The sequence below is a fragment of the Xanthobacter nonsaccharivorans genome (assembly GCF_043194755.2).
Taxonomy (GTDB): domain Bacteria; phylum Pseudomonadota; class Alphaproteobacteria; order Rhizobiales; family Xanthobacteraceae; genus Xanthobacter; species Xanthobacter autotrophicus_G.
The window spans coordinates 1,431,817-1,488,347 of record NZ_CM195526.1; the positions used below are offsets into that span (position 1 = coordinate 1,431,817).

The window sequence follows — 56,531 nt, forward strand, 5'->3', positions numbered from 1 at the left end:
GCGATGCGGCGCAGGATCGCCTGAAGCGCATCCGCATGCTGGTGAACCGGGCGCCCTCCCACCGGGAAAGCGCCATTGCGCTGGCCCGCGCGGCCATCGACGCCCACGAGTTCGCCCAGGCGCGCATGGTAATGGAGCCGCTCATCGCCGAGCCGAGCCAGCGTGTCTGCCTGCTGATGGCTGAACTCGAAGCCGCCGAACATGCCGATATCGGCAAGGCCCGCGAGTGGACCGCCCGGGCGGTGAGGGCCAATCGCGATCCGGCCTGGATCGCCGACGGCATCGTCTCCGACCGCTGGGCGCCGCTCTCCCCGGTCACCGGAAAGCTTGACGCCTTCGTGTGGGACGTGCCGCCGGGCGTCTCCGCCACCCCCATCCTCGAGCATGAGGCGGAGCGGGTGATGGCCGCCATCGCCGCGGTGCGCGCCGCCGAGGAGGAGAAGGCCGCCGCCCTGGCCGCGGCCGTCGAGGTCGTCGCGAACCCGCCCGCCGCTGCGGCGGAGGAGGCGCCGGCTGTCGCCGAAAAGCCTGTGGACCCAGTGGCTTCTGCAATGGCCGCGCCCGCCTCTCCGCCGGTCCAGGCGGAGGCGAAGCCAGCCGCTCCCGCCGCTCCGGGTCAGGGCCGGGCCAAGCCGTCCCGCCCCGGCCCGATCATCGCCCTGCCGCCGCTGCCCGACGATCCCGGCCCCGAGCCGGAGGAGCCGGAGACCCCGGATCCGGCCAAGAAGCGCCGGCTGATGGGCCTTTGAACAGGGCGCGGCGGATCTCCCGCCGCGCCTTTCTTTTGCGGGCTTCGGCGGTGCCCGGCAACCTTGCCGCCTTGTGGCGGCCGAGCGCCGATGCTATGCGGCGCGGATGACCGCCAGCGCCCAGAAGAACATCCGCAATTTCTCCATCGTCGCCCATATCGACCATGGGAAGTCGACCCTCGCCGACCGCCTGATCCAGATCACCGGCGGCCTCAGCGAGCGCGAGATGACCGACCAGGTGCTCGATTCCATGGACATCGAGCGCGAGCGCGGCATCACCATCAAGGCGCAGACGGTCCGCCTCTCCTACAAGGCGAAGGACGGGGAGACCTACACCCTCAACCTCATCGACACGCCCGGGCACGTGGACTTCGCCTATGAGGTGAACCGCTCGCTCGCCGCCGTGGAGGGTTCGCTGCTGGTGGTGGACGCCTCCCAGGGCGTGGAGGCGCAGACGCTGGCCAACGTCTACCAGGCCATCGACAACAACCACGACATCGTGCCGGTCCTCAACAAGATCGACCTGCCCGCCGCCGAGCCGGAGAAGGTGAAGGCGCAGATCGAGGACGTGATCGGCCTCGACGCCTCCGACGCCATCGGCATCTCCGCCAAGACCGGCCTCAACGTGGACCAGGTGCTGGAGGCCATCGTCACCCGCCTGCCGCCCCCGACCGGCGACCGCGAGGCGCCGCTGAAGGCGCTGCTGGTGGATAGCTGGTACGACACCTATCTCGGCGTGGTGGTGCTGGTGCGCGTGGTGGATGGCGTCCTGAAGAAGGGCCAGCGCATCAAGATGATGGGCTCGGGCGCGGTGAACGACGTGGACCGCGTGGGCGTGTTCACCCCCAAGATGGTGGCCATGACGGAGCTGGGTCCGGGCGAGATCGGCTTCCTCACCGGCTCCATCAAGGAAGTGGCGGACACCCGCGTCGGCGACACCATCACCGAGGACAAGCGCCCCTGCGCGGAGGCCCTGCCAGGCTTCAAGCCGGCCCAGCCGGTGGTGTTCTGCGGGCTGTTCCCGGTGGATGCGGCCGACTTCGAGGATCTGCGCGCCGCCATGGGCAAGCTGCGCCTCAACGACGCCAGCTTCTCCTTCGAGATGGAGACCTCCGCCGCGCTCGGCTTCGGCTTCCGCTGCGGGTTTCTGGGTCTCTTGCACCTGGAGATCATCCAGGAGCGGCTGGAGCGCGAGTTCAACCTCGACCTCATCGCCACCGCCCCGTCGGTCATTTACGAGATCCAGATGACGGACGGCTCGGTGATCGACCTGCACAATCCGGCGGACATGCCGGACGTGGTGAAGATCGAGGAGATCCGCGAGCCGTGGATCCGCGCCACTATCCTGACGCCGGACGACTACCTCGGCTCCGTGCTGAAGCTCTGCCAGGATCGCCGCGGCAACCAGATCGAGCTCACTTATGTGGGCGCGCGCGCCATGGTCACCTACGACCTGCCGCTGAACGAGGTGGTGTTCGACTTCTATGACCGGCTGAAGTCCATTTCCAAGGGCTACGCCTCGTTCGACTACCAGATTACCGAGTACCGCCCCGGCGACCTCGTGAAGATGTCCATCCTGGTGAATGGCGAGCCGGTGGACGCCCTCTCCATGCTGGTGCACCGCACCCGGGCCGAGGCGCGCGGGCGGGTGATGTGCGAGAAGCTGAAGGACCTGATCCCCCAGCATCTGTTCAACATCCCGATCCAGGCCGCCATCGGCGCCAAGATCATCGCCCGCGAGACCATCAAGGCCCTGCGCAAGGACGTGACCGCCAAGTGTTATGGCGGCGACATCACGCGAAAGCGCAAGCTTCTGGACAAGCAGAAGGAGGGCAAGAAGAAGATGCGCCAGTTCGGCAAGGTGGAGATCCCGCAGGAAGCCTTCATCGCCGCGCTGAAGATGGACGAGTGAGGGCGGCGTAGCCCTCACGCCGCCGGCGCTGCCCGCTCCCGCGCCGGTTTGGCCGCCTGCTTGGCGGCCCGCGCCTTCCGGCCCGCGCGCTTCTTCCACCACACCACGACCCCGGTGATGGAGAGCATCGCCACCGCGACGCCCGTCACCGCGATGAGGATGCGTCCCGGCAGGCCGAGGATCCGCCCGGAGTGGATCGGGAACTGCAATTGCAGGAAAATGTCGCCGGCGGTGCCCGCGCCCGGCAGGAACGCGTCCTTGAAGGCGCCTGTCTCCCCGTCGAAATAGAGCCAGCGGGTGTCCAGCGGATCCTCGTGATCGCCGAAGGCGACGCCGAAGATGCCGAAGTGGGGCGAATAGAAGATCTCGCTCGCGGGCTCGTTCCAGCCGCGGGCCTGTGCTTCCTTCAGGCCCGCCGCAAGCACCACGTCGTAGGAGAGGGTGCGGTCGCGCAGCCTCTCCAGCGGCGGCCCGGAGAGGGGCGTCGGCGTCACCTTCGAGAACAGGCCGACGATGGGCTCCACCACCTCCTGCCGCAGGTTCATGGCGACCGAGGAGAGCGCCACCAGAATCAGCAGTGCGAACAGCCACAGTCCTGCGGCGCGGTGCAGGTCGAGGGTGAGGCGGAAGGCGCTGCCGCCCTTGATGCCGAATGCCGGCCGCCACTTGGCGAGGAACGGCCGCCCGCGCGGGAAGGTGAGCGCGAGCCCGACGAAGCCGTCGATGAGCCACAGGATGGCGACGATGCCCATCAGCAGGATGCCGTAGACGCCCGGCAGGCTGAGATTGTGGTGGAACTCGTAGAGGAAGGGCACGAGATTCAGCCGCGAGAAGCAGCATTCCCCCCACAGCCGTTCGGCGAGGATGGCGCCAGAGACGGGGTCCACGTTGAACCAGTCGCGCGTAAGGGCCGCCGGCTGGCCGCTGGTCGGGTCGGTCTTGCCGGTGGCGACGGCGACGGCTGCGTGGCCCGGTTCCTGCACCAGGCTCATGTACCAGATGGCCTGCTCGGGGTGTCCCGCTTCAAGGCGCGCAGCGAGCGCTTCGGGCGACAGGGGCGTGCCCACCGCCTCGGCCCTGTAGGCCGCCGGGTTCAGGGTACGGTCGATTTCCTCGTAGAAGGCGAGCACCGCGCCGGTGAGCCCGGCGCTCAGCAGGAACACCGCCGTGGCGAGGCCCAGGATGCGGTGGGCCCAGACGAGACCCGGCCTGAGGCTGAAGCGGCGTGCGGAAGGCGCCATCGGTCCGCCCTCCCGCCTCACCAATGATACTTGACGGAGGCGAGCACGGTGCGGCCCTGCTGCCAGTACCAATACCCCTCGTTGTTAAGGGCCTCCTGCTGGCCGAACACGTTCTTGGCGTTGAGGGCCAGCTTCCAGCTGTCCTTCTCGTAATAGAGCGCGGCGTCCACCGGGAATTGGGAAGGGTTCTTGTAGGTATTCTCGTTGTTTGCCCAGAAACCGCTGTAATAGCGGATGCCGGCGCCGACCCCGAACCCCTTCAGCGGCCCGCTCAGGAAGGTGTACTTGGCCCACAGCGACGCCACGTTCGCCGGCATGTTCACCGGCACGTTGCCGATGGTGCCGACATCGAGGCTGTTGATGATCTTGCCCTGGGTGAAGGTGTAGGCAGCGGTGAGGTCGAGGCCCTCCGCCAGCTCCACGAAGGCCTCCGCCTCGAAGCCGCGCACCCGGACGTTGCCGACCGGGCTGTAGTAGAAGGTGACCGGATCGGGCACGGCATAATTGTTCTGGGTGATCTGGTAGGCGGCGAGCGTGAAGAAGCTGCGCCCGCCCTTCGGCTGGAACTTGAGGCCCGCCTCGTACTGCTCGCCGGTGGAGGGCTCCAGCAACTGGCCGGCGGCATCCACGTTGAGGGAGGGCAGGAAGGAGGTGGCATAGCTCACATAAGGCGAGACGCCGGTGGGAAACTCGTAGAGCAGCCCCGCCTGCCAGGTGAAGGCCTGGTCGTCGCGGGTGGCGGCGGTGATGCCGTAGGCGCTCTGGTCCTCCGTCGCGAAGTCCTGCCGGCCGCCGAGGGTGAAGTGCCAGCCGTCGCCGAAGCTCATCTGGTCCTGCACGTAGAGGCCGAGCTGGCTCAGCGAGGCGCCAGAGGCGCTGGTGATCGCCGGCATGGCGACGAGGTTCGGGGTATCCGCATTGAAGATGTTGATGGGCGCGGCATTGAAGCCGTAGCCGTCGCCGAAGCTGCTCTCGCCCCACATGTAGTCGAGTCCACCCAGCACCTTGTGCTTGATCGGCCCGGTCTGGAACCGGGCTTGCACCTGGTTGTCGACCTGGAAGGTGTCGAGCGTCTCCCGGTAGTTGGCGGCGTAGACATCCACCAGGGGGCCGGTCCTGGTGCCGGTGGGAAAGAGCCAGAAGCTGTGGTTGTCGATATGGCCGTAGCGCAGGTTCTGCTTTGCGCTCCATATGTCGTCGAAATCGTGCTCGAGGATGTAGCCGGCCTGCTCCTGCGTCTGGTTGATGGCGTTGTAGGTGGTGCCGACCGGGATCTTCGTGAGGATATTGTCGGGCTGATAGTAATAGGTGCTGGCTGGCAGGCGGATGTCTAGCACGTTGGTGAGGATTGTGAGGCGCGTGCTGTCATTCTGGAAGGTGAAGGCCGGCGCCAGATAAAGGGCGTTGTTGGTGGTGTACTCCACCGTGCCTTCGGCCGCGCGTGCAACGCCGGTGAGGCGGTAGAGCGCGCTGCCGTCCTCCTTCAGCTTGCCGCCCACGTCGAAGGCGGCCTGGAACCAGTCGGGCGCGCCGACCTGGCCCTCGATCTCGGCGAAGGGGGTGTCCACCGGCATCTTGGAGATGCGGTTGATGAGACCGCCCGGCACCGTCTGGCCGTAGAGCACGCCCGCCGGACCCTTGATGATGTCGATGCGCTCCAGCCCGTAGGTCTCGGTGCGCCAGTAGGCGAAATTGCCCGAGAACTGGGAAAGTCCGTTCATGAAGTCGCCGCGGGAGGTGACGGCGAAGCCGCGGATGTAGATGTCGTCGAACCGCGGGTCATAGCCATAGGCCCCGGTGACCACGCCGGCGGTGTAGGAGATGGCGTCCACCACATTCTGCGCCGCGCGGTCGTCCATCTCCTGCCGGGTGACGACGGAGATGGAGCGCGGAGTCTCGATGAGCGGGGTGTCGGTCTTGGTGCCGGCGGCGGAGCGGGTGGCGACATAGCCCCCCACCGGCCCCCAGGCGCTTTCCCTGGTGCCATCCACCGTGACGGTGGGCAGGGAGACGGTGTCGGTCGCCTCCTCCGCCGCGGCGTGTGGCGCGATGGCGAAATCGAGGGCGCAAATCGCGGTCGCGGCAAGGACAGTTGAAAGCGTGCTCACGCGGGGCTGAAAAGTGCTCCGCTTGAAGGAAGTGTGCGCCATATCGCGCCCCGTTGTAAAAATCCCTATCAGATGGGGATGAGTATGTCGGTATCCCTATCTGATCAATAATAACGTCCAAAAATGCGAAATATTGGAAATAATTTAATTCAATAAATTTCAGTCTATATTTATTATAATATATATTATGCTTTAATTATAATAATTAAATTCAGGCTACTTTGCGTGAGGTGGATTGTGTTTGCCGGTCCGCCCGCCGCGCGATTGGCACGGGCTGTGCTTGCGGAGCATGCGCAATTCGCGTTCCGTGAGGCGCAAGGGAGGGATGAGGGTGTCGGAGGCGAAGCACGAGGCCTATGGCCTGGAGAAGGTGGTGCAGCACGCCCACGCGCGGACCCGCGGCGACCTCACCGGGGCGCTCGCGACCTATATCCCCGAGCTGGCGCGGGTGGATCCGGAGCGGTTCGGCATCGCCCTGGTCTCGGTGGGGGGAGAGGTGGTGGGCGTCGGCGACGTGGAGGTGCCCTTCACCATCCAGTCCATTTCCAAGGCGCTTGCCTATTGCCTCGCCCTGGAGGCCGCGGGGCGCGACCGGGTGCTGGCCCATGTGGGGGTGGAGCCCTCGGGCGACGCCTTCAACGCCATCGTCTTCGATCCGCACACCAACCGCCCTTACAACCCCATGGTGAATGCCGGGGCCATCACCGTGTCCGGCCTTCTCGCCCAGGCGCTGGGGGCGGAGGCGTTCGACGTGCTGCTGGATCGCTTTTCAGCGGCTGCGGGCCGCAAGCTCGGTTTCGACGAGGCGGTCTACCGCTCCGAGGCGGAGACCGGCCACCGCAACCGGGGCATCGCCCACCTCCTGAAGAACGCCGGGGCGCTGGAGGCGGACGTGGACGCCACGCTCGACCTCTATTTCCGCCAGTGCTCCATCCTCGTCACCGCCTCGGACCTCGCCCGCATGGGGGCGACCCTTGCCAGCATCGGCGAGAACCCGCTCACGGGCGCGACCGTGTTCGCGGTGGAGGCGGTGCGCGGCACCCTCTCGGTGATGTTCACCTGCGGCATGTACGATTTCGCCGGCAACTGGGCATTCGACGTGGGCGTGCCGGCCAAGAGCGGGGTGGGCGGGGGCATCCTCGGCGTGGTCAATCGCCAGCTCGGCATCGGCACTTATTCGCCGCGGCTCGACACCAAGGGCAATTCGGTGCGTGGCATCGCCGCCTTCCGCGAGCTCGCGGAGGAGCTGGGCCTGCATATCTTCGATCCCACCAACCGGGGCTCGGCCATGCTCGGCGCCTTCAGCCGGTGACGGCGGTCGCCGCAATTCGCACAGGCCGCGGCGCGGCGAAATGAAAACGGGGGGCGCAGCGGCCCCCCGTGGGGTCACTTCCGGTCACGATCAGGACGCCCGCGCGGGGCGCCCGCCCGAACTCACGAGCAGCGCACGTACACCATGGTGCCGTAGCGCTTGGCCACCTCGGGGTCCATCCACTTCAGCACCAGCACGTTGCCGTCGAAGCGCACCACCTGGCGGTCGGCCTGGCTGCCGGCCGGCTCGTCCGGCGGGCCGATGAAGACGGGGCCGTTTCCGGTCTGCTTGGACACCAGCTCGGTGAGCTTGTTGTCGTCGGCGAGATACATCATTACGCCGCCGTTGGGGCCGGCCGTGATCACATAAGGGTTGGAGCAGCCGGCGCGCGCCTGGTTCTCGGTGCGGGTGGCGTCGTCCGGACGATGGTAGGCGGCAAGGCCCCAGCGGCCGACGAGGCGATCGGAGGCGATGGGGCTCGTATATTGCGGACGCGCCGGGGCCGGCGGTGCCGAGGGGGTCGTTTCGCAGGCGGCGAGCCCCAGGGCCAGAACCGTCAGGGTGATGCCGGCCAGCCCGGCGCGGCGCAGGCGCCCGACCTCGGATTTCGATTCCGCAATCATCTTCGTCATGTGCTTTCCGAGGCCTCCCGCCGCCTGGGACCAGATCTTCATGCACCGCCAGCCGGTTCCGCCGAACATAGAGGCTGGCGCCGCCCGCGTCGATTCCAAGGCGCCGATCCCCCATCGGGCACAGGCGCCAACTTGGCCGCCACCATAAGACCGCCATGGTTACCGCTTTGCTAGTGTTCCCGGGAACTTTCCTGCCCAGCGGATTTCGTCAGGCGCCTTGACGGGGCGAAGGGGTCACCTTATCTCGGCAACGAGCTTGGCACTCTTCCGACGGGAGTGCCAAAACCGGCGGGCTCATCGCTCGCATTCCCTCGAAGAGGTATCCACATGTCCTTCCGCCCCCTGCACGACCGCGTCGTCGTCAAGCGCATCGAAGCCGAGCAGAAGACCGCCGGCGGCATCATCATCCCCGACACCGCCAAGGAAAAGCCCCAGGAGGGCGAGGTGATCGCGGTGGGCGCCGGCGCCCGCGACGAGAGCGGCAAGCTCGTTCCCCTCGATGTGAAGGCGGGCGATCGCGTGCTGTTCGGCAAGTGGTCCGGCACCGAGGTCAAGATCGACGGCCAGGACCTCCTCATCATGAAGGAGAGCGACATCCTCGGCGTCATCGCCAAGTGATGCGCCTTTTCCGGGCGCGCGGCCATGTGGCCGGATGATGCGCGCCTGACCGCACCGACATCCTCATTCAGGAGGCCGAAATGGCTGCCAAAGAAGTGAAGTTTTCTTCCGACGCGCGCGAGAAGCTGCTGCGCGGCGTCGACATCCTCGCCAATGCGGTGAAGGTCACCCTCGGCCCCAAGGGCCGCAACGTGGTGATCGAGAAGAGCTTCGGCGCCCCCCGCATCACCAAGGACGGTGTGTCGGTGGCCAAGGAGATCGAGCTCGAGGACAAGTTCGAGAACCTCGGCGCCCAGCTGGTGCGTGAGGTGGCCTCCAAGACCAACGACCTCGCCGGCGACGGCACCACCACCGCCACCGTGCTGGCCCAGTCCATCGTGAAGGAAGGCGCCAAGGCGGTTGCCGCCGGCATGAACCCGATGGACCTGAAGCGCGGCATCGACCTCGCCGTGGCCGCCGCCATCGCCGACATCAAGGGCCGCGCCAAGAAGGTTTCCTCCTCCGCGGAAGTCGCGCAGGTGGGCACCATCTCCGCCAACGGTGATGTCTCCATCGGCGAGATGATCGCCGGCGCCATGCAGCGCGTGGGCAACGAGGGCGTGATCACCGTCGAGGAAGCCAAGACCGCCGAGACCGAGCTCGAGGTGGTGGAAGGCATGCAGTTCGACCGCGGCTACCTCTCTCCGTATTTCATCACCAATGCGGAGAAGATGATCGCCGACCTGGAAGAGCCCTACCTGCTCATCTTCGAGAAGAAGCTGTCCGGCCTCCAGCCGATCCTGCCGGTCCTCGAGGCCGTGGTGCAGACCGGCCGTCCCCTCGTCATCGTCGCCGAGGACGTGGAAGGCGAGGCCCTCGCCACCCTCGTGGTGAACAAGCTGCGCGGCGGCCTGAAGGTCGCGGCCGTGAAGGCCCCCGGCTTCGGTGATCGCCGCAAGGCCATGCTGGAGGATATCGCCATTCTCACCGGCGGCCAGGTGATCTCGGAAGACCTCGGCATCAAGCTGGAGAACGTGACCCTCGCCCAGCTCGGCCGCGCCAAGAAGGTGATCCTCGAGAAGGAGAAGACCACCATCGTGGACGGCGTCGGCGAGAAGGCCGACATCGAGGCCCGCGTCAACCAGATCAAGGCCCAGATCGAGGAGACCTCCTCGGACTACGACCGCGAGAAGCTCCAGGAGCGCCTGGCCAAGCTCGCGGGCGGCGTGGCGGTGATCCGCGTCGGCGGTTCCACCGAGGTGGAAGTCAAGGAGAAGAAGGACCGCGTTGACGACGCCCTGAACGCCACCCGCGCCGCGGTGGAAGAAGGCATCGTCCCCGGTGGCGGCGTGGCCCTGCTGCGCGCCAAGAAGGCGGTCGAGACCGTCACTTCCGACAATGCCGACATCAAGGCCGGCATCAAGATCGTGCTGCGCGCCCTTGAGGCCCCCATCCGCCAGATCGCCGAGAATTCCGGCGTGGAAGGCTCCATCGTGGTGGGCAAGGTGCAGGAGTCCAACGATCCGAACTTCGGCTTCAATGCCCAGAGCGAGGAATACGTGGACATGATCTCCGCCGGCATCGTCGATCCGGCGAAGGTGGTGCGCACCGCCCTTCAGGATGCGGCTTCCATCGCGGCCCTCATCGTCACCACCGAGGCGCTCGTCGCCGAGCTGCCGAAGAAGGATGCCGGCATGCCCGCCATGCCCGGCGGCGGCATGGGCGGCATGGGCGGCATGGATTTCTGATCCAATCCTCCCTGGCGTAGGAAAGAGAGGGCGCGGCTTCGGCCGCGCCCTTTTTCGTTCGGCCGGCTTCTCGCGCCGCAGCTTGCTGCGTCCGCGGAAAGAGAGCCGGGCCCGCCGCACCGGCTCCGCCGCCTTCGGTCAAGTCCGGGCGGCGCCTGAGCAAACCTGCTTGGCACCCGAGCGACCTGGCGCTTGAGCGACTTGGGGCCGGTCGAAGACCAAGGTCGACGGCATCAGGCGCGGCCTGCGGCGCCGACCTCCCCCCGGGGCCGGGCGCGGCCCTCCGGACGCGCTGGAAGCCCACAGCCCGCCCGGCTCGTTCCACCCTCAGGTGCCGCAGAACGTCTGGTAGCCTTCCATCCGCGGCGGCAGGTCGGCGTAGCGGGCGAAGTTCGGCTGATCCGCGTAGGGGGTCGCAAGGACCGTGTTCAACTCCTCGAAGGGGGCGAAGTCTCCGCGCTCGGTGGCCGCGGCGATGACCGCTTCCACCAGGTGGTTGCGCGGTACGAAGGCGGGGTTCACCTGCTCCATCCCCGCCCGGATCTGCGCGCCCTCCCGCCCCGTCGCGGCGAGGCGAGCGCGCCAGCGCGCGGCCCAGGCGTCGAAGGCGTCCCGGTCCAGGAACAGGTCTCGCACCGGTGAGAGGGCCTCCTCGTCCTCTGCGGCCCGGCACAGGCGCCGGAAGGTGAGGGTAAAGTCCGCCTTGCCCGCGATCATCGCGCTGAGCAGGTCAAGGGCGAGGGCCACGTCCGCCTCGTCCGCGTCGGGAAGGCCGATCTTGGCGGCGAGCCCCGCGTGGTAGGCGCCATAAAAGCGGGCCGGGAAGGTGCCGAGCGCGGCATTGGCGATGGCCACCGCCTGCTCCTTCTCCGGATGGAAGAGCGGCACGAGGCATTCGGCGAAGCGGGCGAGGTTCCAGTGGGCGATGTCCGGCTGGTTGCCATAGGCATAGCGGCCCATGTGGTCGATGGAGGAGAACACCGTCTGCGGGTCGTAGGCGTCCATGAATGCGCAGGGGCCGTAGTCGATGGTCTCGCCCGAGACGGACATGTTGTCCGTGTTCATCACGCCATGGATGAAGCCCATCTGCAGCCAGCGGGCCACGAGGGCGGCCTGCCGGCCGATCACCGCTTCCAGCAGGCCGAGATAGGGCTGCTCGGTCCCGGCCAGCTCCGGATAATGGCGGGCGATGGTGTAGTCGGCGAGCTGGCGCACGGCGTCCGTCGCCTTGCGAGCGGCGAAGAACTGGTAGGTGCCGATGCGGATGTGGCTTGCCGCCACCCGCGCCAGCACCGCGCCGGGCAGCGGGCGGTCGCGCAGGATGGGCTCGCCGGTCGTCACGGCCGCCAGCGCGCGGGTGGTGGGAATGCCCAGCGCCGCCATGGCCTCGCTGACGATATATTCCCGCAGAACCGGGCCGAGGGCCGCCCGCCCGTCGCCGCGGCGGGAGAAGGGAGTGGGCCCGGAGCCCTTCAGCTGGATGTCCCGCCGGCCGTTGCGCCCCACCACCTCGCCGAGGAGGATGGCACGGCCGTCGCCGAGCTGGGGCACGAACTGGCCGAACTGGTGTCCAGCATAGGCGAGGGCAATGGGATCGGCCCCCGGCGGCACGCGCTGGCCGGCGAAGATTTCCACACCCTCGGGTGTGGCCAGCGCCGCGGGATCGAGCCCCAGCTCCTCGGCGAGGGCGGCATTGACCTTCACCAGCGCGGGCGCGGCGACGGGGGTGGGGGCCGCCGATGCATAGAAGCCCGGCAGGTCGCGGGAATAGGAATTGTCGAACGGAAAGAGGGCGGTGCGATCGGTCGCCGCGGCGACAGGGGGATCGACGGCAGGAGAAACGGCGCTGGACATGGCAATCTCCCTCGGGGCGAAAAGGGGCAGGCCCCGGGACTTCAGCAATCAATATGGGAAGCGTGCCGGCATCCGGAAAGGAAGTCCAGCCACAGCGCCCGCCCGTCAGGGTTGGCGCCAGGGGGGAATCCGCCCGTCAAGGTTGGCGCCAGGGGGGAATCCGCCCGTCAGGGTTGGCGCCAGGGGGGAATCCGCCCGTCAGGGTTGGCGCCAGGGGGAATCCGCCCGTCAGGGTTGGCGCCAGGGGGAATCTGCCCGTCAGGGTTGGCGCCGGGCGAGCGCTCGCCCGTCAGGGCAGTCGAGGGCGGAAGCCCACCTCGCCGGAATCGGCGTCGAAGAGATAGTCGAACGCGTTCAGCGCCCGCACCGTGGTGTTGACGAAGGCTGGCCGCCGGCCGTGCCCCACCAGGATCACCTGTTCCGGCACGTTCGGGTCCGCCCGGTCGCCCACGGTGAAGCCATAGGCCGGCGCGGTCCCGCCGGTGCCCGGCGAGATGGCGAGGACGACGCCCTCGGCCAGCACCCGCTCGCCGCGCGGGCCGAGGGTGGCGAGCCCTTCCGCCTGCGCATCGGGCAGGGAAAGGAACATGGTCGTCACGCCCGTATCCATCAGCAGGGAGCCGCAGGCGGCCGGCGCGCGGCCGTCGAGGGCGAGGCAGGCGGGCGTCGCCGCCCAGTCGCCGGCAGCGGGATCGGCCGCCAGCTTCACCCGGGAGAAGCCGGCCTTGTCCCCCGCGGAAAGCCCGACCTTCACCGCTTGCCGGCCCACCACATAGCCGCGACCGAGCGCGCCGGGCGCCTGGCTCTCGCCCATGCCCGGCAGGTTGAGGAAGGGGTTGCGGTCCGGCCCCGCCCCCGGCTGGCCGTCATGGGCGCGGGCGAAGCCGATACCCAGCATGGCGACGCGGCGCGGCGCCTCGGATGGCCGGCAGTTGCGCGCCGTCCTCAGGCAGTCGATGCGCGTCACCGCGAGCACGGTGATGGGCCGGGTGGTGAGGCGCGTTCCATCCGCGCCGGTGATGGTAACCGGCACGCGCACATGGACGCCGCGCATGATCCGCCCGGAGGAGGAATAGGTGAGCCGCCCCGGCCCGAGGCGCGGCAGCGTCGCGAAATCGGCGATGGAGGTGGCGGAGATGACGACGCCGGTGGAACCCGTGTCCATCACGGCCCGGTGCGCTTCCCCGCCGATGGAGATCGCCAGCGTCGGCGGACGGCGGATGGGCGCGCCGTCGGCCGGCGCGTTGAGATAGGGCAGCGTCACGGCCTGCTGGGCCCCGGCCGGGCCCGGGAGAGCCGAAGCCAGAAGGGACGCGAAAAGGAGGACGGCATAAGCGCGGCGCATCATCGGTCCTCCCATGCCGGCACCCGGTGCCGGGGCGCGCAACGCGTCGCGCGATTCACGGGAGAGAAGATGGCCTGAAAGCCGGCGTGCGAGGCAAGGGCGCGCGCCATAAAACAGGAAGGGAGCCGGTTCCGAGGGGCCCGGCTCCGGCTCCAGGTCTCAAGGCGTGGCCGGCGAGCGCCACGGCATCCGCCGCCAGGTCACATGATCTGGCGCAGCACCGCGTAGAGCGTGCCCGAGAGCACGATGGCCGCCGGCAGGGTCAGCACCCAGGCCATCAGCAGGTTGCGCACGGTGGACATCTGCAGGCCGGAGCGGTTGGCGGCCATGGTGCCCGCCACGCCCGAGGACAGCACATGGGTGGTGGACACGGGCAGGCCGTACATGTCGGCCGCGCCGATGGTGGCCATGGCCACCAGCTCCGCGGCGCCGCCCTGGGCATAGGTCAGGTGCGTCTTGCCGATCTTCTCGCCCACGGTGACCACGATGCGCTTCCACCCCACCATGGTGCCGAGGCCGAGGGCGATGGCCACCGCCACCTTCACCCAGAGGGGGATGAACTTGGTGGCCTGGTCCAGCTCCCGCTTGAAGGCGGAAAGGTTGCTCTTCGCGGTGGCATCGACGCCGGGCTCACCGGTCTTGCCCATCAGCCGGATGGTTTCGGAGGCCAGATACATGTCGTTGCGGATGTTGGACACGGACGCCGCGGGCACCTGGCTCAGCGACTGGTGCTTGGCCACCATGTCGGCGATCTCGCGGGTCACCTGGGCGAGGGCGGGCAGGGTGTCCGGGGACGCCTGGCGGTCCCGCACATAGGCGGTGAGGGCGGCGCGCGGGTCGGCGGGCGGCGGCGCCTTGGCGGTCAGCGTGAGGAGCGAGCTTTCGGTGGCCTGGGCGATGGCGCTGAACCGGGCTACTTCCTCCACGTTGACAGCGTGGTTGAGGGCATAGGCGGTGGGCACGATGCCGATCAGGATCAGCATGATGAGGCCCATGCCCTTCTGGCCGTCGTTGGAGCCGTGGGCAAAGGAAACGCCGGTGCAGGTGAGCACGAGGAGGGACCGGATCCACCACGGCGGCGGCGTGTTGCCCTTGGGCTCGCGATAAAGGGCCGGGTTGCGCACCAGCACCTTGAGCGTGATGAAGAGCAGGCCCGCAGCGACGAAGCCGACCACCGGCGACAGCAGCAGCGAATAGCCGACGTTCGCCGCCTGTCCCCAATCCACGCCGGCGGTTCCGTCGCGCCCCTGTAGCAGCTGGTTGGCGATGCCGACGCCGATGATGGAGCCGATGAGGGTGTGGGAGGAGGAGGCGGGCAGGCCGAGCCACCAGGTGCCGAGGTTCCAGACGATGGCCGCGATGAGGAGCGCGAACACCATGGCCATGCCGGCCCCCGACCCCACATGGAGGATGAGCTCCACCGGCAGCAGCGAGACGATGCCAAACGCCACGGCGCCGGACGACAGGAGCACGCCGAGAAAGTTCCACGCCCCCGACCAGATCACCGCCACATGGGCGGGCAGCGAGTGGGTGTAGATCACCGTCGCCACCGCGTTGGCGGTGTCGTGGAAGCCGTTCACGAATTCGAAGCCAAGGGCGATGAGCAGCGCGACGACAAGCAGGAGGAAGGGCAGGAGGGTGAGCGTGTCGGCGCCTGCGGCGTCCACGTCCTGCCAGATGGAATAGCCGGCATATCCAAGCCCTCCGAGCAGAAGGGCGAGGAAGAGGAATTTCTCCAGCATGCCATGGTCCCGATCCATGGCGACGCGGCGCGGCGAAGCGTGGTGGTGTCCTTGGGCCGTCCCGCCATGGCGGGACGTCGCAGCCTGCGACATGACCTCCTCCATCAACCCGATGCCGGAGCCGGCAGCCTCCGCTGGTTGACAGCAGCGGGTGACACGCCAATGACGTCCACGGCTTCGTTGATGCGTGCTGCCGGCGGACGCGGGCTTTTGCAGTCCGCGGTTCCCCTCAGCCGTGCATGAGCGCGGAGACGTGGGCGGCGGCGGAGGTGGCGAGGCCTTCCAGGTCGTACCCGCCTTCCAGTACCGAGATCACGCGGCCGTCGCACTTCTGGTCGGCGACCTCCATCAGCCGGCGGGTGATCCAGCCGAAGTCCGTATCCACCAGCCGCAGCGAGGCGAGCGGATCGCGCTTGTGGGCATCGAACCCCGCCGAGATGAGGATGAGGTCCGGCGAGAAGGAGGTGATGCGCGGCAGGATGCGCGTCTCCATCGCCTCCTTGAACACGGCGCCGTCGTCGCCGGAGCGCAGGGGGACGTTGACGATGGTGTTCGCCGCCCCCGTCTCGCTCGCCGCCCCGGTGCCGGGATAGAGCGGCATCTCATGGGTGGAGCAATAAAGCACGCTGTCGTCGGCCCAGAAGATCTCCTGGGTGCCGTTGCCGTGGTGCACGTCGAAATCGACGATGGCGATGCGGCCGAGGCCATGCTTCGCCTGGGCGTGGCGGGCGGCGATGGCCACCTGGTTGAGCAGGCAGAAGCCCATGGGCTTGCGCGTCTCGCAATGGTGGCCCGGCGGGCGCATGGCGACGAAGGCGTTGTGCACCTTGCCGGCCACCACCTCGTCCACCGCGAAGCAGGCGCCGCCCACGGCGCGCAAGGCCGCTTCCCAGCTGCCGGGCGAGAGCACCGTGTCGGAATCGATGCGCACCAGCCCCTCGTGCGGGGTCGCCTCGCCCATGGCGTCGACGAAATCGGCGGGATGCACGCGGATGATGTCGGCCCGCTCGCCCCGGGGCGCCAGATCGCGCACCAGATGGGAGAATTTCTCCTGCTCGAAGATGCGGTCGAGGGCCCGAAGCCGGTCCGCGCGTTCGGGGTGGCCGGGCGGGGTCTCGTGCTTCAGGCCAGCGGGATGGGTAACGAGCAGCGTGGACATGGGCCTTGGCGTCTCCCTGGGCGTCTTCGCATTCTTGCTTGTGACATACCATATTCCAGTATCGCCGGCATGGTCTTGCGCCGGATCAAGAGTGACCGGCGTGTCACGACAACCCGTTTCCGCGGCCCATGGGGCGGGCGGACCAGCTTAAGGCGTTCTGCGACCTGGGATTGTGCGGTGGTCGCGCCCACGCATGCCGGTGGCAAGGTGTTGCGCCGGCTATGCGACCTTGGGAGGGGGCGCCCTATTTTCCGTCGAGGCGGCGGGAGAAGACCACGCGGGGCTCCTCCGCATAGCCGATGGCCTCGTAGAAGCCGCGCACCTTTTCATTGTCGGGGCGCACCAGCAGCATCAGCTTGGGCACGGCGCGGGCGCGCAGCCAGTCCTCGGCGGCGATGGTGAGCGCCCGGCCGATGCCGCGGCCCTGCAGCTGCGGGTCCACCGCCAGATAATAGATCCAGCCCCGGTGGCCGTCGTGGCCCACCATGACGGAGCCGGCGAGGCACGTGCCTTCCCGCGCCACGAGGACAGTGGAATGGGGCCCGCGGCGGGCGAGGGCGATGTCGGCGAAGGGGTCGTTCCACGGGCGGGTCAGCCCGGCCCGCTCCCACAAGGCGACGAGGGCGGGGGTGTCCGCATCCTCCGCATGGGCGAAGGCGAGCCCCGCGACGGCGGGCGTGGTGACGGTGTCGGTCATTGCGGGATCTCGGGCTGGGAAGGGGCGGGGCGAGGGGCGGCGGCGCGGGCGAGACGGTCGGCGATGGCCTCGCCGAGGCCGGCGGGGGGCAGGGGCGCCACGGCGATGGAAGGCACGCCGGAGGCATCAAGGCTGCGCAGCGCGCCATAGAGCCGGGCCGCCGCCTCGGTGAGGCTGCCGGAGGGGCTGAGGTCGAGCACCGCGGCGGCGTGCTCGGTGCCGGGGGGGCGCGCGCCGGCGAAGGTGAGCAGCGCCTCGCCCGCCTCCACCTGCTGCGCATCGAGCCGCAGCAGGGCCCGCGGGGCGTAATGGGAGGCGAGCCGGCCGGGGGCGATGGGGGCGGCGGCATCGTGCGACCCGGCCCGCGCGATGGCCTGGCCGAGGGCGGCCTCGATGTCTTCCCGCGCCAGCCCGCCGGGCCGCAGCAGCAGGGGGATCTCTCCGGTGACGTCGAGAATGGTGGATTCCACGCCGACGGGCGAGGGCCCGCCGTCCAGCACCGCGTCGATTCGGCCGGAAAGGTCCGTCATCACATGGGCCGCGGAGGTGGGGGAGACATGCCCGGACCGGTTGGCGCTGGGCGCCACCACGGCGCCGCCGAACGCCTTCAGCAAAGCGGTCGCGTCCGGATGGGACGGCACCCGCAGTCCCACCGTGCCGAGGCCGGCGCGCGCCAGCTCGCACACGCCGTTGCCGCCGCCATAGGGCACGACGAGGGTGAGGGGGCCGGGCCAGAAGCGCTCGGCCAGAAGGGTCGCCGCGCGGTTGAACGTGCCGAGCCGACGGGCGGCGGCGGCATCAGAGGTGTGGGCGATGAGCGGGTTGAAGGCGGGCCGCCCCTTCGCCGCGTAGAGGGCGGCCACCGCCGCGGGGTTCGCCGCGTCGGCGCCGAGGCCGTAGACCGTCTCGGTGGGAAAGGCCACGAGCCCGCCGCCGGCCAGAAGGCGCGCGGCTTCCGCCACGGCCGCGGGCCGGTTGGCGGGCAGCAGGCGCGTATCGCGTGGAAGGAGGGATGCGGCTGTGGTCATCTCGATCCGGCCCGGCCCGTCTCCGACCAAAGGGCCAGAGCGCGCCACTTGACGAAGCGCGCCGGCGCCGCGATGTGGGAAGCCGGCGGATCGCGTGCTTAGAGCGCGCCCGACCGGGCCGGTCAAGCGGGCCGGCCCGCTCCGCACCAAGGGAGGGTACGATGACCTATCGCGCGCCGGTGGAAGAGGTTTCCTTTTTCCTGAAGAGCTGCACCTCCCTTCCCCTCCTCATGGAGCAGGGGCTGGTGGACCTGTCCTTCGACGTGGTCGATCCCGTGCTGGAGGAGGCTGGCAAGTTCGCCGCCACCGCCATCGCCCCCCTCGATCAGGTGGCGGACAAGGAGCACTGCACCCTGAAGGACGGCGCGGTGACCACCCCCACGGGCTGGCGCGACGCCTATCAGGCCTGGGCCGGGGCGGGCTGGAGCTCGGTGGCGGCCGAAGAGGAATTCGGCGGGCAGAACCTGCCCACCTCCGTCACCTCGGCCCTCACCGAGTTCTGGAACTCCGCCTCGCCCTCCTTCGGCATCGGCGGCGTGCTCACCATGGGCGCCATCGAGGCGCTGACCGCCCATGGCGCCCACGAGCTGCAGCACATCTTCCTGCCCAAGATGGTGGCCGGCACCTGGACCGGCACCATGAACCTCACCGAGCCGCAGGCGGGCTCCGACCTCGCCGCGCTCCGCGCCAAGGCGGTCAAGCAGGACGACGGCACCTACCGCATCTTCGGCACCAAGATCTTCATCTCCTACGGCGAGCACGATTTGGCCGAGAACATCGTGCACCTGGTGCTCGCCCGCCTGCCGGATGCGCCCGCCGGCACCCGCGGCATCTCGCTCTTTCTCGTCCCCAAGTTCCTGGTGAAGGCGGACGGCAGCCTCGGCGCGCGCAACGATGTCCTGGCCGTGGGCGTGGAGCACAAGCTGGGCCTGCACGGCTCGCCCACCTGCACCATGGCCTTCGGCGAGAAGGGCGAGGGCGCGATCGGCTATCTCGTCGGCGAGGAGAACCGCGGCCTCGCCTGCATGTTCACCATGATGAACAACGCCCGCCTCGCGGTGGGCATCCAGGGCGTGGCGGTGGCCGAGCGCGCCACCCAGCGCGCCTTCGCCTACGCCCGGGACCGCAAGCAGGGCAAGGCGCCGGGCATCGAGGGCGCCGCCCCCATCATCGCCCATCCGGACGTGAAGCGCATGCTGCTCACCATGCGCGCCGAGACCGACGCGGCCCGCGCCATCTGCCTGAAGACGGCGGACGCGCTCGACCGCTCCCGTCGCCTGCCGGACCCCATCGCCCGCGCGGCGGCGCTGGCCGAGGCGAGCGTGCTGACCCCGGTGGCCAAGGCCTTCTCCACCGACATCGGCATCGAGGTGGCCTCCACCGGCGTGCAGGTGCACGGGGGCATGGGCTATATCGAGGAAACGGGCGCGGCCCAGCATCTGCGCGATGCCCGCATCTTCGCCATCTACGAGGGCACCAACGGCATCCAGGCCATCGATCTCGTCACCCGCAAGCTGCCGCTGGAAGGCGGCGACGTGGTCACCGCCCTCATCGCCGACTACCGCGAGATCGCCGAGGAGGTGGGCGCGTTGAACGCCCCCGATTTCGGCCATGCCGGCGCGCGTCTCTCCGAAGCGGTGGATGCCCTGGCGCGGGCCACGCGGGTGATGCTCGACCGTGGTGTCGACGAGCCCGGCAAGGCGCTTGCCGGGGCGACGCCCTATCTGCGCCTGTTCGCGCGCGCGGCGGGCGGCGCCTATCTCGCCAAGGCGGCGCTCGCCGCTTATGCCGAGCGTTCCGGGGGCGCCAGCGACCCGCGCCTGTCCGCCCGCATCGCGCTCGCCCGCTTCTTCGCGGAGAACCTCGCCACCGAGGCGAAGGGGCTGGAAGAGACCGTGGTGGGCGGGGCCGCCGGCGTGCTGGAGGCGGAGGCCGTGCTGGCCCTCGCCTGAGGTTGCCGTGTTCACGGGTGTGAGGGGCATGCCCCTCACTTTTCGTCCAGCCGCAACTCCATCAAGGCCCGGCGCATGTGCGCCGGGCGTGCGCCGGAGCCGGTCAGCCGGCGGAGCCGGGCACCACCGGGCGCTTGCCGCGGCCGGTGTTCTTGGGCGCGACGCCCACCGCCCGCCAGGTGCCGCGCCCGGCATCCTTCGCCGCATAGAGCGCGGCATCCGCCTCGGCGATGAGGGCGGCGGCATCCAGCGTCTTGTCGTCCGCCACCGCCATGCCGATGGAGAAGGAGGCGGGCAGCGCCAGCCCTTCCACCTCCACCGGCCGGGATAATTGACTGTGGAGGCGGTCCGCCATGGCGGCGAACTCCTCTTTGGTCTTGCCGGCCGCCACCATGGCGAATTCGTCGCCGCCGTAGCGGGCCACGAGGTCGCCGGCGCGGATCGCCGCCTGCAGACGCCGCGCGGCGGTGGTGAGCAGCAGGTCGCCGGCCATGTGGCCGTAGCGGTCGTTCACCGTCTTGAAGTGGTCGATGTCGATCAGCAGCACGGCGAACAGCGCCCCCTCGCGCACCAGGCGCCGGCGCGCCTGCTCCAGCGCGCGGTCGAAGCCCGAGCGGTTGGCGAGGCCCGTGAGCGGATCGTGCGAGGCCGCATGCTCCAGCGCGGCTTCCAGGTGCTTGCGCTGGGAGATGTCGGTGAGCGTGCCCACCGCCCGCACCGGCTGGCCTTCGCCATTGCGCTCCACCACCTTGCCGCGCTTCAGCAGCCAGACGTAGGAGCCATTGCGATGCCGCACCCTGAGCTCGGCCTGGTAGAGCAGGTGACGGCCTTCCACGTGGTCGCGGAAGGACTTGAGGATGGCCTGCAGGTCGTCCGGATGGACGAGGGCGCCATAGTCCGCGAGGTGGACGGGGGTGCCCGGCGGGTCATATCCCAGCATGCGGTAGGCGCGGGCGCTGAAGAAGATGCTGTCGGAGGGCACGTGCCAGTCCCAGATGCCGTCGTTCGCTCCTTCGAGGGCGTAGGCGAGGCGGCGGCGATCCTCCTGGATCTCGCGCTGCTGGTGGGCGCGCTGGGCCATGATGGCGGCCATCAGCAGGGCGGGCAGGTCGATCAGCACCAGCCGGGCCTGGAGGCGCAACAGGGTGGCCATCATGCTCTCGTCCGGCGTCACCCAAACGCGCACCACCGTGAGGACGACCATCGCCAGGGAGAAGGCGGACGCCGCCAGAGCGGTGGGGAAGACACCGAGACGGAAGGCGAACCACAGGAGGATGGTGCCGCCGATGTCGATCATCAGCGGCTCGCCGTAATAACCGGCGGCGACGAACACGAGGGCCAGCGCGAAGGCGGCGAGGGCCAGCTCTTCCTGAAGGGTCACGCCCAGCAGGCGCACCCGGTCGCCGGCCGCCAGCGCCGCCATCTCCTTGCCCGGCCGGCCGACCCAGAGCAGGAACGGCGGCAGCAGCAGCACCACCCCCGCCATCTGCGGGATCCAGCACAGCAGGAACAGGTGCACGAAGGTGCCCCCGCTCTCCAGGAACTGGACGAAGGCCGAGACGAGCGCGCCCGGAAAGGTTCCGGCCACCGCCACGAGGGCGAGGCTGATGACCATGGGCACGCCGCGGAAGGCCGCCCGTTCCAGCGCCGCCCGGATGCACCCCCAGCCCACCAGCGCGAAGACGAGGCCGCTCGCCAGCCCGCTCGCCAGCGAGAAGGCAAGGTCATGGCCGAACGCGGTGAGATGCAGCGCAAAGGACACGAGCGCCACCGCCGTGGCATGCATCCCCAGCGTGTCCTTGCGGAGCAGGAAATAGGCGCCCACCGCCAGGGCATCGGTGGGCCAGAGGGCGGGAAACACGCCGAGCCGCTGGCCGATCGCCGTGGTGGCCAGCATCAGGCAGCCGTAGAAGAGGCAGAAGCAGGCGAGCTCCAGCGCATCTTCCTGCCAGGAGGATGGCGGACCCTGGGGGGCGCGTCGCCGCGCCGGCGGGGATTGCTCGAAGGGCGGGGGCCGCTCGACCACCGCGGGGCCCGCAGCGCCCATCACGTTCGGGCGCATGTGGCCGGCCTCCGCGGAACGCTGCCGGACAGCAACCCTGCCCGCCGCCACGCCGCAGGGGGCGGGCACGGCGCAAGCGGGGTCCGAAGACCGGCTCGGCAGGCGGACTCCACCGTAAGGCGACTCCCTGGATTATCGCGTGGCTTCGCGTGTGCCGTTCTGGCGACGGGTTGCAGGCGCCGGGCACCACCAACATCACGCCAGCCCGGCACATCGTAAATTTAGTATGCCATGACGGCTGCCGGAACGAAAATTTTTGGCACTACAAGCCGTTACCGCTGGCGTGATTCGCTCCCGACGGGATTTGCAACCGGCACGTGCCCGACCTGGTCAGCGGCCAGTGAAGCCCTCGAAGATATAGTCCGGAGCGGAGGTATTATGGCGCGACGGCACGAGGCGCCCGGCCCAGAGCATGGAGACGTTCTCGGCGTCCGAGAAGCTCATGACGGGCGATTCGCCCATGCCGTTCACGCCCATGGAGCGCCAGGCGACACGGGCGACGTCGGCATTGCCCTCTGTCACGTACATGGAGCGCAGCGCGGCGAAGGTGCGCGGCGTCGCCCCGTCGAACTGCACCTCGAGGGAGAGGTCGTCCCGGTCGAGCTTCGCCATCTGCATGCGCGCCTTGCCGCCCTCGGCGAAATGGAGGGTGAAGGTGCGGGTCTGCGGCGCGAAGTCGATCTCCTTCAGCTTCACCAGCGGCCGCTCGGCCTGCTCCACCGGGCCGACGAGGAAGGACGAGCCGTAGGCGGTGGTGCGCAGCTGGTTCGGCGCCAGCGGCCGGGCGCGCCAGTAGCCGTCCGGCGGATAGACCACCAGCACCTCCTCGGCCTTGCCCTCGTTGCGCACCCAGACCTGCACCATGTGCAGGCCCTGCGTCACCTCTCCGCCGACGCGGAACGGCACGGTGGCCGCGCGCCAGAAGGAGGGGAAGATATAGCCGGTGAGCCAGAGGTCCGGCGTCTCGTAGATGGTGACGCGCTTCGGCTCGGCCGCCTTGCCGGGGGCCGGCGGCTGCGTCGGCTCGGCGAGCACCACCGGGTCGCGGGTCATGTCGCAGGTCTCGAAGTCCGGCATGGTGCGGTCGAACAGCAGGGTGCCGATATAGGCCGGGTGCCGGGCGGTGATGCGGAACTTCGACACCTTGTCGGAGACGAAGGTGAGGGTCACGTTGTCCGTCTCGGCGCAGGTGGCCGCCACGCTCTCGTTGCGCACCGTCACGCCCACCGGACCGGGACCGGGTGCCGGAGCCGGGGCCGGGTCTGCGGCAAGGCCCGGCGCGGCGAGGGCGACGCAGGCGGCGAGGGCGCCGAGGGCGCGCATCAGGACCGTTCGCGGCAGGATCGCGCGCAGCGGGAAAGCGGACATGGACAGGGCTCCGGATGAGCATGCGTCGGCGGCAGGCGGCCGGACCTTAGCAGTCGGAGCGCGCGGGTCCAACGCGCAAGCGGCCGGGCGCGAGGGGCTTCCCGCCGCCGCCCGGGCGTGATCTATAAGCGCACCATGACGAGCGTGATTACCGTCTCCCACCTCGGCAAGACCTACGCCACCGGCCATGCGGCCCTGAAAGAAGTTTCCCTCGACATCCGCCGGGGGGAGATCTTCGCCTTGCTCGGGCCGAACGGCGCGGGCAAGACCACTCTCATCTCCATCATCTGCGGGCTGGTGAACGCCACCTCCGGCACGGTGACGGTGGCCGGCCACGACATCGTGACCGACTACCGCGCGGCGCGTTCGCGCATCGGCCTCGTGCCGCAGGAGCTGACCACGGATTCGTTCGAGAGCGTGTGGGCGACGGTGAGCTTCTCCCGCGGCCTGTTCGGACGTCGCGCGAGCCCGGCGTACATCGAGAAGGTGCTGAAGAGCCTCTCCTTGTGGGACAAGAAGGACGCCAAGATCATGACGCTCTCGGGCGGCATGAAGCGGCGCGTCCTCATCGCCAAGGCGCTGGCCCACGAGCCGGAGGTGCTGTTCCTCGACGAGCCGTCCGCCGGCGTCGACGTGGAACTGCGCCGCGACATGTGGCGCCTGGTGCGCGAGCTGCGCGACGGCGGCGTCACCATCATCCTCACCACCCATTATCTGGAGGAGGCCGAGGAGATGGCCGACCGGGTGGGGGTGATCGCCAAGGGCGAGCTGATCCTCGTGGAGGAGAAGGCGACGCTCATGACGAAGCTGGGCAAGAAGCAGCTCACCATCGAGCTCGCCACCCCCCTGCCGGCGGTGCCCGAAGCGCTTGGGCCGTATGCGCTCGCCCGCTCGCCGGACGGGGCCTGCCTGACCTACAGCTACACCGCCACCACCACCGGCGAGGACGACGCCGGCCGCTCCATCGCCGGCCTGCTCGCCGCCCTCGACCGGGAAGGCATCGCCTTCAAGGACCTCCACACGGAGCAGAGCTCCCTCGAAGACATCTTCGTGAGCCTTGTGAGGCGCGCCCCGTGAACCTGGAAGCCATCCGCGCCATCTACATGTTCGAGATGAACCGGCTGAAGCGCACGCTCGGCCAGAGCGTGGTCTCGCCGGTGCTGTCCACGTCGCTCTATTTCGTGGTGTTCGGCTCGGCCATCGGCGGCCGCATGGCGGAGGTGGGGGGCGTGCCCTACGGCGCCTTCATCGTGCCCGGCCTGATGATGCTGACGCTGCTCAACCAGTCCATCAGCAACGCGGCCTTCGCCATCTATTTCCCGCGCTTCACCGGCACCATCTACGAGCTGCTGTCCGCCCCCGTCTCGCCGTTCGAGATCGTGGCGGGATACGTGGGGGCGGCGGCCACCAAATCGGTGATCCTCGGGCTCATCATCCTCGCCACCGCCTCGCTGTTCGTGCCGCTGGAGCTGCGCCACCCGGTGTGGATGCTCTCCTTCCTGGTGCTCACCGCCGTCACCTTCTCGCTGTTCGGCTTCATCATCGGCATCTGGGCGGACGGGTTCGAGCGGCTGCAGATGATTCCGCTTCTCGTCATCACGCCGCTGACGTTTCTCGGCGGCACCTTCTATTCGCTGGACATGCTGCCCCCCGCCTGGCGGACGGTGACCCTGTTCAATCCCGTGGTCTACCTGGTCTCCGGCTTCCGCTGGAGCTTCTTCGGCCATTCGGACGTGCGGGTGGAGGTGAGCTTCGCCATGACACTCTTCTTCCTGTCCGTGTGCCTCTTCATCGTCCGCTGGATGTTCCGCACCGGCTACCGGCTGAAGAGCTGAGCGGGCCGCGGCCGGTTGCCCTTAATATAAGGGCTCTGATATCATGTTCGAACTCTGACATCACCCCGTTGCCGGAAGGATCCGCCGTGTCCGAAACCCTCTCCCGCCCCACCTACAAGACGTTCACCGAGCGCGCGCCGGATGTCTATGCCGGCCTCTCCGCCCTCACCAAGGCGGTGGACGCCTCGGGCCTCGAGAAGGGCCTGACCGAGCTGGTGAAGCTGCGCGCCTCGCAGATCAACGGCTGCGTCTTTTGCCTGAAGGTCCACCTGGGCGTGGCCCGCAAGGCGGGCGTGCCGCAGGACAAGCTGGACCTGCTCGCCACCTGGCACGATGCCGGCATCTTCTCCGAGCGGGAGCAGGCGGCGCTTGCCTATGCGGAGGCGCTGACGGTGCTCGATGGGGAGGCCGCCTCCGACGAGGCGTGGGGGGCGCTCCGCGAGGAGTTCACGCAGGACGAGGCGGTCTACCTCACCGTGACCATCGCCTCCATCAACGCCTGGAACCGCATCGGCATCGCCCTGCGCTTCGCGCCGCCGGCATGAGGGGCAGGAGGACGGGAGCCGAGGCTCCCGTCCTGATGCGGCGTTCAGAGCGCGCGCCGATCTGACGGCACCGCAATCAGATCGGATAACGCGTTTTCTGCCTTCGGCTTAGAGGGCGATCCTCCGGGCAGATGGCTTCCATCTGCCCGGATCGCCCTCACAGGCCGCCGACGCACATGTACTTGATGTTCAGATAGTCGTCGCAGCCGTACTTGGAGCCCTCGCGGCCGACGCCGCTCTCCTTCACGCCGCCGAAGGGGGCCACCTCGGTGGTGATCACGCCGGCGTTGATGCCCACCTGCCCGTACTGCAGCTGCTCCGCCACGCGGAAGGCGCGACCGAGGTCCCTGGTGAAGAAGTAGCAGGCGAGGCCGTACTCGGTGTCGTTGGCGTAGGAGATGGCCTGCTCCTCCGTCTCGAACTTGAAGAGCGGGGCGATGGGCCCGAAGATCTCGTCGCGGGCGAAGGCCATGTTCTGGGTCGCGTTGGCGAGCACGGTGGGCTCGAAGAAGGTGCCGCCCTGCGCCGGCTGCTTGCCGCCGGTGAGCACGCTCGCCCCCTTGTCGAGGGCGTCTTTCAGCAGGCGCTCCACCTTGGCCAGCGCGCGGTCGTCGATCAGCGGCCCGGCCACGACCCCGTCCTCGAGGCCGTTGCCGACCTTCAGCTTCTTCGAGGCTTCCGCGAACCTGGCGGCGAAGGCGTCATAGATGCCCGCCTGCACGTAGAAGCGGTTGGCGCAGACGCAGGTCTGGCCCACGTTCCGGTACTTGGAGGCGATGGCCTGCTCGACGGCAAGGTCGAGGTCCGCATCGTCGAACACCAGGAAGGGCGCGTTGCCGCCCAGTTCCAGCGACACTTTCTTCATGGTGTCGGCGGACTGCTTCATCAGCAGCTTGCCCACCGGGGTGGAGCCGGTGAAGGTGATCTTCTTCACCAGCGGGTTGGAGGTCATCTCGGCGCCGATGGCCGGGGCATCGCCCACCACGATGTTGACGACGCCCGCCGGGATGCCCGCCATCTCCGCCAGCACGCCCCAGGCGAGGCCGGAATAGGGGGTGAGCTCGGAGGGCTTGCAGACCACCGTGCAGCCGGCCGCCAGCGCCGCGCCGATCTTGCGCGACAGCATGGAGGAGGGGAAGTTCCAGGGGGTCACGGCGGCGCAAACGCCCACCGGCTCCTTGGTCACGAGGATGCGGCGGTTGCCCCACGGGGAGGGGATCACGTCGCCATAGAGGCGCCGGGCCTCCTCGGCGAACCAGCGCACATAGGCGGCCGAGCCGCCCACCTCGCCCTTGGCCTCGGCGAGCGGCTTGCCCTGCTCGGTGGTGAGGATGAGAGCCAGCTCGTCGGCATTCTGGGTGATGAGGTCGGCCAGCTTGTGGAGCTTCGCCGCGCGCTCGGCGGCGGTGGTGGCGCGCCAGGTCTTGAAGGCCTCGGCGGCGGCCTCGATGGCGCGGCGCGTCTCGGCCCCGCCGGCCTTCGGAATGGTGCCGATGATCTCGCCCGTGGCCGGATTGTTGACGGAGAGGGTCTCGCCGCCATCGGCATCCACCCAGGCGCCGCCGATCAGCATCTTGTCGCGCAGCAGGGTGAAGGCGGGGGCGTCAGGGCGGAAAGCGGGCTGGGGTGCTGCCATGGTGGGCTCCTGAGGGCGCGCGCCTGAAGCGCAAACGCCAAACCGGGCGGGAAGAACGCGCCCGTAGATATAGGATATAAGACTAAAGGGCCAGTCGCCCCCTGCGGCTCCGGCGTCGGCGGAATGGCAGCGGGCAGGCCCCTCAGCGCACGCAGGTGATGGAATGGAACGGGACGATCTGCTCCTTCTGTCCCGCCCCCATCGCCACCTGGCATCGCAGATAATCCCGGCCGAGGCTCAGCGGCGCGAAGCCGGTAATGGTGCCGCCCCCCACCACCTGGATGATGATGGCCTGGCCTTCCTTTCCGCTGACGATGTCGAGCACGGCCTGGCGGAAATCGTCTTCCTTGCACTGGCACTGCATCGCGTCCCTCCCGGGGATGCACGGCGCCTGACGCGCCTGACGGCACTATAACGCCGCCGCCGGCCAAAGGGGCATGCAGGAAACGCATGTTCTGCGGATGGGCTATCCACACTTGATCGGTGTCAAAAGCCTCCGCTGCGGAAAGGCGTATCAAGAGCGTCTGTCGAGCGGGAGCACCCACCATGTTGAAGGTCGCTATCATCGTCTGGCTCATTCTCAGCGTCACCTTTGCCGGTGCTGCCATTCTCGTGGTGCTGAGCATCCCCTCGCTCGGCGGCCAGGACATGCGCCTCATCCCCATCGTCGCCGCTATCGGCGCCCTCGTCGCGGTGCCGGCCGCGGTCCTCGTGGCGAAGCGCATTCTCGCCCTCACCGCCAAGGGGGCGTGAGCAAGGGGGCGTGGCCGCCCCGGCATCGGCGGCAGATCGAGCATGCTGCGATAAGCCGGCAAGGGGAAATGCCGCTCCGGCCGAAGGCTTGGCGCGCGGCGGACTGGTGGATCAGGCGCGGGCGATGGCGTGGAAGAAGCTGCCGGTGACGGTGCCGCGCCGGCTGCCTGCGGTCCCGAGCGGGCGCTCTTCGGCATCGCTCAGCTCGGCGAGCGGCGCTTCGGTGCCGCGGGTGGTCACCGTGGCGTAATGGAACTCGTGCCCACGCACCCTTGCGCCCACCGGGCCGAGGGGCGAGGGGGCGAGAAGCTTTGCCTCGCGATAGCCGAGGTTCATCCTGCGCGTGGCGAAGCTGGTCTCTAGCTCGACGAGCCCCAGCATGGGGTGGCTGGCGCCCTCCGCATCCGTGAGGACGCGGCCGAGCACCATGTAGCCGCCGCACTCCCCATGGACAGGCTTGGCTTCGGCAAAGCGGCGCGTGGCCGCGAGGAAGCGCGTGGCCGCGGCGAGCCGGCCGGCGTGCAGCTCCGGATAGCCGCCGGGCAGCCACACCGCGTCGCAGGAGGCATCCGGCGCCTCGTCGGCCAGCGGGGAGAAGGGCAGGATCTCCGCCCCCATGGCCCGCCAGCCGGCGGTCACATGGCCATACATGAAGCTGAAGGCCGCATCCTGCGCGAGCGCGACGCGCTGCCCCGGCGGCGGCAGGAGCGCGGCCGCGGCGCCCGGCCCCGCAGTCGGGGTTCCGGCCGCGGCGACGATGCCGTCAAGATCGAGATGGGCCTCGGCCAGATCGGCGAGGGCGGCAAGGCGCAGCGCGAGGTCGCCGGTCTCCCCCGCCTGCACCAGGCCGAGATGGCGCTCCGGCAGCACGATGTGCGCCGCGCGGGGCACCGCGCCGAGCACCGGCACCCCGAGCGGGGCGACCGCCTGCCGGATCATGCGCGCATGCCGCTCACTGCCCAGCTTGTTCAGCACCACCCCGGCGATGCGCACGGCGGGATCGTGGGTGAGGAAGCCGCGCAGCACGGCGGCGGCGGTCTGCGATTGGCCGGATACGTCCAGGACCAGCAGCACGGGCAGGCCGAGGCGGGCGGCGATGTCCGCCCCCGCGCCGGTGCGCCCCGGCTCGGAGGCCACGCCGTCGAACAGGCCCATGGCGCCTTCCGCCACCAGCATGTCCGCATCCGCCAGCGCCCCGGCGGCCAGATGGTCCACGAGGGATGGAGGCATGGCCCAGCTGTCGAGATTGAGCCCCGGCTGGCCGGTGGCGGCGGCGTGGAAGGCGGGGTCGATATAGTCCGGCCCCGATTTCACCGCGCGCACCTTCAATCCCCGGCGCCGCAGACCGGCGAGCAAGGCGAGGGTGATGGTGGTCTTGCCCGAGCCCGAGCGCGGGGCGGCGACCAGGAGGCCGCGGGGCCGGCCGGCGGCGCTGCTTGTCTGGTTCATGGGTGCGCTCCCCCTTCCGCAGCCGGCGCCGGCTCACTATCAAGGCGGTCATGAGCGACGAGCCGAGTGACGCTGCGCCCGACCTGCCCGAAGGCGCCCCCACCGACCGGCCCCTGCGCCGGGGCTGGACCACGGGCACCTGCGCCGCCGGCGCCGCGAAGGCCGCGTTCGCCGGGCTCGTCACAGGCGCCTTTCCCGACCCGGTGGAGGTGGAGCTGCCCGGTGGTGCCCGCCCCGCTTTCGCTCTCGCCCTGCACAGGCGCGACGCGGACAGCGCCACCGCCGGGATCGTGAAGGACGCCGGCGACGATCCGGACGTGACCCACGGCGCTCTGGTGAAGGCCACGGTGCGGCGCGGCGCTCCGGGGGCGGGCGTCACCTTCCGGGCGGGGGAGGGGGTTGGCACGGTGACGCGGCCGGGCCTGCCCGTGGTTCCGGGGGAGCCGGCCATCAATCCCGTGCCCCGTCGCATGATCGAGGCCGGCATCCGGGAGGTAGCTGAGGCCGCCGGTGTCCCGGCTGATGTGGAAGTCGCCGTAGCCATCGAAGGTGGGGCGAAACTGGCGTTGAAGACGCTGAACCCGCGTCTTGGCATCGTCGGAGGTCTGTCGGTTCTCGGCACCACCGGCATCGTGGTGCCCTATTCCTGCGCGGCATGGATCCACTCGATCCACCGCGGCATCGACGTCGCCCGGGCAATGGGCCTCGACCATGTGGCGGGCGCCACCGGCAACGCGTCCGAGACGGCGGTGCAGAAGCTGCATGGGCTGTCCGAGGTGGCGCTCATCGACATGGGCGACTTCGTCGGCGGCATGCTGAAATACCTGCGCGTCCACCCGGTGGCGAAGGTGACGGTGGCGGGCGGTGTCGCCAAGATGACCAAGCTGGCTCAAGGCTTGCTGGACCTTCATTCCAAGCGCGGCAGCGCCGACCTGCCGGCGCTCGCGGCCCTTGCGGCCGGGGCCGGCGCGCCTGTCGCGCTCGCCGAGAAAATCGGCGCGGCGCACATGGTGGCGGAGGCCTTCCAGATCGCCGGCGCAGCCGGATTCCCGCTGGGCGATTGCGTCGCCCGTGCCGCCTGGGCCTCCGCCGCCCGGGCGCTGGACCAGGTCGACGTGGCGCTGGAGATCGTGGTGTTCGATCGCGACGGCTCCCTCATGGGCCGCGCGCCCTTCGCGCCGGCGAAGGCGTAGTCCCTTCATTCCCCGCCTCCGCGGAAGCGGCGGACATAGGCCACGTCATAGAGCGCGCTCTCGCGGAAATCCTCCGCCGCCAGCGCCCGCCCCACCAGGATCAGCGCCGTGCGCGGGATGGGGTCCGCGGCGAGCTGGCCGGCGATATCGCCGAGGGTTCCCCGCAGGATGCGCTCGTCCGGCCAGGTCGCCTTGGCGACCACGGCCACCGGGCAATCTGCGCCGAGGACGGGGATGAGCTGCGCCACCACCCGGTCGAGGGCATGGATGGCGAGGTGGATGGCGAGCGTTGCCCCGGTGGCAGCGAAGGCCGCGAGCTGCTCCGCCTCCGGCATGGCCGAGGCGCGGCCCGAGACGCGAGTGATGACAAGGCTCTGCACCACCTCCGGTACGGTGAACTCGCGCTTCAGGGCCGCCGCCGCCGCCGCGAAGGCGGGCACGCCGGGTGTGAGCGTATAAGGGATGCCGCGCCGCTCCAGCCTGCGCATCTGCTCGGCGACCGCGCTGTAGACGGAGAGGTCGCCCGAATGCAGGCGCGCCACGTCCTCCCCTGCTTCGAAGGCGCGCACGTATTCCTGCTCGATCCGGTCGAGGTCCAGCGGAGCGGTGTCGACGATCCGCGCGCCGGGCGGGCACCAGGCCAGCATCTCCGGCGGAATGATGGAGCCGGCATAGAGACACACCGGGCAGCGGGCGATGAGATCGCGTCCGCGCACGGTGATGAGGTCGGCCGCGCCGGGGCCGGCGCCGATGAAATGGACGCTCATGCCTCCTCCTCCCGCCGGGCGAGGGCGCAGGTGACGGGGCCGAGGGCGAGGCGCGGCCCCAGCAGCCGCGACTGGCCGCCGGCGGCCGCCAGCGCCGCCGTTTCCGCCGCCGAAGGCACGCGCAGCAGAGCCACCACCCGCGCGGAGCGGGTCTGCGCCCGGTTGGATGCGGATTCGAGCTGCGTCTGCGGCACCAGCACCAAAGGCAGCCCCAGCTTCGCCGCCGCCTCGCTGATGCCGGCCTCCCCGCCTTTCACCGCGGGCGTGGCGAGGAGAGAGACATCGTCGCGCCTGAGCTTGGCGCGGGCGAGCGCGGCGTCGAAGGCGGCGAGCACCTCCTCCAAGCCGACCCCCCGTTTCGAGCCGATGCCGGCGACGATCATTCCGAGCTCCCTCCGAGCGGCTTCGCATAGCGCCATTGGGTCACCGGCATGGCGGGACGCCAGCCCGTCATGCCTTTCACCGGCGACGTGCGCGACAGGCCGATGCGCACAAGATCCCCGCCGAGCCGGGCATGCGCGGCGAGGAGCAGCGCCTCCGTTTCCAGCGTCACCGCATTGGCAATGATGCGGCCCCCGGGCTTCAGGGCCGCGAGGGCGGCCTCGAACACGCCGGCTTCGCTGGCGCCGCCGCCGAGAAAGATGACATCGGGCGCCGGCAGGCCGGCAAGGGCGCCGGGTGCCGCACCCTCCACGATCCGCAGGTGCGGCACGCCCAGCGCCGAGGCATTGCGGGCGATGCGGGCGGCGCGCGCTTCGTTCTCCTCGATGGCGATGGCGGACAGGGAGGGGTGCGAGAGCAGCCATTCGATGGCGATGGACCCCGCCCCCGCACCGATGTCCCAGAGCAGCTCCCCCCGGCGCGGCGCGAGGGAGGAGAGGGTGAGGGCGCGCACTTCGCGCTTGGTGATTTGCCCGTCGTGCTCGAACAGCTCGTCCGCGAGGCCGCTGGCGAAGGGCAGAAGCGGCGAATCGTTTGCCGCGGCCACCTCCAGTGCCACCACGTTGAGGGCGGCGACATCGGTGAAGGCGAAGGCGTCCGCACGAGTCTCGCGCACCCGCTCCATCGGTCCGCCGAGGCCTTCCAGCACCACCAGGCGGGAGGCCCCGCAGCCGTGGGCCGTGGCGAAATCCGCCACTTGCCGCGGGCCGTCGCCGTCGGAGGTGAGGAGGATCAGCCGCGCTCCGCGCTGAAGGAAGGGCCGCAGGCGGGCGATGGGGCGGGCGTGCAGGGAAACGAGGTCCGTTTCCTGCAACGCCCAGCCCAGCCGGGCGGCCGCGAGGGCGAAGGCGGAGGGAGCCGGAAAGGCGGCCATCTCCGCCGCCGGCACATGGCGGGCGAGGCTTGCCCCGACGCCGTAGAGAAAGGGATCGCCCGAGGCGAGCACGCACACCCGCCGCCCGCGCGCCGCCAGCACGCCGTCCAGGCTGAAGGGGCTGGGCCAGGGGCGCGCCGCGCCGGAGACCAGCGCCCCGGCGAGGGCGAGGTGCCGGGCGCCGCCGAACACGATCTCGGCCGAGGAAATGGCCTCGCGGGCTGCTGGCGAGAGGCCGGAGGCCCCGTCCTCGCCGATGCCGACGATGGACAGCCACCGCCCGGTCGGGGCATTGATGCCGGCCATGACCGAGACCGCTCCACAGACGCCTTCGTCAGCCATGGTTCCGCGCATCCTTCTCCTCGGCGGAACGACCGAGGCCCGTGCGCTTGCCGCGCGCCTCGCCGGTCGGTCCGGGCTCGATGTCACCCTCTCGCTCGCCGGGCGCACGGAAAAGCCGGCGCCGCAGCCTGTGCCCGTGCGGATCGGTGGATTCGGCGGGGCCGCAGGGCTTGAAGCCTATCTCAGGGCCGAGCGGATCGCCGCCGTGGTGGATGCCACTCACCCTTATGCGGCCCGCATGTCGTTCAACGCGGCCGAGGCCTGCGCCTCTGCCGGCGTGCCGCTGCTCGCCCTGCGCCGCGCGCCCTGGGAGCAGGTTCCGGGCGACCTCTGGCGGGAGGTGTCCGATGTCCCGGCCGCCGTCGCAGCGCTGGGGGCGGCGCCACGCCGCGTCTTCCTCGCCCTCGGCCGCAACGAGGTGCGGGCCTTCGAGGCGGCGCCGCAGCATGCCTATCTGGTGCGCAGCGTGGATCCCGTGCTGCCGCCGCTTGCCGTGGCCCGGGCGGATTATGTGCTCGGCCGCGGGCCCTTCACCGAGGAGGACGACCGCGCGCTGCTCGCCGGCCACGGCATCGAGGTGATCGTGGCCAAGAACAGCGGCGGCACCGCCACCTATGGCAAGATGGCGGCAGCCCGGGCCCTTGAGATCGAGGTGCTGCTGGTCGCCCGGCCGCCGGTGCCGCCGGTGCCGGCGGCGGAGACGCCCGCAGAGGCCGAAGCGTGGCTTCTCGCCCGCATTCAGGGGGCGTGACCCGGCGCGGGCGGCGTAGGCCGCACCGCCGTGCGGGCGCCTGGTCACTGCGCCGCGGGCGCCGAGCGCGGCGCATAGACGATGGGAGGCAGGCCCTCACGGGCAACGATCCGCGTCTGCGCCGTGCCGATGATGATGCAGGTGGCCATGTCGGCCTGTGCCGGATCGGCGGTGGCGAGGGTGGTCAGGGCTATCCGCTCGTCCTCCCGCCCGGCGGCCCGGCCGAACACCACGGGAATGTCCCCCGCCAGCACGGCGCGCAGGCGCTCGAACGCCCGCCCCAGCTGCCAGGGCCGCGCGCGACTGATGGGATTGTAGAGGGCGATGACGAAGCCGGCCTCGGCCGCGAGCGCGAGGCGCTTCTCCACCAGCTCCCACGGCTTCAGGTTGTCGGACAGGGAGATGGCGCAGAAATCGTGGCCGAGCGGGGCGCCGCACCGGGCCGCGACCGCCAGCATGGCGGTGACGCCGGGCACAATCTGAACATCCAGCGCCCGCCATTGTTCCGGGCCATGCTCGATGGCCTCGCACACGGCCGCGGCCATGGCGAACACGCCGGGATCGCCGCCGGAGACCATGGCCACCTTCGCCCCTGCGACCGCGGCTTCCAGCGCCGCGGCGGCGCGGGCGATCTCCTCGCGATTGTCCGAGGCGCGCCGCTCCTGTCCCGTCCGCTCCGGCAGGCGGGCGAGATAGGGGGCGTAGCCGAACAGGATGTCGGCCTCCGCCACCGCCGCCGCTGCTTCCGGGGTCATCTGCCGGGGCGAGCCGGGGCCGAGGCCCACCACGGTGAGCCGGCCGCTCACGCTGCGCGCTCCCAGCCGGGCACCAGCACGATGGAGAAATAGGGCGCGCGCTCCTCTTCCCGCTCGGCGAGGGGCACGTGGGCGCAATCCGCCATGGTGCCGCGTTCCACATAGAGCGCGCGGTCCAGCCGTCCCGCCGCCGCCAGCGCCCGGCGGATCTTCGGCAGGTTCCGGCCCACCTTCATGATGACCGCCGCATCCGCGCTCGAAAGGCGACGAGCGAGTTCGTCCTCGTCCAGCGTGCCGGGCAGCACCATCAGCACGTCGTCGCCCTGCGCGATGGGCGCTCCCGCCTGCGACCAGCAGCCGGACATTCCGGTGACGCCGGCGATGACCTGGGTGGGGAAGCGCGGGGCCAGACGCACGTGGATGTGCATGTACGAGCCGTAGAAGAGCGGATCGCCCTCGCTCAGCACCGCCACCGTCCGGCCGGCCATGAGATGCTCGGCCACCGCCGCGGCCGAGGCGTCGTAGAAGGCGCCGATGGCGGTGCGATAGGCCGCATCGTGTCGGTGGATTTCGGTGGTGACGGGATAGAGGAGGGGCAGCTCCACCGTGTGCGGCTGGAAATGCTCCTCGGCGATCCGTCGCGCGTGGCTGACGTTTCCGGCCTTGGCGAAATAGCCCACCACGTCCGCTGCCGTTATGGCCTTCACCGCCTTGAGGGTGAGGAGGTCCGGGTCGCCGGGCCCGACGCCGACGCCGATCAGCTTGCCTTTCATAGCCCCGCCCTCGCCAGCGCGTTGACCGCCGCTGAGGTGATGGCGCTGCCGCCGAGCCGTCCGCGCACGATGGCGAAGGGCACGCCGCGCGGATCTGCCGCCAGCGCATCCTTGGATTCCGCCGCACCCACGAAGCCCACCGGCATGCCGAGGATGGCCGCCGGGCGCGGCGCGCCGCCGTCCAGCATCTCCAGCAGGTGGAACAAGGCGGTGGGTGCGTTGCCGATGGCCACGACCGCGCCGGCGAGCCGGTCGCGCCACAATTCCAGCGCGGCGGCCGAACGGGTGGTGCCGAACTTATCCGCGAGCGCCGGAACGGCCGGGTCGCGCAAGGTGCAAACCACCTCGTTGTTCGCGGGCAGCCGGGCGCGGGTGATGCCGTGGGCCACCATCTGCGCATCGCACAGGATGGGCGCGCCGGCCTCCAGCGCGGCGCGCGCGGAGGCCACGAAACCGGGACCGAAGACGAAGGCGCGTGCCGCATCCACGAGCCCGCAGGCGTGGATCATGCGCACCGCCACGTCCTCCTCTGCCGCCGAGAAGCGGGAAAGGTCGGCCTCGGCACGGATGATGGCGAAGGATCGCTCGTAGATGGCCGTGCCGTCGCGCACGTAATCGAAGGAAGAAGTCATTCTGCGCGGCTCGTCACGTCCCGATCGTCGATTGCATCTGGTCCCGGCGCGCCCACAGCCGTGCCGCGTCGATGCGGCGGATGAGGTCGCGTCCCGTCTCGCCCGCGGCGCGCGGCGTGGCGGCGAGGGCGCGAAGCTCTTCCACCAGCTGCTCCACCGGCCGCGCCGGGCCGGTGGCCTTCGACGGTGCGCCCTCATGCACCAGAGCGACCCCGCAGTCCATGCCCACGAAGGCGAGGGTGGTGGGCGCGGGGTGCGCGCAGCCCTTGGTGCAGGCAGAAAGGTGCACGGACACCGTTCCATCCAGCAGCGGAGCAAGGACGGACGCCACCTGCGGTGCCAGCTCCCGCGCGGGGAAATGGGCGGAGGCGCAGGCCGGCGCACCGGGGCAGGCGGCGACGAAGGCGCGCGGATCCTTCGGCGCGACGATGCATCCGAGCTGTTCGGCGGCTGCGGCGAAGGCCTCCACGCCCGTTGCGTGCAGCCCGGTGGCGAGGAGGGTGCGCTCCGGCGCCGGGCGCAGGTCGCGGGCGCCCGCCGTCTCGGCCGCGGCGGCAAGGGCGGCGAAGAGCGCCGCCTCGCCAGCGCCGAAGGGCAGGCCGATGCCGAAGGCAAAGGTGGTGTCCGCGAGCGGGATCCGGCCGAGGGGAGGAGCGGGAGGCGTGTCGATCGCGTCCGTCGTGTCGCCGCATCCCGGCAGATCCGTGGAACGGGCGCGCCGGCCCAGCGCCGCAAGGCGCGTGAGGGCATGGACGGCGTGCTCCGCCGCCTCTGCTCCGGAGCCGAAGACCGCGGGACCGCCGCCGACTGCGACGGTCCAGACCGCATCGCCTTGTCCGCGCCGGGCTTTCAGCCGCACATCCGCTTTCCGCCCATCGAGGCTGATGGCGCCGCCGCCGTCGATGACGACGGAGACCTTCGGCCCGAAGCGCTCTTCCAGCCCCGAGATGCCGTCCCGGATGCGCCGCGCGAGGGGGCGGGCGTCGGCCATCTCCGTGGGGTCGAGCCCGGAGAGGGGCGAGAGGTCGATGGCGTGGCCGAGCCGCGGCGTGACACCGAGCGCGATGATGCGCTCGCGAAGCGGCTCCACCGTTTCCGCCCTCAGGCCGCGCACCTGAAGGCTGCCCCGGGCGGTCACCTCCATCATCCCGTTGCCCAGCACGCGCGCCGCCTGCGCGATGCCGGAGAGCTGGGCGAAGGTGAGCGCGCCATCGGCCGGGAAGAGGCGCAGCACCAGCCCGTCGCCGGTCTCCATGGGCGCGAGGAAGGCGGGGCAGGCGCCCCTGCGGCTGGGAGGAACGGGGCTCATTCGGCCGCCTCCTTCGGCGAGGTCGCCTCGGCCAGAAAGGTGTCGAGGTCGGCGTCGAGATCGTTGCGCCGCGCGTGCCAGAGACCGCGCCGGCGGGCGTCGGCGAGGCGGCGGGCGATGGCGCGGGCCGCATCCGGATTCTGGTCGAGCAAGAAGGCGCGCACGGAGGGATCGGCCAGATAGGCCGCGTGCAGCTTGTCGAACAGGGCGGAGGGCACTTCCCCGGTGGTCTCTGCGAAGGCGACGAGCCGGTCCACCGTCTCCGCGAATTCCCCCGCCCCGCGCGGGCCGTGGCGCATCTGGCCGCGGATGAAGGTGGCGGACGCCCGCCCGTGCACCAGCCGGGTCAGCGCCTCCGCCAGCGGTCGGGCCCGAGGACAGTCGGGGTTCGTGGTATCGAGCACGATGAGATGTGTCTTGTGGCCGAGGGCGGCGCCTGCCGCCGCGAAGCCGCCGATGAACGCGGCATCCTCGCTGCCGTCCAGCAGGTCGCGGGCGGCATCGTCCGCGCCGTGGATCAGGGCATCGGCCTCGGCGAGCCGCAGGGCGAACCGGCCGGGGGCCGGGTGGGCCGCCCCGTCCGTCCCGCCATAGGAATGGGAGGCGGCCTCCAGATAGGCGCGGCCGAGCTCAGCGCGATCCTCGAAGGCGCCACGCTGGAGTTGGGCCTCGATGCCCGCGCCATAGGCGCCGGGGGCGGAACCGAACAGGCGCGAGAGATCCTCGCCCCGGCGGCGGGCGGCGGCCAGCGGGTTCTCCGCATCCTCCTCGTCCCGTTCGGCGACGGCGCGCACGGCGGCGTCCAGGAGGGCGATCTGGGCGGGGAAGATGTCGCGGAACAGGCCCGAGATGCGGAACGTCACGTCGATGCGGGGGCGGCCGAGCACGGCCGGTGGCAGCACCTCGATGCCGGTGACGCGCCCCGTCGCCGCGTCCCACACCGGCCGGCAACCGAGGAAGGCGAGGCCCTGGGCGATTTCCTCCCCGCCCGTGCGCAGGGAGGCGCTGCCCCACAGGTCCAGCACCAGCGCGCGGGGCCAGTCGCCCTGCTCCTGAAGGAGAAGGCGCAAGGCTTCGTCGGCCGCCTTGCGGGCGAGGTCGCAGGCGGTGGGGGTGGGCAGCGTGCGCGGATCGGCGGTGAAGAGGTTGCGCCCGGTGGGCAGGACGTCACGCCGTCCCCGTGCCGGGGCGCCGGCCGGACCCGCCGGCACGAAGCGGCCATCAAGGGCGGTCAGCAGCGCGCGGGTCTCCGCCCCGGCGCAGGCGCGGCAGGCGGGGTCGGCCAGCGTCTCCGGGGCGTGGCCGAAGACGTGGAGGCCGTCCTTCACCGCGAGGTCCTTCAGGTCGCACAGCCAGGCGTCGATCCGGCGCAGGGCTTCGTCGGGATCGGTGCCGGAGGTGACGCCGGCGGTGGCGGCGAGCCCGGTCTCGGCCGCCGTCTCGACGATGAGGGCGGCAAGGCGCTCGCGGCGGCGCCGGTCGAGGCCGTCGGCCTGCGCATATTCGTCCACCAGCCGCTCCAGCTTCTGCTCGGCCTCGGAAAGGCCGGCCGCGGCCAGCGGCGGCGGCAGGTGGCCGATGGTGACGGCGGCAAGCCGCCGCTTCGCCTGTGCCGCCTCGCCGGGATTGGAGACGATGAAGGGATAGATCACCGGCAGTGCCCCCGTCACCACGCGGGGAAAGCAGGTGGAGGTGAGCGCCACCGCCTTGCCCGGCAGCCATTCCAGCGTGCCGTGGGCGCCGAGATGGACGAGGGCGTGGGCGTCGAGTTCCTCCCGCAGCCACAGTCCGAAGGCGAGCAGCCCATGGCGCGGCGGCAGGGTGGCGTCGTGATAATCCGCCCGCCGGTCCAGGGCGGCGCCGCGATCCGGCGCGAAGGCGAGGGTGAGGTTGCCGAAGGTGGCAAGGCGGACGTGAAAGGTGCCGTCCGCCACGTCCGCGTCCTTCTCCGGCGCGCCCCAGGCGGCGGTGATGGCGGCCCGCGCGGCCTCGGGGAGGCGCTCGAACAGCCGGCGATAGTCGGAGAGCGGCAGGGTCGGGCGGGGGGCGATGGCGGCCAGGAGCGCCTGCGCGTCGGCCGGGGCGACGCCGGCCGCATAGCCTTCCGCTGCGAGGGTGTGCAGCAGACGGCGGGCGCTCTCCGGCACGTCGAGGCCCACGGCATAGCCGGAGCGGCCCTCGGCGCCGGGATAGTCCGGCAGCAGGATCGCAAGGCGCCGTTCCGCCCGTGGCGTCCCGGCAAGGCGCACGAGGCCGGCGACGCGGTCCGCCACGTGGGCCACCTGGTCCGGCTCGGCGCGGTTGACCGCGGGGGCGAAGGCGAGATCGGCGTCGGTCGGTGCAAAATCCTTGAAGGACAACGCGCCAGCGAGCACCCGCCCGTCCAGCTCCGGCAGCACCACATGCATGGCGAGATCAGCCGCGGAGAGGCCGCGCGGGCTCTCCTGCCAGGCGGCGCGGGCCGTGGTGGCTGGCGCCGCCTGCAGCACGGGGGGGCCGCCGGCCGGGAACAGCTCCGCCGCCTCTCCTGCTGCGAAGGCGGTGGTGGTGACGACGGCGGCGGGAGACACGGCGTTGACCACCGCGCGCACGGCGGCGCGCGCTTCGCCAGCCTTCAGGCTGGGGACGAACAGCGCCAGCGGGGTGATGCCGCGCGCGTCCAGCGCCGCGCAAAGGGCGTCCACCGCCGCCGTGTCGGCCGCCAGCCACTGGGAACGATAGAAGAGGATGAGGGTGACGGGCCGGCCGTCGGCGCGCGCGGCCGCGCAGGCCGCATCGGTTTCCACCAGCCCGATGCCCGGACGGTAGAAGGCCACATCCGGCACCGGCCGCGGCGGCGGAACGGGTGTCCTGGGCCGGTGCCCCGCCGCCTGCGCCATCCGCTGCAGCACCGCGGCCATGTTGTCCGGCCCGCCGGCCCGGAAGCAGGCGAGCCATTCCGCGAGCTCCGCTTCCGACAGGGTCGAGAGGGCGGCGAGGCGCGGGTCATCCTGGTCCTCGCCCGGCAGCAAGGCGAGGACGATGCCGCGTGCCCGGGCCATGGCCGCAAGCTGCTCGGCGCCGTAGCGCCACCAGTCGAGACCGCCCAGCTGGCGCACCAGCACCACCTTCGCCCGCGACGCGACCTTCTCCACCCACAGGTCCACCGACATGGGATGCCGGAGGTCCTTCAGCCGGGCGAGGCGCAGGCTGGGCAGGTCCTCGCGCCCAGTGCGCCACGCGGCGGAAAGGGCGATGAGGTCGCTGTCGGTGAAGGAGAGCGCCACCATGTCGCCGGGCGGCTGGGCGAGATCGACCGGCTCGGCCAGATCCTCCAGCGTCGTCGATGTGGTGGCGAGGATGTGCATGGCAGGTCTGGTTCAGGTCCGCATGGGGAAAACACGCCAGATCAAATCATTAGATCCATTTCGCCGAAATGCGAAACGGCCCTAGCGTCTCACCCGAGGATGGCGTGTTCCACCGCCGCCCGGTCGAAGCCCTTGAGGCCGATCACCACCAGGGCGCCGCGCCGCTCCTCCCCCGTCCCCCACGGCCGGTCGAAATGGTGCGACACGCGCGGGCCCACGCCCTGCACGAGGAGGCGCATGGGCTTGCCGCTGACCGAAGCGAAGCCCTTCACGCGCAGCACGTCCGGAGTCTCGGCCGCCGCCACCACGCGCCGGGCGAGCGCCGCGGGATCGCTGATCTCGGGGAGCTCAAGGACGATGCTCTCGAACTCGTCGTGGTCGTGGTCTTCCTCGTCGTCGTGGTGGGTGCGGCGGCCGTCGATCTGGTCTTCTGCTCCAACGCCGAGGCCGAGCAGCACGGCGGGGTCCACCTTGCCGCCGGTGGCCCGCACCAGCTTGACCGCGCGGGGCAGGGCGCCGGCCACCGCCTTCTCGGCGATGGCGAAGCCCGCGGCGTCGAGAAGGTCGCTCTTGGAGAGGATCACAAGGTCGGCGCAGGCAATCTGGTCCTTGAACACCTCCTCTACCGGGTCGTCATGGTCGAGGCTGGCATCGTCCGCCCGCTGCGCGTCCAGCGCCGCGAGGTCGGGCGCCACGCGCCCTTCCGCCAGCGCCGGGCCGTCCACCACCGCCACCACCCCGTCCACCGTCACCCGGCCCTTGATGGCCGGCCACTGGAAGGCCTGCACCAGCGGCTTGGGCAGAGCGAGGCCCGAGGTCTCGATGAGGATGTGGTCCACCCGCGGCGAGCGGGCGAGAATCTGGTCCAGCGCCGGCACGAAATCGTCCGCCACCGTGCAGCACAGGCAGCCGTTGGCGAGCTCGACGATGGTGTCCTCGGTGCAGCTCTCGATGCCGCAGCCCTTCAGGATCTCGCCGTCGATCCCCACGTCGCCGAATTCGTTGACGATCACCGCCAGGCGCCTGCCGCCGGCATTCTCCAGCATGTGACGGATGAGGGTCGTCTTCCCCGCGCCGAGGAAGCCGGTGACGATGGTGCAGGGCACGCGGGCGAGCGAGGTCATCAGGGCTCCTCAAAGGTGAAGGGGGGAATGCGCGCGACCATGCCGCGCTTGAGCGCCTCGGGCCGGCCGCGCCAGGGCATGAGGCCGTCGGCGGAGCCGGCGAGCAGGCGCGCGCCTTCGATCAGGTCCGGGGCGGCCTCGGTGCCAAGGTCGCCGAACAGATAGGTCCAGCCGTCGCGACGGACCAGGGCGGCGGAGAGCGCACGCTTGCAATTCGCGAGGCATGCGACGCCCTTCACCGCCATGTCTCCGGTGGCCGCAGCGCGAGTCGCCTCGACGAGGGCCGCGCCGGCGCGCGGGGCATCGGCCGGCGCATCCGGTGTCCGGCAGGTGGTGCAGACGAAGAGGGTGATGCCGGGCGTCGCGCAGGGGGCGGGCGCGCAGCCGCCGTCGGAGGAGGCCGATGCCGTCCCCTCGGTCGTAGAGATGTCCGGATGCTCGCCGCGCTCCACCCGATCGGTCCCATGGGTGCGCATGCCGCCCGCAGGCGCGGGCTTTCAAGGGACGCAGAACCGGAGCACCCCGCCCGGCGCGGACCTTGTCGAAGGCAGGTCTCCTGGCTCGCGGTTCCGCGTCCCTGCCGCCTTCCCGGATTGCTCCAGTGGCGTCTGGCAGGGACTCACCGCCGACAGTTGCGGGGGCAGCCGCGGCATTGGAGGGCAAGCCTCCGTACCGCATTCCCTTTTACGCCCGTGCCGAACACGGGACCTTCGACGCCGCCACTAAAGGCAGCGGCGGGGACGGTTGTCAAATGGCGCGAAGGGATGGGGAGGCCTCGGCGCGGCAGATGTCACGGAATTGATAGTTTGCTCAATGCATTAGGGGTGCTTCACCGGTCAGATGGAAGCGCCTGGCGCTTCCATCTGACCGGATGGCTCTAGCCCCGCTGGCCCGCCACATAGGCCCGCCAGCCGCCGAGCGCGGTGATCTCCTGCGCCTGCGCCACCGCATGGGCCTCGCACAGGAAGCCCGGCACCTCGCTGCCGTCGTCCAGCTTCAGCTTGCCGATGCCCAGGGGCGCGGGGATGCGGGCGACGAAGTGGCCGAAGGCGGCGGGGGGCAGCGCCCACACCTCCACCTCCAGCCCCGGGCCGGCGAAGCCCGGCTGGCGCACCACGCCCGGCTTCTGGGGGGTGGTGTCGGGCAGCACGAACAGGCGATAGTCCGGCGCCGTCCGGCAGCGCTTCACGAGCACGCCGCCAGCTTCCGTCAGCTCGGGGTTGAGCGGCATGCCGGAGAGGTGCGCCCCGACCACGGCGATGGGCACGACTTCCCCGCGCGGGGGCTGCGCGGAACGATGGCCGCTGAGCGGTCGATCGGACGTCATGGGCTCTTCTCCGTCACAGGGCTTCGAGCACGGCGACCACGTCGCCGGACCGCACGGTGCGGCCGGGAATGGCGCGGATCTCACGGACCCGTCCCCCGGTATGGGCGATGATGGAGATCTCCATCTTCATGCTCTCGATGATGGCGATGGTGTCACCCGCGGAGACCACCGTCTCTTCCTCCACCAGTACTTTCCAGACATTGCCGGGCACGTTGGCGGCAACGCCGATGCAGCCGTCCGGCACGTCCCCTTCGCTGAAGGCGCCGGCGCCGTCGTCCACCACGAAGCTGTCCAGCCCCTCCGCCTTCCAGCGGGTGCGCTCGGCCTCGAAGGCGGCCTGCTGGCGGGCCTTGCCGATGGCGATCTCCGCGGCCTTGGCAGCAAGGTTCGCCGCATAGTCCGCATAGGAGAAGCAGCTGTCCTCGATGCGCACGGGATAGGCCCCGTGGGGGAAGGCGGCGCGTGCCTCCATCAGCTCCTGGTGGGACACCTCGAAGAAGCGGATCTCATCGAAGAAACGCAGCAGCCACGGGGTTCCGGGGGTGAAAGCGGGGGTGCTCCGCCAAGTGTTCCACATCTGGATGGTGCGGCCGAACAGCTGGTAGCCGCCCGGTCCCTCCATGCCGTAGATGCACATGTAGGCGCCGCCGATGCCCACGGCATTCTCCGGCGTCCAGGTGCGGGCCGGATTGTACTTGGTGGTGACGAGCCGGTGGCGGGGATCGAGGGGGGTGGCGACCGGGGCGCCCAGGTAGACGTCCCCCAGGCCCAGCACCTGGTAGCTCGCCCCGAAGATGATGTCCCTGACCGCCTGCTCGTCCTCCAACCCATTGATGCGGCGGATGAACTCGATGTTGGACGGGCACCACGGCGCGTTCGGGCGCACCAGCTCCTGGTACTTGCGCATGGCGAGTTCCGCCTGCGGGTCGTTCCAGGAGAGGGGCAGGTGGACGATGCGGCTGGGCACCACCACGTCCTCGGCACGGGGCAAGCCCTTCTCGATTTCTGCAAGTGCGTCGAGCAGCTTGCGGCGGGGCATCTGCGTGCCGTCATAGTGGATCTGGAGCGAGCGGATGCCGGGGGTGAGGTCGATGAGGCCCGGAATCTTCGCCGCCTTCACCGCCTCCGACATCAGGTGCGCGCGAAGCCGGAGCGCGACATCGAGGTGCATTTCGCCGAATTCGACGAGCAGATTGTCGTCACCTTGACGCCGGTACACCACCCGCACCGGACCGTCGTCGTGGCGGGCCAGGATGGGGGAGCCGGTCTCCTCCGGCGCGCCGATGACAGTCGGGCCGGCGACCTCGTCCTCCGGTCGGGGGAGAGGGGTGAAGCGCACCTGATCGCCGGGCTTCAGCTGGCCCATCTTCCACTGCTCGTCCCGGGCGATCACCGCCGGGCAGACGAAGCCGCCGAGGGAGGGGCCGTCCGGGCCGAGGATGATGGGCATGTCGCCGGTGAAGTCGATGGCGCCGATGGCATAGGCGTTGTCATGGAGGTTGGAGGGGTGGAGCCCCGCCTCCCCGCCGTCGGTCCGCGCCCAGCGGGGCGTCGGGCCGACCAGCCGCACGCCGGTGCGGGCGCTGTTGAAGTGGACTTCGTAGGTCGCCGAGAAGAGGTCCTCGATATCGATGTCCTGGAAGAAGTCCGGCGCGCCGTGGGGGCCGTAGACGACGCCGATGGTCCAGTCCCGCGTCAGCGGCACGGGGGCGATCCTCACCGTGGCCGGGAGGGCCCGGCGCGCGGCCTTCGGGGCGAGGTGGAGGGCATCGCCCGCCTTCAGCGTGCCCGTGGCATGGCCGCCGAACAGGCCGAGGGCGAAGGTGGCTCGGGAGCCGAGCACGACAGGTGCCTGGAAGGCCCCTGACACCGCCAGATAGGCCCGTTGCCCCGGCCCCTCGATGGCGCCGATGGCGAGCACCTGCCCCGCTTTCACGGGAAAGGCGGCATCGTGCACCACCGGCACGCCGTCGAGCTTCGCCGGCATGTGGGCGCCGGACAGCGCCACCACCGCATCGTCATGGAAGCGCAGCGTCGGGCCGTTGACGGTTATTTCCAGCGCGCAGGCGGTCTCGGCATTGCCCACCAGCGCGTTGGCACGGCGGAAGGAATGAGCGTCCATGGGGCCGGACGGCGGCACGCCCACGTGCCACAGGTTCAGCCGTCCCGGCAGTTCCTGAAGGCTCGACTGGGCGCCGGGGATGATCACCTCCACGCTCTCGGGCCGGAAGGCGAAGTCCTTCAGCGCCGTGGTCGCCACCTTGGCCGACGCGAGAAGATCCGAGGCAGCGATGGCGCGCAGATACGCGAGGTTGGTCTCGATGCCGCAGATGGAGGTTTCCGCGAGCGCCTTGTTGAGCGCGGCGATGGCGCCGGGCCGGTCGTCCGCCTTCACGATCACCTTGGCGAGCATGGGATCGTAAAAAGGCGTCACCTCGGTGCCGGTCTCGATCCAGCCGTCGATGCGCGCCCATTCGGGGAACTTCACCTCGGTCAGCAGGCCCGCGCTCGGCTGGAAATTGGCGTGGGGGATCTCCGCATAGACGCGCACCTCCATGGCCGCGCCTTTGGGCGCGAGCGGGCCGGCGGCGGCGATGGGATCCTCGCCCGCGGCCTGCCGGATCATCCATTCCACGAGGTCGATGCCGAACACCGCCTCGGTCACCGGATGCTCCACCTGCAGGCGGGTGTTCACTTCGAGGAAGTAGAACTCCTGCCGCGCCGGGTCGTAGATGAACTCCACCGTTCCGGCGCTCTCGTATTTCACGCTCTCGCCCAGCTGAACGGCCGCCGCATGCAGGCGCGTGCGCACGTCGTCGGAGAGAAGGGGGGCGGGGGTCTCCTCCACCACCTTCTGGTTCCGGCGCTGGAGCGAGCAGTCGCGCTCGCCGAGCGCCACCACCTTGCCCTTGCCGTCGCCGAAGATCTGCACCTCCACATGCCGCGCCTCGGCGACGAAGCGCTCCAGATACACCCGCGCGTCGCCGAAGGAGGCGCGGGCCGTGCGCTGGACGCGCTCGAACACGTCGCGCAATTCCGCCGGCGAATGGCACAGCTGCATGCCGATGCCGCCGCCGCCCGCCGTGGACTTCAGCATCACCGGATAGGTGATGGCCTGCGCCGCCTCAAGCGCTTCCTCGGCGTTGTCGAGGAGGTCGGTGCCCGGCAGCAGAGGCACGCCGGAGGCCTTCGCCAGCTCCCGCGCCGTATGCTTCAGGCCGAAGGCCTCCAGGTGCTCCGGCTTCGGCCCGATGAAGGCGATCCCTTCTTCCGCGAGGCGCCGCGCGAAGCGCACGTTCTCCGACAGGAAGCCGTAGCCGGGATGCACGGCCTGCGCCCCCTTTGCCTTGCAGGCGGCGATGACGGCCTCGACGTTCAGATAGCTCTCGGCGGCCGGGGCCGGGCCGAGGCGCACGGCCTCGTCCGCCTCCAGCACGCCGCGGGTGAAGCGGTCGGCATCCGAATGGACGGCGACGGACGCGATGCCCATGGCGCGCGCGGTGCGGATGACGCGCCGCGCGATCTCGCCGCGATTGGCGATGAGGATCTTGGAGAACACCGCTCAGTCCTCCGCGCCGAACACGAGGACCTGGATGGGCGTCGGGTTGAAGCCGTTGCAGGGATTGTTGATCTGCGGGCAGTTGGAGATGACGAGCAGCACGTCCATCTCCGCCTTCAGCTCCACATAGTCGCCGGGCTTCGAGATGCCGTCGACGATGGCGAGCTCGCCGGTCTCCTCCACCGGCACGTTCATGAAGAAGTTGATGTTGGGGACGATGTCCCGCTTCGACATGCCGTGCTTGGTCACCGCCATCACGAAATTCTCGCGGCAGGCGTGCAGATACTTCACCTGGTGGCCGAAGCGCACCGTGTTGGCCTCGCAGGAGCAGGCCCCCGCCGAGGTGTCGTGACGGCCGCAGGTGTCGGCGGTCACGGTGAGCATCACATTGCCTTCGGACGAGATCAGCTTCGTGCCGGTGGAGACATAGGCCGAGCCCTGCGCGCGCAGCGTATCCTGCGAGGAATAGCGCTCGGAGACATCGTCGGCGCGGTAGAAGAGGGTGTCCACCGCCTGCTGGCCTTCGAGGTCCACGATGCGCACGCTCTCGCCCTTCTTCACCAGGCAGGTGAAGGGCGCGTTCGCCGGCACGAAGTAATCGTGAAGCGCGGAAGCGGCATCCCGCACGGGGGTCGCGAAGAACTGGGTCATAATCGTCTCCCCTCAGCGCGCGGTGTTCTCGAAGCCGCGGACGGCCTCGATGGTGGCGGTGCGGCACAGATCGTCCGCGGCCGGCGCGGGCGCCTTGAAGCGGATGGCCTCCACCGGGGGCGGGGCGTAGTCCGGGGTGGGGTCCATGGGGTGCGGGCAGTTGGAGAGGGCGACGATGAGGTCCATCTCCGCGCGCAGGTCCACGAAATCGCCCTGCTGGCGTTGGCCGTCGATCCAGTGGAAGCGCCCGTCCTCGTCCGTGCGCACCGGCGCGAAGAAGGTGAGGGCCGGGGGAATGTCGCGCTTGTCGAGGCCGAGCTTGCCGGCGGTGAGGATGAAGTTGTCGCGGGTGTTGCGCAGCACCTTCTCGCCATAGCGTGCACGGTTCGAGGCGGCGGTGGAGCCGCCCACCAGCGCGTCATGCATGCCGGTCGTGTCCTCGATGAGGGAGAACATCACCCGGCCCATGTCGGAGAACAGCACGCGGCCCTTGCCCAGCGCCGAGGTCCATTGCACCTTCACCGTGTCGGCATAGTTCAGGCGCTCGGACTTGTCCCCCGCCGCCCAGGCGATCATGGAGACTGCAGCCGGCCCCTGCGCGAGATGGATGCGCAGCGCTTCGCCGGCCTTGAGCGGCGTGGACCAGTACCAGCCGCCGGGGATGGTCTCGGCGCGGATCACGGCGCCCTCGGGAATGGGCGCGGAGCCGCGCGGCGTCGGGCCGGGCAGGGCCTTGGGCGCATGCGTCTGGCCGGCGGCCTTCAGTTCCTCGTACCGGCGCCTGTTCTCCTCGATGAAGAGGCGTGTTTCCTCGCTGACGGTCATGGCTGTCTCCTCAAGCCGTCTGAAACGCCGGGTCGTCCCGGCCGGTGCCCGAGGAAGTGGCCGGGTCGTCCCGGCCGGGGCTGGTGGATTTCAGCTTCATCTGTCCGGCGATTTTCTTTGGCCAGACCTCGATGTCTTTTGCGACGGTTGCGCCGTAGCGGGCTTTTTCTTCCGGGCGGTTGCGGCGGCGCTCGAAGGCGATGATGCGGGTGGCGAGGGTGAACGCCTCCTTCAGGTCGTGGGTCACCATCACCACGCTCATCTCGCAGGTGTTCCACAGCTTCAGCATGAGCTGGTGGATGTCGGCGCGGATGCCGGGATCGAGCGCGCCGAAGGGCTCGTCCAGCAGCAGGATCTTCGGCTTGCGCATGATCGCCTGCGCCAGCGCGAGGCGCTGCTGCATGCCGCCGGACAGCGCCGCCGGATATTTGTCCTCGGCGCCCTTCAGGCCGACTTCCTCGACGAGGGCGCGGGCCTCCTCCTGCGCCGCGCGGCGACGGGCGCCGAACAGGCGGCCGGTGAGCGGGGCCTCCGCCATCTCGGCGGCGAGCAGCACGTTGCCGAGCACGGTGAGGTGGGGGAAGACGGAATAGCGCTGGAAGACCACGCCCCGGTCCGCCCCCGGCTCACGGGCGATGGGCCTGCCGTCGATCAGCACCTCGCCGCGTGTTGCCGTTTCCTCGGAGAGGAGGATGCGCAGGAAGGTGGTCTTGCCGCAGCCGGAGGGGCCGACGAGGGCGACGAAGGAGCGTGGCGCGAACGAGAGGGAGATGTCCTCCAGCACGATCTGGTCGCCATATTCCTTCCAGAGGTGGGTGACGGCGATGGCGGTCATTTCGCGCCTCCGAACCAGGGGAAGAGGACGCGGCGCGCATGCGCCAGCGCGAGGTCCATGGCCACGGCGATCAGCGTGATCCAGGCCACGTAGGGCAGGATCACGTCCATGGCCAGATAGCGCCGCACCAGGAAGATGCGGTAGCCGAGGCCACTGTCGGAGGCGATCGCCTCCGCCGCGATGAGGAACAGGAAGGCCGGGCCGAGGGACAGGCGCAGGGCGTCCATGAGGCGCGGCAGGATCTGCGGCAGCACCACGCGCAGCATCATCTGCCAGGTGGAGGCGCCGAGCGTCTGCGCCTTGATCATCTGCTCGCGCGGCAGCTCCTCCACCCGCATGGCGAGGTCGCGGACGAGATAGGGCGTGATGCCGATGGTGATGAGGGCGATCTTGGATTCCTCCCCCAGCCCCATGACGATGAAGAGGATGGGCAGGAGCGCCAGCGGCGGCACCATGGAGACCATGGCGACGAACGGCGCGAGCAGGGCCCGCACGAGGGGCAGCATGCCGATGAGCACGCCCACCGTCAGGGCGATGGCGGTGGACAGGCCGAGGGCGGCGAGGAGCCGCTCCAGGCTGGCCAGCGTGTCCGACCACAACAAATAATCGCCGGTGCGCGGGTCGGCGGTGAAGGCCATCTTCACGATGGCGGCGCCGAGGCTGGAGAGGCTCGGCAGGAGCTTGTCGTCGGGGTTCGCGGCGAGGCGCTCGGCGGATCCGAGGAGATAGGCGAGGACGACCAGGGCAAACGGCAGGATGGCGAGGAACAGCGCCGTTCCCCGATCCGGCCTGACATTGATGAGGCGCATCCGCGCTGCTCCCGAAGATGATGAAGGCGGGGCGGACCCGATCCGGCCGCCCGGCCCTGGAATGGGCCCTCCGGTCAGTCCGGAGCCCGGTGCGAGAGCTCGCCGAAGGCGGCTCCTGCCAGCAGCGCCGGCGGGACAGGGCCTGCTCCGCAGGGCTTTCCCCTCGCGTCCCGGATCAGCGCTCAGGCCTGTCCGGGACGCGAGGGAGGCGCTAGCCGCTCAGAGCTTCCCGTCGGCGACCATGGCCATCCAGGTGTCGGTGAAGCGCAGCTTCACGTTCTTGGCGTCGCCCAGAACCTTGCCGCCCGGCAGCTCGATGCCCACCGCGTCCGCCGACTTGGCGTTGGAGCCGAGGAGGTTCTTCTCGAACAGGAAGGTGCGCACCCGGTCCATGGTGGTGCCCACGTCCGGCGAGCGCACGAAGGCCACCGCGTCGGGGGCCTTGGCGAACAGCCTGGTGGCGGCGAGCTGGCTGTCGAACCCGGCGAGATCGGTGCCCGAGGCCTTGCCCATGGCGGCGCGGGCGGCCTTGCCGGCGTCCGTGTCGGCGGTGAAGAGCGCGGTCGTCTCGTACCAGATGCCCACCAGCGCCTTGGCGAAGTCCGGATTGTCCTTGAGGGTGTCGGTGTTGGCCACCATCAGGTCCATGATCTCGCCGGGGATCTTGGACGAGTCGAACACGCTGTGCGCGGTCTTGTCGGTAAGGATCTCGGAGACCAGCGGGTTCCAGGTGACGACGGAGGTCACGTCCTTGGTCTTGTAGGCGGCGACCATGTCGGCGTCGGAGGTGTTCACCACCTTCACGTCGCGCTCCTTCAGCTTGATGCTCTCAAGCGCGCGGGCCAGCAAATAGTGGGAGACGGAGAACTCGACCAGGTTCACCTTCTGGCCCTTGATGGCCGAGAGCTCCTTCTTGCCCTTCAGGATCACGGCGTCGTTGCCGTTGGAGAAGTCGCCGACGATGACGGCGGTGGTGTCCACGCCGCCGGCGGCGGGCACGGAGAGGGCATCCATGTTGGTGACGGTCAGCGCGTCGAAGGCGCCGGCCGTGTACTGGTTGATGCTCTCCACATAGTCGTTGAACTGCACCACATCGATCTTGATGCCGTATTTGTCCGCCCATTTCTTCACGATGCCGGTGTCGCTGGCGTAGCCCCACGGCATCCAGCCCACATAGATGGACCACGCCACCTTGAATTCCTTCTTCGGCGCCGCAAGCGCCGGCTGCGCCGCGAGCGCAAGCCCCGCCACGGCGGCAGCGCCGAGCGTGTGGGCAAAGAACGACTTGAGGCGCTGGGCTTTGAACGAGAACAGAGTGCGCATGTAATTCCCCTTCGTTAAGACGATTGGGAATTGGCGAGACCTAGTGCCGCCAATTCCTTGGCCACTGAGGTCTCCCGGGCTTTTATCCCGCCGTGCACCCGACCCGGATGTCTCCCGGGACGGTGGCAGCTCTCGGACCAGCCACACCCTGAAGGATGCCGGAACCCTAGCCACCAACTCGAAATGACTTGAAGCAACCAGCGTGCCAGAGGCTGAGCCTCATGATTTCAATGGCCTGAGAAATTGTCCCCCGGCGCGGCTGCGCTTCGGTTGGGCAAATTGAGCCTAATAATTAGGCGTAACAGGCATTTTGTGCGCGCATTGCATACAAGGTGAGGCCTCGCCACGTCGCGCGCGCCGCGCCATTCTGCATGCAGGTGGGACCGGCCGGGGAGGGAGCACATGCTGAGCCGACGCGCGTTCGTGACCGGGGCGCTGGCGGCGGTCACCGTGCCGGCCCTGACGGCGAAGGGGTTGGGGGCCACGGGCTTTCCGCCGGTGCCGTTCGCCGACCTCCAGTCCATGATCGATGCCGCCACGGCGCAGGCGCGCCAGCAGCACATGGCGAACCTTGCGGTGGTGCTGGGGGTGGTAAACCCGCGCGGCAATGGGCAGCTTCTGTTCGCCGGCGCGCAGGGCCTTGCCAATCCGGCCGGCCGGCCGCTGGCGCTCGATGGCCACACGCCGTTCGAGATTGGCTCCATCGCCAAGGTGTTCACCGCATGCGTGCATTATGCGCAGCACGGGCCGTTCGAAGGCACCCTCGGCCGCTGGCTGGCGCCGCGCCGGCTCTCCGCCGCCCTCGCCGCCATTCCTCTTGCCGATATCGCCCGCTACCAGAGCGGGATGCTGCAGGACAATCACGGCTCGCCCCATCCGCCGGGGATCATGCAGAGCTTCGACCGCCTGTTCGGCTATCTTGCCACCGTCCGTCCCCTGGGAGGGCCGGGCCGTTGCTATTCCTATTCCAACCTCAGCTGGTCCCTGCTCGCCATGGCCGGCAATGGCGCCGGAACGGGCACGGCCGCCGCCTTCGCCGACCGCTACGACCGGGCTCTCGGCGCCTTCTGCAGCGGCGTCGGCATGAGCGGTACGGGCATCTTTCGGCCGGAGGTGAAGCGCCAGCTTCCCTTGGCGTATCGACGCGACTGGCGGGCCTTGCCTGCTGCGGCGGACTATCAGCCGACGCGCCTTGCCGGCGTCGGATCGGGCGGCATCGTCAGCACCGGCAGCGACATGCTGGCCTTCCTGCGCCATTCCATGGGGTTCGATGCGAACGGCGGGGCGAGCCCGGCCCTTGCCTATCTCCAGGGGCAGGCCTTCTCCGCCCCGGCCTGCCGCGGCGGGCGGGCACCGCGCACCGCCTATGGCTGGATCCTGCACGATGTCGAGGACCCCACCGGTCCCCTCACCCTCGTCACCAAGGATGGAGCGGTGGCGGGGTTCACGGCCTGGATGGGCTTCCTCGCCTGGCAGGGGACGGGGACGCCGTCGCCTTTCGGCGTGTTCGTGCTGTGCAACGGGCCGGGTGCCTCCGGCCTCGGCCTGCGGGCCATGCGGCGCATTCTGGATGCGTGACGCGAAGTCCTTCAGTTCTCGCCAACCGGCTCAGCTTGGGCTAATCGGCGACGGGCATGAGGCGGGAGAATCGGGATGAAGGGACTGCTGGGGGTTGCGGCTGCCGTGGTGGTGTGCGCCGCGCTTTATCTGGCGGGCACTTTGCTCGCCCCGGTGGCTTTCGCCCTGTTCGTCATCGCCGTGGTGCATCCGCTGCTGGCTCTGCTGGAAAAGCTGATGCCCAAGATGGTGGCGGTGCTGCTCACCCTCATCATCACGCTGGCGGTGGTGGGCGGCGTGTCCTCGGTGGTGGTGTGGGGCTTCAGCCACGTGGCTGCCTGGGTGTTCCAAAACACCGCGCGCTTCCAGGCGCTCTATGGCCAGGCGGCGGAATGGCTGGAGGGCCACGGCTTCGTGCTGGCGGGCCTGTGGGCGGAGCATTTCGACGTGCGCTGGCTGCTGCGCCTGTTCCAGGATATCTCCACCCGCCTGCAGGGGCTGGCGAGCTTCCTCGTCTTCACGTTCGTCTACGTGCTTCTGGGTCTGCTGGAGGTGGACGCGCTGAAGAGCCAGATGCTGCGCCTCCAGCGCAGCGGCCGGGCCCTCTTCCTCGTGCCGGCGCTGGCGGATATTGCCGGCAAGCTGCAGACCTACATGGCGGTGCGCACGCTGATGAGCATCGCCACCGGCGCCGTGGTGTGGGTGTTCACCCTCACCGCCGGGCTGGAGCTGGCCCTGGCCTGGGGTGCCATCGCCTTCGCGCTCAACTATGTGCCCTTCGTCGGGCCGTTCGTGGCGACGCTGCTGCCCACCCTCTTCGCCCTCGCCCAGTTCGAGAGCTGGGAGATGGCGCTGTTCGTCTTCGTCAGCCTGAACGTGATCCAGTTCCTTTCCGGCAGCTATATCGAGCCGCGGATCGCCGGCAAGGCGGTGGCGGTCTCGCCCTTCCTGGTGCTGTTCTCGGTGTTCGCCTTCGCCTTCCTGTGGGGCCTGTCGGGCGCCTTCATCGGCGTGCCCATCCTCATCGCCGGGCTCACCTTGTGCGCCCACCACCCGGATACGCGCTTCGTGGCCGAGCTGTTCTCCGGCCAGACGGTGCCCGAAAAGGCGTGATGCCCGGGCCCGCGAGCCTGGCTCACGAACCCGGCCTCGGTCGAGGACGGGGCTGATGGTCTGTCGGTTCTCACCGGGCCGGCGGCAGGCCGGCCGTCACGCGCTCGGCGAGATAAGGGAAGAAGGGGTTGGAGGACATGCGCACCAGCATGTCCATGCCCACCACCAGGGATCCGTATTCTCCCCGGGCGGCGATGTCGCCGAGGCGGATGCCGAAGGCGTCCGCCGGGTCCGGCTCCAGCCCGTAGAGCCCGTCCGAGAGGGGGAAGGGCAGCGCCACGTGGGAGAGGGAATAGACGTCCGCCGGATACGGCGCGGAGATGGGACGCACCGTCTCCTGCGTCGCGCCGGCGAGGGTCTCGCGGATCTCGACTGCGTTGGAATCAGGCGCCGCATTGGTGATGACCGCCGTGCGGAAGCGCCGTGGCGCGGGCGGCAGCAGGCGCGAAAGGGCGGTGTCGGCCCGGCGGGTGAGCAATTGCTCAAAGGTGCTGTTGCGGTTGATGTCGAACAGCACCAGCTCGCTGCCATTGTCGTCGAGCCGGGCGTGCAGCTGCTCGATCACCGCGCGGGTGGAGACGGTGTGGTCCAGCACCGACTGGAAGGTGAGGACAGGGGCGAGGCCGGCGAGCCGCCCGGCGCGGGAATGCCGCTCGATGTTCGCCTGGAGCGCCTGCGTCAAAAGGAACGACTGGCGCGCGGCATGCACAGGAAATGAATTGTATTTGAACGGGTTGAACTCGGGGATGATGTTCAGCCACGCCGCCTTGGCGAAGGCCGGGAAGATGGCCGGCAGGCCGGCGAGCCCGGCGAAGCGGGCGAATTCCGTGACCCCCACCATGGGCGAGAGCAGCACGATGCGGTCCGGCCGCACGAGCGCGGGATCGTCCAGCGCGTCGAGAGCGTGCATCAGGGCCAGCGCGCCGCCGTTGGAATAGCCGAGGACGTGCACGGGCTTGCCCGGCCCCACACGCTTCCTCGCTTCCCGCATGGCGAGGCGGGTGGCGGCGATCCAGTCCTCGTAATCCGTGCGGGTCAGCGCCCCCGGCACCGTGCCGTGGCCGGGCAGGCGCAGCACGATGGCGATGAAGCCGCGGTCCGCATAGAGCTGCGCCAGGTGCCGGTGGCTGTAGGGCGAATCGGTGAGCCCGTGCAGGAACACCGCCGCGCCCGCCGGCTCGCCTTTGGGCTCCAGCACATAGGTGCGGTTGAAGTCCTGGGCGAAGCGGGGAGGGTAGATGGGGCTCGCATCGTAATAGCGGTTGAAGCGCACGCGGTCCGCCGGTGGCAGCTTCGCCGTCACCTGCTCCCGCACCGCGAGACGAGCGGCATCCTCGGCGCGCAGGTATTGGGCAAGATCCGCCTTGTCCAGCTCGGAGCGGGACAGCTCCTTCGGCACGAAGGTGTGCCAGGGCTCCAGCGGCGGGCCGCGCTGGCTGTCCACCGCCCGCACCACGAAGATGGTGGCGACCACCGTCAGCGCCAGCAAGGCGGCGAGCTTCACGGCGCGCCGTACCGTGCTCCTGGTGCCGCGCCACAGCGGGCCGAGACGTTCCATGACCGAATCCCCCATGCCGCATCCGGCGGCGGGGGCAGCCTAAAGATGCCCGGCTACGGGTTAAAGCGGAGGGGGCGAATGCGCCGCGCCCCCTTGAAGCGGGCGAGCGCGATCGCTATGTGCGGTTCGTGCCAGAAAGGCAGCAGCGCCATGGAAAATCTGAAGCTCATCGCCCTCGACGAGGAGGATCTCGCCATCGTTTCCGCCCATCTTCAGGATGCGGTGGTGAAGATGGTGGACATGGGATTCCTGCCCCGCGTGCACCGCTTCGCCATGGTGCTGAACCGGTTCGACTGGGACCAGAAGGCCTACGCCAACGAGCGGGTCCGTCGTCGCACCGGGCTTCACTTCGAGCGGGTGCTGGCGGTGAAGTGCCGCGGCATGGAGGAGGCGCAGCGCACCGGCGTGCTGAACCTTTTGGCTGTGACCTTCCTGCCGGGCGAGGCGCCTTCGGGCTACGTGCTGCTTACCTTCTCCGGCGGGGCGGAAGTCCTGCTGGAAGTGGAATGCATCGAGGCCGGCATGCGTGACCTCGGCCCGGCCTGGGGCTGCTCCCACACCCCCAAGCACCTGCTGTCCGAGGGCAAGGGGGACGCCGCCTGAGGGCGTCGACTGGGGCGTGGCCTTTCGCCCGGCGTGGGGCCTGAGGGCTTCCCTCCCGGGCGAAGGTGATCTAGCAAGGCGGCATGCCGATCCGCCTTACCATTGAGCAGCCCGATTTCGCTGACCGTTTCACCGACTTCCTCGGCTCCAAGCGCGAGGTCTCGGTGGACGTGCAGGATCAGGTTGCCGCCATCATCGCCGACGTGCGCGCCCGCGGCGACAAGGCCCTCTTCGATTTCTCCCGCACCTTCGATCGCGTGGACCTGGAAAAGCTGGGCCTGCGCGTGACCGACGCGGAGCTGGACGCCGCCCTCGCCTCCATTCCGGAGGAAACGCGTG

47 protein-coding genes, 1 pseudogene and 2 riboswitches (2 of these 50 only partly in view) are annotated in these 56,531 nt (G+C 69.9%); of the genes and pseudogenes, 16 read left to right on the forward strand and 32 right to left on the reverse strand.

What is annotated here, in order from left to right; genetic code table 11:
- Window positions 1–749: the final stretch of a heme biosynthesis protein HemY gene (locus tag V5F59_RS06590; RefSeq protein ID WP_393982137.1), read on the forward strand. 916 nt of this gene lie to the left of the window's left edge; the window shows 749 of its 1,665 coding nt (coding positions 917–1,665); its start codon lies beyond the left edge, outside the window; the stop codon is at window positions 747–749.
- A gap of 106 nt (window positions 750–855) precedes the next feature.
- A complete protein-coding gene (gene lepA, locus V5F59_RS06595) occupies window positions 856–2,661 on the forward strand; it encodes a translation elongation factor 4 (RefSeq protein WP_393982136.1) in 1,806 nt (601 codons plus the stop codon).
- 14 nt (window positions 2,662–2,675) lie between these two features.
- On the opposite strand, the gene V5F59_RS06600 is transcribed toward lepA, so the two are convergent.
- Together V5F59_RS06600 and V5F59_RS06605 are read right to left on the reverse strand one after the other, a co-directional pair.
- Window positions 2,676–3,902: a PepSY-associated TM helix domain-containing protein gene (locus tag V5F59_RS06600; protein ID WP_393982135.1), complete on the reverse strand. Its 1,227-nt coding sequence runs from the start codon at window positions 3,900–3,902 to the stop codon at window positions 2,676–2,678.
- Window positions 3,903–3,919: 17 nt separating this feature from the next.
- Window positions 3,920–6,010 (reverse strand): TonB-dependent siderophore receptor, encoded by a 2,091-nt coding sequence (locus V5F59_RS06605; RefSeq protein WP_393982134.1) that lies wholly within the window; start codon window positions 6,008–6,010, stop codon window positions 3,920–3,922.
- Window positions 6,011–6,341: 331 nt separating this feature from the next.
- On the opposite strand from V5F59_RS06605, the gene glsA reads away from it, so the two are divergent.
- Window positions 6,342–7,322, forward strand: a complete 981-nt coding sequence (gene glsA / locus V5F59_RS06610; RefSeq protein WP_393982133.1) for a glutaminase A — start codon at window positions 6,342–6,344, stop codon at window positions 7,320–7,322.
- A gap of 122 nt (window positions 7,323–7,444) precedes the next feature.
- On the opposite strand, the gene V5F59_RS06615 is transcribed toward glsA, so the two are convergent.
- On the reverse strand, window positions 7,445–7,954 hold the full coding sequence (locus tag V5F59_RS06615; RefSeq protein ID WP_393982132.1) for a hypothetical protein: 510 nt from the start codon (window positions 7,952–7,954) through the stop codon (window positions 7,445–7,447).
- A 327-nt stretch (window positions 7,955–8,281) separates the two neighbouring features.
- Between V5F59_RS06615 and groES the strand changes: the two genes are divergently transcribed.
- Both groES and groL read left to right on the forward strand, forming a co-directional pair.
- A complete protein-coding gene (gene groES, locus V5F59_RS06620; protein WP_029556583.1) occupies window positions 8,282–8,572 on the forward strand; it encodes a co-chaperone GroES in 291 nt (96 codons plus the stop codon).
- 80 nt (window positions 8,573–8,652) lie between these two features.
- Window positions 8,653–10,299 (forward strand): chaperonin GroEL, encoded by a 1,647-nt coding sequence (gene groL / locus V5F59_RS06625; RefSeq protein WP_509211194.1) that lies wholly within the window; start codon window positions 8,653–8,655, stop codon window positions 10,297–10,299.
- 327 nt (window positions 10,300–10,626) lie between these two features.
- On the opposite strand, the gene V5F59_RS06630 is transcribed toward groL, so the two are convergent.
- The 6 genes from V5F59_RS06630 to V5F59_RS06655 all read right to left on the reverse strand — a co-directional run bounded on the left by V5F59_RS06630 (window position 10,627) and on the right by V5F59_RS06655 (window position 18,124).
- Entirely contained in the window at window positions 10,627–12,153 is a 1,527-nt protein-coding gene (locus V5F59_RS06630; protein ID WP_393982366.1) for a protein adenylyltransferase SelO, read from the reverse strand.
- 289 nt (window positions 12,154–12,442) lie between these two features.
- Window positions 12,443–13,501 (reverse strand): hypothetical protein, encoded by a 1,059-nt coding sequence (locus V5F59_RS06635; RefSeq protein ID WP_393982367.1) that lies wholly within the window; start codon window positions 13,499–13,501, stop codon window positions 12,443–12,445.
- Window positions 13,502–13,698: 197 nt separating this feature from the next.
- A complete protein-coding gene (locus V5F59_RS06640) occupies window positions 13,699–15,333 on the reverse strand; it encodes an inorganic phosphate transporter (protein WP_393982368.1) in 1,635 nt (544 codons plus the stop codon).
- Window positions 15,334–15,469: 136 nt separating this feature from the next.
- Complete coding sequence (locus V5F59_RS06645; RefSeq protein WP_393982369.1) at window positions 15,470–16,399, reverse strand: histone deacetylase family protein; 930 nt, start codon at window positions 16,397–16,399, stop codon at window positions 15,470–15,472.
- Window positions 16,400–16,643: 244 nt separating this feature from the next.
- A complete protein-coding gene (locus V5F59_RS06650; RefSeq protein ID WP_393982370.1) occupies window positions 16,644–17,096 on the reverse strand; it encodes a GNAT family acetyltransferase in 453 nt (150 codons plus the stop codon).
- Window positions 17,093–18,124 carry an L-threonylcarbamoyladenylate synthase gene (locus V5F59_RS06655; RefSeq protein WP_393982371.1) on the reverse strand — a complete coding sequence of 344 codons (1,032 nt, stop codon included), beginning with the start codon at window positions 18,122–18,124 and terminating at the stop codon, window positions 17,093–17,095. Before V5F59_RS06655 ends, V5F59_RS06650 begins: the two co-directional genes overlap by 4 nt.
- A 161-nt stretch (window positions 18,125–18,285) precedes the next feature.
- On the opposite strand from V5F59_RS06655, the gene V5F59_RS06660 reads away from it, so the two are divergent.
- Window positions 18,286–20,076, forward strand: coding sequence for an acyl-CoA dehydrogenase family protein (locus tag V5F59_RS06660; protein WP_393982372.1), 1,791 nt, complete (start codon window positions 18,286–18,288; stop codon window positions 20,074–20,076).
- 103 nt (window positions 20,077–20,179) lie between these two features.
- Here the strand turns inward: V5F59_RS06660 and V5F59_RS06665 are convergent, their stop codons facing one another.
- On the reverse strand, window positions 20,180–22,138 hold the full coding sequence (locus V5F59_RS06665) for a diguanylate cyclase domain-containing protein (RefSeq protein ID WP_393982373.1): 1,959 nt from the start codon (window positions 22,136–22,138) through the stop codon (window positions 20,180–20,182).
- A gap of 330 nt (window positions 22,139–22,468) precedes the next feature.
- Entirely contained in the window at window positions 22,469–23,506 is a 1,038-nt protein-coding gene (locus V5F59_RS06670) for a hypothetical protein (RefSeq protein ID WP_393982374.1), read from the reverse strand.
- A 135-nt stretch (window positions 23,507–23,641) separates the two neighbouring features.
- On the opposite strand from V5F59_RS06670, the gene V5F59_RS06675 reads away from it, so the two are divergent.
- From V5F59_RS06675 to V5F59_RS06685, 3 genes are all read left to right on the forward strand, one after another.
- Window positions 23,642–24,583 (forward strand): ABC transporter ATP-binding protein, encoded by a 942-nt coding sequence (locus tag V5F59_RS06675; RefSeq protein ID WP_393982375.1) that lies wholly within the window; start codon window positions 23,642–23,644, stop codon window positions 24,581–24,583.
- Complete coding sequence (locus V5F59_RS06680) at window positions 24,580–25,341, forward strand: ABC transporter permease (protein ID WP_393982376.1); 762 nt, start codon at window positions 24,580–24,582, stop codon at window positions 25,339–25,341. The genes V5F59_RS06675 and V5F59_RS06680 overlap by 4 nt, the downstream gene beginning before the upstream one ends.
- A gap of 86 nt (window positions 25,342–25,427) precedes the next feature.
- Entirely contained in the window at window positions 25,428–25,886 is a 459-nt protein-coding gene (locus tag V5F59_RS06685) for a carboxymuconolactone decarboxylase family protein (RefSeq protein ID WP_393982377.1), read from the forward strand.
- Window positions 25,887–26,043: 157 nt separating this feature from the next.
- Here V5F59_RS06685 and V5F59_RS06690 read toward each other — a convergent pair whose 3' ends face one another.
- Together V5F59_RS06690 and V5F59_RS06695 are read right to left on the reverse strand one after the other, a co-directional pair.
- On the reverse strand, window positions 26,044–27,522 hold the full coding sequence (locus V5F59_RS06690; protein ID WP_393982378.1) for an NAD-dependent succinate-semialdehyde dehydrogenase: 1,479 nt from the start codon (window positions 27,520–27,522) through the stop codon (window positions 26,044–26,046).
- A gap of 142 nt (window positions 27,523–27,664) precedes the next feature.
- A complete protein-coding gene (locus tag V5F59_RS06695; RefSeq protein WP_393982379.1) occupies window positions 27,665–27,886 on the reverse strand; it encodes a hypothetical protein in 222 nt (73 codons plus the stop codon).
- Window positions 27,887–28,068: 182 nt separating this feature from the next.
- On the opposite strand from V5F59_RS06695, the gene V5F59_RS06700 reads away from it, so the two are divergent.
- On the forward strand, window positions 28,069–28,275 hold the full coding sequence (locus V5F59_RS06700) for a hypothetical protein (RefSeq protein WP_393982380.1): 207 nt from the start codon (window positions 28,069–28,071) through the stop codon (window positions 28,273–28,275).
- A 111-nt stretch (window positions 28,276–28,386) separates the two neighbouring features.
- Here V5F59_RS06700 and V5F59_RS06705 read toward each other — a convergent pair whose 3' ends face one another.
- Window positions 28,387–29,724: a cobyrinic acid a,c-diamide synthase CobB gene (locus V5F59_RS06705; RefSeq protein WP_393982381.1), complete on the reverse strand. Its 1,338-nt coding sequence runs from the start codon at window positions 29,722–29,724 to the stop codon at window positions 28,387–28,389.
- A gap of 50 nt (window positions 29,725–29,774) precedes the next feature.
- On the opposite strand from V5F59_RS06705, the gene V5F59_RS06710 reads away from it, so the two are divergent.
- A complete protein-coding gene (locus tag V5F59_RS06710; protein ID WP_393982382.1) occupies window positions 29,775–30,917 on the forward strand; it encodes a cobalt-precorrin-5B (C(1))-methyltransferase in 1,143 nt (380 codons plus the stop codon).
- A 5-nt stretch (window positions 30,918–30,922) separates the two neighbouring features.
- Here V5F59_RS06710 and cobM read toward each other — a convergent pair whose 3' ends face one another.
- Genes cobM through cbiE form a run of 3 tightly spaced genes read right to left on the reverse strand, consistent with a single transcriptional unit; the run spans window position 30,923 to window position 33,305 of the window.
- On the reverse strand, window positions 30,923–31,684 hold the full coding sequence (cobM, locus tag V5F59_RS06715; RefSeq protein ID WP_393982383.1) for a precorrin-4 C(11)-methyltransferase: 762 nt from the start codon (window positions 31,682–31,684) through the stop codon (window positions 30,923–30,925).
- Window positions 31,681–32,067 carry a cobalamin biosynthesis protein gene (locus V5F59_RS06720; RefSeq protein ID WP_393982384.1) on the reverse strand — a complete coding sequence of 129 codons (387 nt, stop codon included), beginning with the start codon at window positions 32,065–32,067 and terminating at the stop codon, window positions 31,681–31,683. The genes cobM and V5F59_RS06720 overlap by 4 nt, the downstream gene beginning before the upstream one ends.
- Window positions 32,064–33,305, reverse strand: a complete 1,242-nt coding sequence (gene cbiE, locus V5F59_RS06725) for a precorrin-6y C5,15-methyltransferase (decarboxylating) subunit CbiE (RefSeq protein ID WP_393982450.1) — start codon at window positions 33,303–33,305, stop codon at window positions 32,064–32,066. Before cbiE ends, V5F59_RS06720 begins: the two co-directional genes overlap by 4 nt.
- Before the next feature lie 34 nt (window positions 33,306–33,339).
- Here cbiE and V5F59_RS06730 point away from each other — a divergent pair, with 34 nt between their 5' ends.
- Window positions 33,340–34,092, forward strand: coding sequence for a cobalt-precorrin-6A reductase (locus V5F59_RS06730; RefSeq protein WP_393982451.1), 753 nt, complete (start codon window positions 33,340–33,342; stop codon window positions 34,090–34,092).
- Window positions 34,093–34,136: 44 nt separating this feature from the next.
- Here the strand turns inward: V5F59_RS06730 and V5F59_RS06735 are convergent, their stop codons facing one another.
- The 14 genes and pseudogenes from V5F59_RS06735 to V5F59_RS06800 form a co-directional block, all read right to left on the reverse strand.
- Window positions 34,137–34,898, reverse strand: a complete 762-nt coding sequence (locus V5F59_RS06735; protein ID WP_393982385.1) for a precorrin-3B C(17)-methyltransferase — start codon at window positions 34,896–34,898, stop codon at window positions 34,137–34,139.
- Window positions 34,895–35,620, reverse strand: coding sequence for a precorrin-2 C(20)-methyltransferase (locus tag V5F59_RS06740; protein ID WP_393982386.1), 726 nt, complete (start codon window positions 35,618–35,620; stop codon window positions 34,895–34,897). Before V5F59_RS06740 ends, V5F59_RS06735 begins: the two co-directional genes overlap by 4 nt.
- A complete protein-coding gene (locus V5F59_RS06745) occupies window positions 35,617–36,252 on the reverse strand; it encodes a precorrin-8X methylmutase (RefSeq protein ID WP_393982387.1) in 636 nt (211 codons plus the stop codon). The genes V5F59_RS06740 and V5F59_RS06745 overlap by 4 nt, the downstream gene beginning before the upstream one ends.
- A 13-nt stretch (window positions 36,253–36,265) precedes the next feature.
- Window positions 36,266–37,561, reverse strand: coding sequence for a precorrin-3B synthase (gene cobG, locus V5F59_RS06750; RefSeq protein WP_393982388.1), 1,296 nt, complete (start codon window positions 37,559–37,561; stop codon window positions 36,266–36,268).
- Window positions 37,558–40,908, reverse strand: coding sequence for a cobaltochelatase subunit CobN (gene cobN / locus V5F59_RS06755; protein WP_393982389.1), 3,351 nt, complete (start codon window positions 40,906–40,908; stop codon window positions 37,558–37,560). Before cobN ends, cobG begins: the two co-directional genes overlap by 4 nt.
- Window positions 40,909–40,997: 89 nt before the next feature.
- Complete coding sequence (cobW, locus tag V5F59_RS06760) at window positions 40,998–42,032, reverse strand: cobalamin biosynthesis protein CobW (RefSeq protein ID WP_393982390.1); 1,035 nt, start codon at window positions 42,030–42,032, stop codon at window positions 40,998–41,000.
- On the reverse strand, window positions 42,032–42,508 hold the full coding sequence (locus tag V5F59_RS06765) for a DUF1636 family protein (protein ID WP_393982391.1): 477 nt from the start codon (window positions 42,506–42,508) through the stop codon (window positions 42,032–42,034). The genes cobW and V5F59_RS06765 overlap by 1 nt, the downstream gene beginning before the upstream one ends.
- Window positions 42,509–42,561: 53 nt before the next feature.
- Window positions 42,562–42,759, reverse strand: a riboswitch (cobalamin riboswitch).
- Between the two features lie 150 nt (window positions 42,760–42,909).
- Window positions 42,910–43,329: pseudogene (locus V5F59_RS06770) on the reverse strand (allophanate hydrolase-related protein); the annotation flags it as partial.
- A gap of 43 nt (window positions 43,330–43,372) precedes the next feature.
- A complete protein-coding gene (uca, locus tag V5F59_RS06775) occupies window positions 43,373–46,918 on the reverse strand; it encodes an urea carboxylase (protein ID WP_393982392.1) in 3,546 nt (1,181 codons plus the stop codon).
- A 3-nt stretch (window positions 46,919–46,921) separates the two neighbouring features.
- Complete coding sequence (locus tag V5F59_RS06780) at window positions 46,922–47,569, reverse strand: urea amidolyase associated protein UAAP2 (protein ID WP_393982393.1); 648 nt, start codon at window positions 47,567–47,569, stop codon at window positions 46,922–46,924.
- 12 nt (window positions 47,570–47,581) lie between these two features.
- A complete protein-coding gene (locus V5F59_RS06785; RefSeq protein ID WP_393982394.1) occupies window positions 47,582–48,394 on the reverse strand; it encodes an urea amidolyase associated protein UAAP1 in 813 nt (270 codons plus the stop codon).
- Window positions 48,395–48,404: 10 nt separating this feature from the next.
- Complete coding sequence (locus V5F59_RS06790; protein ID WP_393982395.1) at window positions 48,405–49,229, reverse strand: ABC transporter ATP-binding protein; 825 nt, start codon at window positions 49,227–49,229, stop codon at window positions 48,405–48,407.
- Entirely contained in the window at window positions 49,226–50,038 is an 813-nt protein-coding gene (locus V5F59_RS06795) for an ABC transporter permease (RefSeq protein ID WP_393982396.1), read from the reverse strand. Before V5F59_RS06795 ends, V5F59_RS06790 begins: the two co-directional genes overlap by 4 nt.
- 219 nt (window positions 50,039–50,257) lie before the next feature.
- Entirely contained in the window at window positions 50,258–51,361 is a 1,104-nt protein-coding gene (locus tag V5F59_RS06800) for a putative urea ABC transporter substrate-binding protein (RefSeq protein WP_509211195.1), read from the reverse strand.
- Between the two features lie 69 nt (window positions 51,362–51,430).
- Window positions 51,431–51,542: riboswitch (guanidine-I (ykkC/yxkD leader) on the reverse strand.
- A gap of 221 nt (window positions 51,543–51,763) precedes the next feature.
- Between V5F59_RS06800 and V5F59_RS06805 the strand changes: the two genes are divergently transcribed.
- Window positions 51,764–52,939 carry a serine hydrolase domain-containing protein gene (locus tag V5F59_RS06805; protein WP_393982398.1) on the forward strand — a complete coding sequence of 392 codons (1,176 nt, stop codon included), beginning with the start codon at window positions 51,764–51,766 and terminating at the stop codon, window positions 52,937–52,939.
- Between the two features lie 75 nt (window positions 52,940–53,014).
- Window positions 53,015–54,031 (forward strand): AI-2E family transporter, encoded by a 1,017-nt coding sequence (locus V5F59_RS06810; RefSeq protein WP_393982399.1) that lies wholly within the window; start codon window positions 53,015–53,017, stop codon window positions 54,029–54,031.
- 70 nt (window positions 54,032–54,101) lie between these two features.
- Here the strand turns inward: V5F59_RS06810 and V5F59_RS06815 are convergent, their stop codons facing one another.
- Window positions 54,102–55,589 carry an alpha/beta hydrolase gene (locus V5F59_RS06815; protein ID WP_393982400.1) on the reverse strand — a complete coding sequence of 496 codons (1,488 nt, stop codon included), beginning with the start codon at window positions 55,587–55,589 and terminating at the stop codon, window positions 54,102–54,104.
- Window positions 55,590–55,739: 150 nt separating this feature from the next.
- Between V5F59_RS06815 and V5F59_RS06820 the strand changes: the two genes are divergently transcribed.
- Complete coding sequence (locus V5F59_RS06820) at window positions 55,740–56,192, forward strand: DUF2948 family protein (protein ID WP_393982401.1); 453 nt, start codon at window positions 55,740–55,742, stop codon at window positions 56,190–56,192.
- Window positions 56,193–56,275: 83 nt separating this feature from the next.
- Window positions 56,276–56,531, forward strand: partial view of a histidinol dehydrogenase gene (hisD, locus tag V5F59_RS06825; protein ID WP_393982402.1) — the 5' end (the start) only. It continues 1,049 nt past the right edge of the window; only the first 256 of its 1,305 coding nucleotides appear in the window; it begins with the start codon at window positions 56,276–56,278; the stop codon falls past the right edge of the window.

Excerpts from the sequence above, each read along its gene's own strand:
- lepA (WP_393982136.1), top strand. The coding sequence starts at position 856 with ATGACCGCCAGCGCCCAGAAGAACATCCGCAATTTCTCCATCGTCGCC.
- V5F59_RS06600 (WP_393982135.1), bottom strand. The coding sequence starts at position 3,902 with ATGGCGCCTTCCGCACGCCGCTTCAGCCTCAGGCCGGGTCTCGTCTGG.
- V5F59_RS06615 (WP_393982132.1), bottom strand. The coding sequence starts at position 7,954 with ATGACGAAGATGATTGCGGAATCGAAATCCGAGGTCGGGCGCCTGCGC.
- groES (WP_029556583.1), top strand. The coding sequence starts at position 8,282 with ATGTCCTTCCGCCCCCTGCACGACCGCGTCGTCGTCAAGCGCATCGAA.
- groL (WP_509211194.1), top strand. The coding sequence starts at position 8,653 with ATGGCTGCCAAAGAAGTGAAGTTTTCTTCCGACGCGCGCGAGAAGCTG.
- V5F59_RS06630 (WP_393982366.1), bottom strand. The coding sequence starts at position 12,153 with ATGTCCAGCGCCGTTTCTCCTGCCGTCGATCCCCCTGTCGCCGCGGCG.
- V5F59_RS06635 (WP_393982367.1), bottom strand. The coding sequence starts at position 13,501 with ATGATGCGCCGCGCTTATGCCGTCCTCCTTTTCGCGTCCCTTCTGGCT.
- V5F59_RS06640 (WP_393982368.1), bottom strand. The coding sequence starts at position 15,333 with ATGTCGCAGGCTGCGACGTCCCGCCATGGCGGGACGGCCCAAGGACAC.
- V5F59_RS06645 (WP_393982369.1), bottom strand. The coding sequence starts at position 16,399 with ATGTCCACGCTGCTCGTTACCCATCCCGCTGGCCTGAAGCACGAGACC.
- V5F59_RS06650 (WP_393982370.1), bottom strand. The coding sequence starts at position 17,096 with ATGACCGACACCGTCACCACGCCCGCCGTCGCGGGGCTCGCCTTCGCC.
- V5F59_RS06655 (WP_393982371.1), bottom strand. The coding sequence starts at position 18,124 with ATGACCACAGCCGCATCCCTCCTTCCACGCGATACGCGCCTGCTGCCC.
- V5F59_RS06660 (WP_393982372.1), top strand. The coding sequence starts at position 18,286 with ATGACCTATCGCGCGCCGGTGGAAGAGGTTTCCTTTTTCCTGAAGAGC.
- V5F59_RS06665 (WP_393982373.1), bottom strand. The coding sequence starts at position 22,138 with ATGCGCCCGAACGTGATGGGCGCTGCGGGCCCCGCGGTGGTCGAGCGG.
- V5F59_RS06670 (WP_393982374.1), bottom strand. The coding sequence starts at position 23,506 with ATGTCCGCTTTCCCGCTGCGCGCGATCCTGCCGCGAACGGTCCTGATG.
- V5F59_RS06675 (WP_393982375.1), top strand. The coding sequence starts at position 23,642 with ATGACGAGCGTGATTACCGTCTCCCACCTCGGCAAGACCTACGCCACC.
- V5F59_RS06690 (WP_393982378.1), bottom strand. The coding sequence starts at position 27,522 with ATGGCAGCACCCCAGCCCGCTTTCCGCCCTGACGCCCCCGCCTTCACC.
- V5F59_RS06695 (WP_393982379.1), bottom strand. The coding sequence starts at position 27,886 with ATGCAGTGCCAGTGCAAGGAAGACGATTTCCGCCAGGCCGTGCTCGAC.
- V5F59_RS06700 (WP_393982380.1), top strand. The coding sequence starts at position 28,069 with ATGTTGAAGGTCGCTATCATCGTCTGGCTCATTCTCAGCGTCACCTTT.
- V5F59_RS06705 (WP_393982381.1), bottom strand. The coding sequence starts at position 29,724 with ATGAACCAGACAAGCAGCGCCGCCGGCCGGCCCCGCGGCCTCCTGGTC.
- V5F59_RS06710 (WP_393982382.1), top strand. The coding sequence starts at position 29,775 with ATGAGCGACGAGCCGAGTGACGCTGCGCCCGACCTGCCCGAAGGCGCC.
- cobM (WP_393982383.1), bottom strand. The coding sequence starts at position 31,684 with ATGAGCGTCCATTTCATCGGCGCCGGCCCCGGCGCGGCCGACCTCATC.
- V5F59_RS06720 (WP_393982384.1), bottom strand. The coding sequence starts at position 32,067 with ATGATCGTCGCCGGCATCGGCTCGAAACGGGGGGTCGGCTTGGAGGAG.
- cbiE (WP_393982450.1), bottom strand. The coding sequence starts at position 33,305 with ATGGCCGGCATCAATGCCCCGACCGGGCGGTGGCTGTCCATCGTCGGC.
- V5F59_RS06730 (WP_393982451.1), top strand. The coding sequence starts at position 33,340 with ATGGTTCCGCGCATCCTTCTCCTCGGCGGAACGACCGAGGCCCGTGCG.
- V5F59_RS06740 (WP_393982386.1), bottom strand. The coding sequence starts at position 35,620 with ATGAAAGGCAAGCTGATCGGCGTCGGCGTCGGGCCCGGCGACCCGGAC.
- V5F59_RS06745 (WP_393982387.1), bottom strand. The coding sequence starts at position 36,252 with ATGACTTCTTCCTTCGATTACGTGCGCGACGGCACGGCCATCTACGAG.
- cobG (WP_393982388.1), bottom strand. The coding sequence starts at position 37,561 with ATGAGCCCCGTTCCTCCCAGCCGCAGGGGCGCCTGCCCCGCCTTCCTC.
- cobN (WP_393982389.1), bottom strand. The coding sequence starts at position 40,908 with ATGCACATCCTCGCCACCACATCGACGACGCTGGAGGATCTGGCCGAG.
- cobW (WP_393982390.1), bottom strand. The coding sequence starts at position 42,032 with ATGACCTCGCTCGCCCGCGTGCCCTGCACCATCGTCACCGGCTTCCTC.
- V5F59_RS06765 (WP_393982391.1), bottom strand. The coding sequence starts at position 42,508 with ATGCGCACCCATGGGACCGATCGGGTGGAGCGCGGCGAGCATCCGGAC.
- V5F59_RS06780 (WP_393982393.1), bottom strand. The coding sequence starts at position 47,569 with ATGACCCAGTTCTTCGCGACCCCCGTGCGGGATGCCGCTTCCGCGCTT.
- V5F59_RS06785 (WP_393982394.1), bottom strand. The coding sequence starts at position 48,394 with ATGACCGTCAGCGAGGAAACACGCCTCTTCATCGAGGAGAACAGGCGC.
- V5F59_RS06790 (WP_393982395.1), bottom strand. The coding sequence starts at position 49,229 with ATGACCGCCATCGCCGTCACCCACCTCTGGAAGGAATATGGCGACCAG.
- V5F59_RS06795 (WP_393982396.1), bottom strand. The coding sequence starts at position 50,038 with ATGCGCCTCATCAATGTCAGGCCGGATCGGGGAACGGCGCTGTTCCTC.
- V5F59_RS06800 (WP_509211195.1), bottom strand. The coding sequence starts at position 51,361 with ATGCGCACTCTGTTCTCGTTCAAAGCCCAGCGCCTCAAGTCGTTCTTT.
- V5F59_RS06805 (WP_393982398.1), top strand. The coding sequence starts at position 51,764 with ATGCTGAGCCGACGCGCGTTCGTGACCGGGGCGCTGGCGGCGGTCACC.
- V5F59_RS06810 (WP_393982399.1), top strand. The coding sequence starts at position 53,015 with ATGAAGGGACTGCTGGGGGTTGCGGCTGCCGTGGTGGTGTGCGCCGCG.
- V5F59_RS06815 (WP_393982400.1), bottom strand. The coding sequence starts at position 55,589 with ATGGAACGTCTCGGCCCGCTGTGGCGCGGCACCAGGAGCACGGTACGG.
- V5F59_RS06820 (WP_393982401.1), top strand. The coding sequence starts at position 55,740 with ATGGAAAATCTGAAGCTCATCGCCCTCGACGAGGAGGATCTCGCCATC.